Origin of the sequence: Flavobacterium segetis, from assembly GCF_900129575.1 — a bacterium.
Lineage (GTDB): Bacteria > Bacteroidota > Bacteroidia > Flavobacteriales > Flavobacteriaceae > Flavobacterium > Flavobacterium segetis.
This window is the reverse complement of record NZ_FQWE01000010.1, coordinates 1-57671: the sequence shown is the minus strand read 5'-3', so window position 1 is coordinate 57671 and position 57671 is coordinate 1. Positions and strand designations below refer to the sequence as shown.

General features: G+C 33.4%; 42 protein-coding genes, 4 tRNA genes and 1 pseudogene. 7 read left to right on the top strand and 40 right to left on the bottom strand.

Features of this window, described 5'->3' with window-relative positions:
- Positions 1–94: 94 nt before the first annotated feature.
- The 3 genes from BUA99_RS13060 to BUA99_RS13050 form a co-directional block, all read right to left on the bottom strand.
- Entirely contained in the window at positions 95–2866 is a 2772-nt protein-coding gene (locus tag BUA99_RS13060) for a bifunctional aconitate hydratase 2/2-methylisocitrate dehydratase (protein ID WP_072993166.1), read from the bottom strand.
- Positions 2867–3194: 328 nt separating this feature from the next.
- Positions 3195–4148: an AAA family ATPase gene (locus BUA99_RS13055; RefSeq protein ID WP_072993163.1), complete on the bottom strand. Its 954-nt coding sequence runs from the start codon at positions 4146–4148 to the stop codon at positions 3195–3197.
- 113 nt (positions 4149–4261) lie between these two features.
- Positions 4262–5671 (bottom strand): peptidylprolyl isomerase, encoded by a 1410-nt coding sequence (locus BUA99_RS13050; protein WP_072993160.1) that lies wholly within the window; start codon positions 5669–5671, stop codon positions 4262–4264.
- Positions 5672–6400: 729 nt separating this feature from the next.
- On the opposite strand from BUA99_RS13050, the gene BUA99_RS13045 reads away from it, so the two are divergent.
- A complete protein-coding gene (locus BUA99_RS13045; protein ID WP_072993157.1) occupies positions 6401–7843 on the top strand; it encodes an alpha-amylase in 1443 nt (480 codons plus the stop codon).
- Between the two features lie 172 nt (positions 7844–8015).
- Positions 8016–9605: a peptide chain release factor 3 gene (locus BUA99_RS13040; protein WP_072993154.1), complete on the top strand. Its 1590-nt coding sequence runs from the start codon at positions 8016–8018 to the stop codon at positions 9603–9605.
- 132 nt (positions 9606–9737) lie between these two features.
- Here BUA99_RS13040 and BUA99_RS13035 read toward each other — a convergent pair whose 3' ends face one another.
- The 18 genes from BUA99_RS13035 to rpsU form a co-directional block, all read right to left on the bottom strand.
- Positions 9738–10091, bottom strand: a complete 354-nt coding sequence (locus BUA99_RS13035) for a hypothetical protein (RefSeq protein ID WP_072993151.1) — start codon at positions 10089–10091, stop codon at positions 9738–9740.
- A 241-nt stretch (positions 10092–10332) separates the two neighbouring features.
- Positions 10333–10638, bottom strand: coding sequence for a DUF3467 domain-containing protein (locus tag BUA99_RS13030; protein WP_072993148.1), 306 nt, complete (start codon positions 10636–10638; stop codon positions 10333–10335).
- Positions 10639–10719: 81 nt separating this feature from the next.
- Positions 10720–15033 (bottom strand): DNA-directed RNA polymerase subunit beta', encoded by a 4314-nt coding sequence (rpoC, locus tag BUA99_RS13025; protein ID WP_072993374.1) that lies wholly within the window; start codon positions 15031–15033, stop codon positions 10720–10722.
- Positions 15034–15353: 320 nt separating this feature from the next.
- The gene (gene rpoB, locus BUA99_RS13020; RefSeq protein ID WP_072993145.1) at positions 15354–19166 is read right to left on the bottom strand and encodes a DNA-directed RNA polymerase subunit beta; all 3813 of its coding nucleotides are present in this window, start codon (positions 19164–19166) and stop codon (positions 15354–15356) included.
- A 273-nt stretch (positions 19167–19439) separates the two neighbouring features.
- Entirely contained in the window at positions 19440–19808 is a 369-nt protein-coding gene (rplL, locus tag BUA99_RS13015) for a 50S ribosomal protein L7/L12 (protein WP_072993142.1), read from the bottom strand.
- 87 nt (positions 19809–19895) lie between these two features.
- The gene (gene rplJ, locus BUA99_RS13010; protein ID WP_072993139.1) at positions 19896–20408 is read right to left on the bottom strand and encodes a 50S ribosomal protein L10; all 513 of its coding nucleotides are present in this window, start codon (positions 20406–20408) and stop codon (positions 19896–19898) included.
- A gap of 22 nt (positions 20409–20430) precedes the next feature.
- Complete coding sequence (rplA, locus tag BUA99_RS13005; RefSeq protein ID WP_072993136.1) at positions 20431–21120, bottom strand: 50S ribosomal protein L1; 690 nt, start codon at positions 21118–21120, stop codon at positions 20431–20433.
- A 13-nt stretch (positions 21121–21133) separates the two neighbouring features.
- A complete protein-coding gene (gene rplK, locus BUA99_RS13000) occupies positions 21134–21571 on the bottom strand; it encodes a 50S ribosomal protein L11 (RefSeq protein WP_072993133.1) in 438 nt (145 codons plus the stop codon).
- 68 nt (positions 21572–21639) lie between these two features.
- Complete coding sequence (gene nusG, locus BUA99_RS12995; RefSeq protein ID WP_072993130.1) at positions 21640–22191, bottom strand: transcription termination/antitermination protein NusG; 552 nt, start codon at positions 22189–22191, stop codon at positions 21640–21642.
- Between the two features lie 10 nt (positions 22192–22201).
- Positions 22202–22399 (bottom strand): preprotein translocase subunit SecE, encoded by a 198-nt coding sequence (secE, locus tag BUA99_RS12990; protein WP_072993127.1) that lies wholly within the window; start codon positions 22397–22399, stop codon positions 22202–22204.
- Positions 22400–22415: 16 nt separating this feature from the next.
- Positions 22416–22486: transfer RNA gene (locus BUA99_RS12985), tRNA-Trp, on the bottom strand.
- A 57-nt stretch (positions 22487–22543) separates the two neighbouring features.
- Positions 22544–23731 (bottom strand): elongation factor Tu, encoded by a 1188-nt coding sequence (tuf, locus tag BUA99_RS12980; RefSeq protein WP_072993125.1) that lies wholly within the window; start codon positions 23729–23731, stop codon positions 22544–22546.
- 53 nt (positions 23732–23784) lie between these two features.
- A tRNA-Thr gene (locus BUA99_RS12975) sits at positions 23785–23856 on the bottom strand.
- Positions 23857–24019: 163 nt separating this feature from the next.
- A tRNA-Tyr gene (locus BUA99_RS12970) sits at positions 24020–24100 on the bottom strand.
- 61 nt (positions 24101–24161) lie between these two features.
- Positions 24162–24235: transfer RNA gene (locus BUA99_RS12965), tRNA-Thr, on the bottom strand.
- A gap of 91 nt (positions 24236–24326) precedes the next feature.
- Positions 24327–24629, bottom strand: coding sequence for a ribosome hibernation-promoting factor, HPF/YfiA family (hpf, locus tag BUA99_RS12960; RefSeq protein WP_072993122.1), 303 nt, complete (start codon positions 24627–24629; stop codon positions 24327–24329).
- A 33-nt stretch (positions 24630–24662) separates the two neighbouring features.
- The gene (locus BUA99_RS12955) at positions 24663–25559 is read right to left on the bottom strand and encodes a tyrosine-type recombinase/integrase (protein ID WP_072993119.1); all 897 of its coding nucleotides are present in this window, start codon (positions 25557–25559) and stop codon (positions 24663–24665) included.
- A 67-nt stretch (positions 25560–25626) separates the two neighbouring features.
- Entirely contained in the window at positions 25627–25821 is a 195-nt protein-coding gene (rpsU, locus tag BUA99_RS12950; RefSeq protein WP_072993116.1) for a 30S ribosomal protein S21, read from the bottom strand.
- 345 nt (positions 25822–26166) lie between these two features.
- Here rpsU and BUA99_RS12945 point away from each other — a divergent pair, with 345 nt between their 5' ends.
- Positions 26167–26991, top strand: a complete 825-nt coding sequence (locus BUA99_RS12945) for an endonuclease/exonuclease/phosphatase family protein (protein WP_234972977.1) — start codon at positions 26167–26169, stop codon at positions 26989–26991.
- Between the two features lie 153 nt (positions 26992–27144).
- On the opposite strand, the gene BUA99_RS12940 is transcribed toward BUA99_RS12945, so the two are convergent.
- The 4 genes from BUA99_RS12940 to BUA99_RS12930 all read right to left on the bottom strand — a co-directional run bounded on the left by BUA99_RS12940 (position 27145) and on the right by BUA99_RS12930 (position 31242).
- Complete coding sequence (locus tag BUA99_RS12940) at positions 27145–28314, bottom strand: acyl-CoA dehydrogenase family protein (RefSeq protein WP_072993110.1); 1170 nt, start codon at positions 28312–28314, stop codon at positions 27145–27147.
- Between the two features lie 178 nt (positions 28315–28492).
- Positions 28493–29350 carry a ComEA family DNA-binding protein gene (locus BUA99_RS12935; RefSeq protein ID WP_084673558.1) on the bottom strand — a complete coding sequence of 286 codons (858 nt, stop codon included), beginning with the start codon at positions 29348–29350 and terminating at the stop codon, positions 28493–28495.
- Between the two features lie 36 nt (positions 29351–29386).
- On the bottom strand, positions 29387–29551 hold the full coding sequence (locus BUA99_RS15265) for a hypothetical protein (RefSeq protein WP_200778667.1): 165 nt from the start codon (positions 29549–29551) through the stop codon (positions 29387–29389).
- 20 nt (positions 29552–29571) lie between these two features.
- Positions 29572–31242 carry a sodium-dependent transporter gene (locus tag BUA99_RS12930; protein ID WP_072993104.1) on the bottom strand — a complete coding sequence of 557 codons (1671 nt, stop codon included), beginning with the start codon at positions 31240–31242 and terminating at the stop codon, positions 29572–29574.
- 227 nt (positions 31243–31469) lie between these two features.
- Here BUA99_RS12930 and BUA99_RS12925 point away from each other — a divergent pair, with 227 nt between their 5' ends.
- Positions 31470–32945 (top strand): amino acid permease, encoded by a 1476-nt coding sequence (locus tag BUA99_RS12925; protein WP_072993101.1) that lies wholly within the window; start codon positions 31470–31472, stop codon positions 32943–32945.
- 73 nt (positions 32946–33018) lie between these two features.
- Here BUA99_RS12925 and BUA99_RS12920 read toward each other — a convergent pair whose 3' ends face one another.
- From BUA99_RS12920 to BUA99_RS12890, 7 genes and pseudogenes are all read right to left on the bottom strand, one after another.
- Positions 33019–33246, bottom strand: a complete 228-nt coding sequence (locus BUA99_RS12920; RefSeq protein ID WP_072993372.1) for a PspC family transcriptional regulator — start codon at positions 33244–33246, stop codon at positions 33019–33021.
- A gap of 107 nt (positions 33247–33353) precedes the next feature.
- Complete coding sequence (locus BUA99_RS12915; protein ID WP_072993098.1) at positions 33354–34625, bottom strand: DUF2851 family protein; 1272 nt, start codon at positions 34623–34625, stop codon at positions 33354–33356.
- Positions 34626–34762: 137 nt separating this feature from the next.
- Positions 34763–36124 (bottom strand): pyridoxal-phosphate dependent enzyme, encoded by a 1362-nt coding sequence (locus BUA99_RS12910; protein WP_072993095.1) that lies wholly within the window; start codon positions 36122–36124, stop codon positions 34763–34765.
- Positions 36125–36492: 368 nt separating this feature from the next.
- The gene (locus tag BUA99_RS12905; RefSeq protein ID WP_234972975.1) at positions 36493–38403 is read right to left on the bottom strand and encodes a putative porin; all 1911 of its coding nucleotides are present in this window, start codon (positions 38401–38403) and stop codon (positions 36493–36495) included.
- 270 nt (positions 38404–38673) lie between these two features.
- Positions 38674–38898: pseudogene (locus tag BUA99_RS12900) on the bottom strand (RagB/SusD family nutrient uptake outer membrane protein); the annotation flags it as partial.
- Between the two features lie 30 nt (positions 38899–38928).
- Positions 38929–40320, bottom strand: a complete 1392-nt coding sequence (locus BUA99_RS12895; RefSeq protein WP_072993088.1) for a RagB/SusD family nutrient uptake outer membrane protein — start codon at positions 40318–40320, stop codon at positions 38929–38931.
- Between the two features lie 12 nt (positions 40321–40332).
- Positions 40333–43290 carry a SusC/RagA family TonB-linked outer membrane protein gene (locus BUA99_RS12890; RefSeq protein ID WP_072993085.1) on the bottom strand — a complete coding sequence of 986 codons (2958 nt, stop codon included), beginning with the start codon at positions 43288–43290 and terminating at the stop codon, positions 40333–40335.
- Between the two features lie 279 nt (positions 43291–43569).
- Here BUA99_RS12890 and BUA99_RS12885 point away from each other — a divergent pair, with 279 nt between their 5' ends.
- Positions 43570–44310: a tyrosine-protein phosphatase gene (locus tag BUA99_RS12885; RefSeq protein ID WP_072993082.1), complete on the top strand. Its 741-nt coding sequence runs from the start codon at positions 43570–43572 to the stop codon at positions 44308–44310.
- 323 nt (positions 44311–44633) lie between these two features.
- Here BUA99_RS12885 and BUA99_RS12880 read toward each other — a convergent pair whose 3' ends face one another.
- From BUA99_RS12880 to rfbD, 8 genes are all read right to left on the bottom strand, one after another.
- Positions 44634–46601 carry a polysaccharide biosynthesis protein gene (locus BUA99_RS12880; protein WP_072993080.1) on the bottom strand — a complete coding sequence of 656 codons (1968 nt, stop codon included), beginning with the start codon at positions 46599–46601 and terminating at the stop codon, positions 44634–44636.
- A 136-nt stretch (positions 46602–46737) separates the two neighbouring features.
- Positions 46738–47871: a DegT/DnrJ/EryC1/StrS family aminotransferase gene (locus tag BUA99_RS12875; protein WP_072993078.1), complete on the bottom strand. Its 1134-nt coding sequence runs from the start codon at positions 47869–47871 to the stop codon at positions 46738–46740.
- Between the two features lie 101 nt (positions 47872–47972).
- Entirely contained in the window at positions 47973–48539 is a 567-nt protein-coding gene (locus tag BUA99_RS12870) for a sugar transferase (RefSeq protein WP_072993077.1), read from the bottom strand.
- Positions 48540–48589: 50 nt separating this feature from the next.
- Positions 48590–49546 carry an MraY family glycosyltransferase gene (locus BUA99_RS12865; protein WP_072993075.1) on the bottom strand — a complete coding sequence of 319 codons (957 nt, stop codon included), beginning with the start codon at positions 49544–49546 and terminating at the stop codon, positions 48590–48592.
- A 485-nt stretch (positions 49547–50031) separates the two neighbouring features.
- Positions 50032–50901 (bottom strand): glucose-1-phosphate thymidylyltransferase RfbA, encoded by an 870-nt coding sequence (gene rfbA / locus BUA99_RS12855; RefSeq protein WP_072993072.1) that lies wholly within the window; start codon positions 50899–50901, stop codon positions 50032–50034.
- 82 nt (positions 50902–50983) lie between these two features.
- Positions 50984–51373, bottom strand: a complete 390-nt coding sequence (locus tag BUA99_RS12850) for a GxxExxY protein (protein ID WP_072993070.1) — start codon at positions 51371–51373, stop codon at positions 50984–50986.
- Positions 51374–51390: 17 nt separating this feature from the next.
- On the bottom strand, positions 51391–52440 hold the full coding sequence (gene rfbB / locus BUA99_RS12845; RefSeq protein WP_072993068.1) for a dTDP-glucose 4,6-dehydratase: 1050 nt from the start codon (positions 52438–52440) through the stop codon (positions 51391–51393).
- A gap of 174 nt (positions 52441–52614) precedes the next feature.
- On the bottom strand, positions 52615–53481 hold the full coding sequence (gene rfbD / locus BUA99_RS12840) for a dTDP-4-dehydrorhamnose reductase (protein WP_200778668.1): 867 nt from the start codon (positions 53479–53481) through the stop codon (positions 52615–52617).
- Positions 53482–55235: 1754 nt separating this feature from the next.
- Here rfbD and BUA99_RS12830 point away from each other — a divergent pair.
- Positions 55236–55991 carry a hypothetical protein gene (locus BUA99_RS12830; protein WP_072993063.1) on the top strand — a complete coding sequence of 252 codons (756 nt, stop codon included), beginning with the start codon at positions 55236–55238 and terminating at the stop codon, positions 55989–55991.
- Between the two features lies 1 nt (position 55992).
- Positions 55993–56394 (top strand): DUF5675 family protein, encoded by a 402-nt coding sequence (locus BUA99_RS12825; RefSeq protein ID WP_072993060.1) that lies wholly within the window; start codon positions 55993–55995, stop codon positions 56392–56394.
- Positions 56395–57671 lie beyond the last annotated feature (1277 nt).

The window sequence follows — 57671 nt, the reverse complement described above, 5'->3', positions numbered from 1 at the left end:
TGATCACACAAGGTACAAAAAATCGAATAATTACTAATAAAAAAGCCTGAGTAAATTACTCAGGCTTTCAATTTACGTGTATTTAACCGTACGATTATTTTACTAACAATTTGTGAGAAGGTGCAAATTGAGTAAGATTAATTCCTTTTACCGCAGCTTTATATTCTTCAATAGTAGGTGTTCTTCCTAAAATTGTAGATAGTACAACGACAGGCGTTGATGAAAGTAAAGACTCTCCTTTTTTACCTTCCGTATCTTCAACAACTCTTCCTTGGAAAAGACGTGTAGAAGTGGCCATTACTGTATCCCCTTTTGCTGCTTTTTCCTGATTACCCATACATAAATTACAGCCAGGACGTTCTAGATATAGAATATTTTCATAACCAGTGCGGGCTACTGATTTTGGATCATTATCGTCAAATTCAAAGCCAGAATATTTTTGTAAAACTTCCCAATCTCCTTCGGCTTTTAATTCATCAACAATGTTGTAAGTCGGTGGTGCTACTACAAGCGGCGCTTTAAACTCAACTTTGCCATATTGCGCATCTATATTTTTTAACATTTGAGAAAGAATTTTTAAATCTCCTTTATGTACCATGCAAGAACCAACAAAACCAAGATCTACTTTTTTAACACCACCATAAAATGACAATGGTCTGATTGTATCATGTGTATATCGTTTTGAGACATCACTATTATTAACGTCAGGATCAGCAATCATAGGTTCTGCAATGACATCAAGATCAATAACCACCTCTGCATAGTACTTAGCATTTGCATCCGGAGTTAAAGCTGGTTTCGCACCTGATCTGATTTCATCGATTCTGTGATTCGCTCTATTTATAAGTCCTTGTAGCACTTGTTTGTGATTATCCATGCCCTTATTAATCATAATCTGGATTCTTCCTTTAGCTATCTCTAAAGACTCAATTAAAGTGTCATCTTCAGAAATACAAATAGAAGCTTTTGCTTTCATTTCTGCAGTCCAATCTGTAAAAGTAAAAGCCTGATCTGCATTCAGTGTTCCTATATGAACTTCGATTATTCGGCCTTGAAAAACATTTTCTCCACCAAATTGTTTCAACATCTGAGATTGAGTGGCATGAACCACATCACGGAAATCCATATATGTTTTCATCTCTCCTTTGAAAGTAACTTTTACTGATTCTGGAATTGGCATTGAAGCCTCACCTGTAGCAAGTGCAAGAGCAACAGTCCCTGAGTCTGCGCCAAAAGCAACACCTTTAGACATTCTTGTATGCGAGTCACCACCAATAATAATAGCCCACTCATCGATAGTAATATCATTAAGCACTTTGTGAATCACATCCGTCATTGCGTGGTAAACCCCTTTTGGGTCACGTGCAGTTATCAACCCGAAATCGTTCATAAATTTCATTAATCTCGGAATATTTGCTTTGGATTTATTATCCCAAACTGATGCTGTATGACAACCAGATTGATATGCACCATCAACTATTGGCGAAATCACAGTTGCTGCCATCGACTCTAATTCCTGAGAAGTCATTAATCCAGTGGTATCTTGTGATCCTACAATGTTAACGGTAACACGAACATCAGAACCAGCATGTAAAATCTTACCAGGCGTAGTTCCAACTGCATTTTTATTAAATATTTTTTCAACTGCTGTTAAGCCTTGTCCATCGATTGAAACCTCTTTTGACGGAGCAAAAACGGGAATGGTATCAATTCCTAGAGTTTTAGATGCAAAAGTTTGAAGTTTTTTACCAAAAACAATTGCGTAAGAACCACCAGCTTTGATGAACTCCATTTTCTGAGGAGTGAGAGCCTTCGAAATATCAATTAATTCTTTGTTATCCTTATAAAGCTTTTTTGTCCTTGTATTTATTGTTAAAACTGTACCTGTTGCAACAGAATAAACTTCTTCTAGAAAAGGATCTCCATTTTCATTACGAATAGCATCACCATTTTTATCCAATTTTTTAACCCAGTTTTTAAGATCAAGTCCAATTCCGCCTGTAACATCCACAGTAGTAAGAAAAATAGGAGAAATACCATTAGTTCCCGCAACAATCGGAGCGATATTGATAAATGGCACGTACGGACTTGCTTTTTTTCCTGTCCAAAGTGCTACATTATTCACACCTGACATTCTGGATGAGCCTACACCCATAGTTCCTTTTTCAGCAATTAACATTACAGTTTTATCAGGATGCTCTGCTGCTAAAGCTTGGATTTTTTCTTGAGCTTCTGAAGAAATCAAACATTTTCCGTGAAGTTCTCGATCAGATCGCGAATGCGCTTGGTTTCCTGGCGATAATAAATCAGTAGAAATATCGCCTTCACCAGCTACAAAAGTAACTATCTTAATTTCCTCTATAACCTGAGGAAGCTTAGTAAAAAACTCTGCCTTAGCATAGCTTTCTAGGATTTCCTCTGCAATTTCATTACCACTCTTATATGCTGCTTCTAAACGATTGGTATCAGCATCATAAAGAAAAACCTGTGTTTTAAGAACTTCCGAAGCTTGTTTTGCAATTATACTATCATTACCTAAAGCTAAATCGAGTAACACCTCAATAGAACGCCCACCTTTCATGTGTGATAGTAATTCAAAAGCAAAAGTTTTTGTGATTTCTTCCACAACAGCTTTAGCGGTTATGATTTCTTTCAAAAATTTAGCTTTAATAGCAGCAGCTCCAGTAGTTCCTGGCACCGTGTGATAAATAAAGAATCGTAGCGAATCTTGTCTATTTTCATTCTCTAAATCTTTTATCTGGGCAATGATTTCGCTTAATAACTCAGCACCATCAATCGGCTTTGGGTGAAGACCCTGAATTTTTCTTTCTTCGATTTCCTTAAGATAATCGTTATAAATGTTCATCATAGAAGTATTTTCAATGTTAATGACGGTTTGTTTTTTTATTCTGCAAAATAGAAAACAAAATAGCTTTCTATTTTTTGCGTCGCAAAACTAGCGAATTAGCGCGGTATTAAAAAGAATTTAATTAATGTAGTTGTAAAAAAGATTCTAATCATCAGTAACTAATTTGCAAGCCCAAATTTATAAAATCATCAAAATTTTAATATCATTTAGAATATTTAATAATTTAAATTTAGTTTTTCAGAAAAAAATGAAATTTAATCATTTGGAAAAAAAATATAAAACGATTTTTAATTTCATTCATTTACAAGAACAGAATTCGAAAGTATTAAAGTAACTTAGTAATAATCATTTCCTCAGTAATTCCCTCTGCATCTGCTTTGTAATTTTTAATGATTCGATGACGTAAAATTCCAATTGCAACAGCTTTTACATCCTCAATATCTGGAGAAAATTTCCCATTAAAAGCTGCATTAGCTTTAGCTGCTAATATTAAATTTTGAGAAGCTCTTGGTCCTGCACCCCAGTCTAGATAATTTTTAATAAATTCATTAGACAACGGATTATCGGGTCGCGTTTTGCTGACTAGAGTAACCGCATACTCAATGACATTATCCGCTATAGGAATTCGACGAATTAAATGTTGGAAATCGATAATCTCTTGTGCGGTAAATAATGGATTTGTAGTAGATTTTATGTCAGATGTGGTACGTTTTACCACAAGTACCTCTTCCTCAAAGGACGGATATTCTAATTTTATGGCAAACATAAATCGATCTAACTGCGCTTCCGGTAAAGGATACGTCCCTTCTTGCTCAATAGGGTTTTGCGTAGCTAAAACAAAATAAGGTAAATCTAACTTGTAATTTTCGCCGGCAATAGTAACGGATCGCTCTTGCATAGCTTCAAGTAAAGCGGCCTGGGTTTTTGGAGGTGTCCTATTTATTTCGTCTGCTAAAACTATATTAGAAAATATAGGTCCTTTAATAAATTTAAAATTTCGACTTTCATCTAGAATTTCACTTCCAAGAATATCCGAAGGCATTAAATCTGGCGTGAATTGAATTCTTTTAAAATCTAATCCAAGTGCTTTAGCGAGCGTATTCACTAATAATGTTTTAGCCAATCCTGGAACACCTACTAACAAAGCATGACCACCTGAAAATATACAGAGTACAATTTGATCAACTACTGCATCTTGTCCAACAATGACTTTTGCGATTTCGTTTTTTAGCTCAAGCCGCTTCTGAACTAGATTTTGTATTGCTGCTACGTCTGACATTTATGATGGATTTAAAATTAAAAAGAGCTAGAATTATGAAATCATAAAACTAACTCTTTATACTTATTTAAAAAATATTTTTACCACTATTCTATTCTTCTAATAAAAAAAAACTACTTTTTTAACCAGTTGTTTGTAAAATCGCAATCTCTATATTCACCAATAATTTTAATATAAGTTTCCTTAATTTTCTCGTCAAACCACTTACCTATTGCAGTAATACGTTTGCTTTTTAAAGCTAGATCTTTGATTTTAATATAATCCTTTCCATAATCAGCTGTGTGCTCATCGATTCTATTGGTAACAGTAACTAATTTGAATTTCTTCTTTCCTTCTTCTGTTTGTTCTAATATTGGATCAGAGATTTCATTGGTTTTTAAATTAGATACCTGACCGTAAAATTTAGGATCCATTTTAGTTAACTCAAAGCGTGTATCTTGAGTTTGTGGGTTGATTAACGCTCCGCCATTAGCTCTTGTTTCCTTTTCATCTGATAACGATCTTGCCGCTTCCGCAAAAGTCAATTCTTTATCTTCAATTCTCTTTCTAATTAAATTAATCTTTTCTTTGGCTTCATTTAACGACTCCTCAGTAACTGTAGGAGATAATAATATATGTCGTAACTCAACTTCTTGGCCTTTAATTTTCTCTATATAAATAATATGAAAACCAAAGGTTGTTTCAAAAGGTGCTGATATCTCTCCTTCAGCCAAACTAAAAGCGACATCTTTAAACTCTTTTACGAAAGGAGTTTTACGATTCATTTTATAAAAACCACCGTTTGCTCGCGAACCTGGATCTTGTGAATACAAAACTGCTTTTGTTGAAAAACTAGAACCGTCTTCTATTTCTTTCTTAAAACCATTTAGTCGATCAATAACTTTTTGCTTATCAGCCTCTGAAACTTTTGGCTCAACTACAATTTGAGCAACTTCTAATTCAACACCAAAAGTTGGCAAATCAGTTTTAGGAATAGTTTTGAAATAATTACGAACTTCTTCTGGAGTAATTTCAACCGCGTCAACAATCTTTTTTTGCATTTCCGAGGTTAACTTGCCTTCCTTTAATATGTCAGAAAAGTAAGTTCTAAACTCTTCCTCAGTATCTTTTTTGTAATATTGAATTACTTTTTCCATCGAACCTATTTGGTCAATCATATATCCTAAACGTTCTTCCATCATCCCCTTTACTTCTGAATCAGTTACAACAATGCTATCTTGAATAGCCTGATGCGCATACAATTTATCTTCTAAAAGTTTTCCTAGCATTTGACATCTAGTGATATCCTTTACCGAACCACCTTGAGCAGATATTTCAAGAAACGACTTGTCTATATCAGAATCTAGAATAATAAAATCTCCAACAGTAGCAATTACGCCATCAATTTTTAATTTTCCGAAAGTTTGTTTTTTAACAATGGGAGCTATAACTGAATCTTTAATAATTTCTTGAGCACTTGTTATAAAACTTGTAAAAATCAAAAGAAAAAAGGTAAGCGCAATTCTATTATTACTGAATTTCATTAGTAAGTTATTTATTGATAATATTTCTTTAATCAAGTGCTTTGAAAAAACTTTTTTGAGTTTAATTGTATTAAACGTTATTTTTCGTTTTTAATTTTGCAAATATACAATTTTCAAAATCAAAAATAATGGAGAACATTCTTTGATTATAGTGCTATTTTAAAATTTGTTGCAAACAAAAATAGTAATTCAATTACATTATACAACTTTACTCTTTACTATTAACAAAAAATTATTAACGCTCTTATAGAGTCTATTATTCAATTTATAATATCTTATCAAAACCAGACGCTAATGGTCAAGAATTAAATCCTTAATTATTAAATCCCAATTTTAGTACTCTTTAAGTCGCTTCTATTTTGACAAGTCACTAATTTTTATCTTTTTAGTATTCAAATGGATGTAGTTTAGTATCATGACAAGCCTATAAAGCAAAAAGCACATCGGTTTTCTTGCGCTATATTTCTGGTAATAAGCATCATGTTTTAAAAGTTGTAAACACTACAACGTTTTCGTCTAAGATTAAAAAAAGTATACTCAGGATCACCCCAAAATTTATCTAAATTAGCTAAATCAGCAATTTATTAGCAACAAATTAATCATAAAACTAAATTTATAATAACTAATATGCTCATTTTTTGCTCTTAGCAAATAGCCCTCCTACTCAAAATTATTTTTTGATATCGATTTTTTTACCAAATCTATTACTTAACCAAATTTATTCTAATTATGAAAAATCAAAATTTTAAAAAGTATCTATTATCAGCTTTATTAGTTGGACTGTATTCATGCAATTCGACTGACGATTTAACCGCTGATTCAGTTGTGGCAGCTACCCAGTTTAAAGTTATTAATGTAACAAATCATGATGGAAAACCATTTAGCACGGGGAAATCAGCCAATTCTACAAATGGAAGATACGCAACAAATCCAGGCGGCGGAGTGATGATGCAAGCTTTTTATTGGGATGTTCCTGCGGGTGGAAATTGGTGGAATATTATAAAAGGTAAAATAACTGCTTGGTCAAATGCGGGAATAGGTTCAATTTGGCTTCCTCCAGTATCAAAGGCACAGAACGGACCTTTCTCAATGGGATATGATCCAACGGATTATTTTGATTTTGGAAATTTTAATCAAAATGGAACTGTTGAAACTAGATTTGGTTCTCGCACGGAACTCGAAAGCCTGATAACAAAAGTACACTCTGAGAATATGCAAGTTTATGCTGATATGGTTTTAAATCATAATAGCGGTGGTCAACTGGAAAATAATCCATTTACAGGAACGCAAACTTATACCAACTTTACAAACGTGGCTTCAGGAAAGTTCAAAAGAACTAGTGCTGATTTTTATAAAAACGCCTATGGAAATAATGATGAAGGCGCTTTTGGCGGTTTCCCTGATTTAGCGCATGTAGTCCCAAATGTTCAAGATTGGCTTTGGAAAAGAGCAGATGGAGTGGGAAAATATTATAAAAACACAATGAAATTTGATGGATGGAGATTTGACTACGTTAAAGGTTTTGCCCCATGGGTAATTAATGATTGGAATGCAAACGTGGGCGGTTTCTCCGTTGGTGAGTTATGGGATTCTAATGTAAACATATTGAACGATTGGGCAAATGCTGCCAACAGTTCGGTTTTTGATTTTGCATGTTATTACAAAATGAACGATGCGTTTGACGGAAATAATCTAAATGTTCTAAATGACGATATGATGTGGAAAAGAAATCCATATAAAGCAGTCACATTCGTATCCAATCATGACACTGATGAAATTTCGAAAAAGGAATTGGCTTATGCTTATATTTTAACGCATGAAGGGTATCCAACAATTTTTTATAGAGATTATGAAGAATGGTTGAATAAAACGAAATTAGATAATCTAATTTGGATTCACAATAATAAAGGAACAGGAACAACTTCTATTTTATATACAGATAATGATGAATACATCGCTAGACGAAATGGTTATAATGGAAATCCTGGATTAGTGGTTTATATAAATAATTCTTCAACATGGCAAGAAAGATGGATACAAACGAATTGGATAAATGCTAATATTAAAGATTTTACTGGTAACTCCTCATGGACTCCAACGACGCAAAGCGATAAATGGGTTAAAATTCAGTGTCCTCCAAATGGATATTCCATTTGGTCCGTCAATATGTAAATTACTACTTTAAATCGGCTGTCTGAAAAGACAGCCTTTATTTTAAAATCTTTCTCGATTACAATTAAGCTGATATGATTTAATTGTAAATCATATTTGGTCTAATTTAGACCTGACAATATTTTTTAATTGGCGTTTATAAATAGTACTTTTACAAACTATTTAAACATATATGAGCTTTTTAGAAGAAATACAACGCAGAAGAACTTTCGGGATTATTTCACATCCTGATGCCGGGAAAACCACATTAACAGAAAAATTACTTCTTTTTGGAGGTGCGATTCAAGAGGCTGGAGCTGTAAAAAACAATAAAATAAAAAAAGGAGCAACTAGTGACTTTATGGAAATTGAGAGACAGAGAGGTATTTCTGTTTCGACTTCTGTTTTAGCGTTTAACTATAGAGATAAAAAAATAAATATTCTAGATACTCCAGGACATAAGGACTTTGCTGAGGATACTTTTAGAACTTTGACTGCCGTTGACAGTGTTATTGTAGTAATTGATGTTGCGAAAGGTGTAGAAGAGCAAACAGAAAAATTAGTTGCTGTTTGTAGAATGAGAAAAATTCCTATCATTGTTTTTATTAATAAATTAGATAGAGAAGGAAAAGATGCCTTTGATTTAATGGACGAAGTAGAACAAAAATTAGGGTTAAGAGTCACACCTTTGAGTTTTCCAATAGGAATGGGCTATGATTTTCAGGGAATATATAATTTATGGGAACAAAATATCAATATTTTTAGTGGAGATAGTAGAAAAAATATTGAAGAGACAATCGCTTTTTCTGATGTTAAAAATCCAGAATTAGAAAAGATAATAGGTCAAAAGCCTGCTGACACCTTACGAAGCGAACTAGAATTAATAGATGAAGTATATCCAAAATTTGATCGTCAAGAATACTTAGACGGCAAATTGCAACCTGTATTTTTTGGTTCAGCTTTAAATAATTTTGGTGTTCGCGAATTATTAGATTGCTTCGTACAAATTGCTCCGTCTCCTCGTCCTAAAGATTCAGAGACAAGATTAGTTGATCCTAAAGAGGAGAAAATGACCGGATTTGTTTTTAAAATACACGCTAATATGGATCCTAAACATAGAGACCGACTAGCATTTATAAAAATAGTTTCAGGAACTTTCGAAAGAAATAAACCTTATTACCATGTTCGTCAAAAAAAGAATTTAAAATTTTCGAGTCCTAATGCTTTTTTTGCAGAAAAAAAAGAAATAGTAGACATTTCCTATCCCGGAGATATTGTTGGTTTACATGATACGGGGAATTTCAAAATTGGTGATACGCTAACTGAAGGAGAAATAATGAGTTTCAAAGGAATTCCGAGTTTTTCTCCAGAACATTTCAGATATATAAATAATGCTGATCCAATGAAAGCAAAACAGCTCGATAAGGGTGTTGACCAGTTGATGGACGAAGGTGTTGCGCAGTTATTTACGCTTGAAATGAATAATAGAAAAATTATAGGCACAGTAGGTGCACTTCAGTATGAAGTTATTCAGTATCGTCTTGAGCACGAATACGGCGCAAAATGTACCTATGAAAATTTTCCAGTTCATAAAGCTTGCTGGGTAAAACCAAATGATCCAAAAAGTGATGAGTTTAAAGAATTTAGACGTATCAAACAGAAATTCCTAGCACATGACAAGTACGGTCAACTTGTATTTTTAGCAGATTCGGATTTTACAATTCAAATGACTCAAAACAAATATCCAAATGTGAAGTTATTTTTTACTTCTGAGTTCGAGTAAGCAAAAGTTCGCTGCTTTTATGTAAAAGCAGCGTATTATAAACTTATATCTTACAATGATAATTTGAACTTACAAAACATAAAAAAAACGCTAATTATTTTAATTAGCGTTTTTTTATATATTTCAGATTGATTACGCAATCATACTATCCAAGTTTATTGCTTTTTTCAAAAAAGCTTTAATTAACAAGCGATTTGGCGCTGTTCCTGACATTATCACTTGTTTTTTTGTATTTGTGCTATCAGATGAAATATTGCTATTAGCATTTTGTTTGGATCCCATAAACCACATTACAAAATTCATACTAGCTGATGAAGAATTAACCGAAACATTATCACTTTTTAGTTCAGTTTTTACCTCGATTTCAGCAGTTAAATTTTTACTAGTTTGTGCAACCGCAGCTGAATTTGATGCTACAATAAAAACAAAAAGTAGAATTCCTTTTACAAGATTTTTATAATTTGTTTTTAAAAAAATATATTTCATAGAGGTTGTATTTGTAATCGATACAATTTGTATCACGGATCGATTGCAAAAGTATATGAACTACATTAAGCACTAAAATTTTTCCGATTAACAACCAGTAAAGCCGTTTATCTCATTGTTTTTACTCAAAATAAACATTTAAAACCAAAATTAAAATAGTATGGCACTATTATGAAAAAAAAAATTATTAGAAGTATCTAATAAAAAAGGCTTTCACCGCAGTGAAAGCCTTTTAAAAGTATTATGCTTGTCCCGCGGGACCAAAATTAAGCGGAATTGGAACTTGCTCAGTATCTTTGATTTCACCATGAGCAATTTCAAAACGATGAATATTTTCACCAATTGCTTTTAACAATCTCTTAGCATGCTGAGGAGTTAAAACAATTCTCGATTTAACCTTTGCTTTTGGAATTCCTGGCATGATGCTGACGAAATCCAAAACAAATTCTGATGATGAATGATTAATAATAGCTAAGTTGGAATAAATTCCTTCCGCTGTTTTCTCATCCAATTCAATATTTATTTGCTCTTGTTGTTGATCTTTCATATTTTTAGTCTTTTAGTGGTTAGTCCATTAATCCTTAGTAATAACTTTGACGCTAAACACTAAGGATTAAACACTAAAACCTTAATAAATATATTCTTCTTTACTAGCCATCATGTCATTGTAATCCTCTTTTGAGCCTACAATTGTATGGTCATATTCTCTCATACCTGTTCCAGCAGGGATTCTATGTCCAACAATAACATTTTCTTTCAATCCTTCTAAATAGTCGATTTTACCCGCAACTGCAGCTTCATTCAACACTTTAGTAGTTTCTTGGAACGATGCTGCAGAAATAAATGATTTCGTTTGCAATGATGCTCTTGTAATACCTTGTAAAACTGGTGTCGCAGTAGCAGTAACTACATCACGAGCAACAACAAGATTTTTATCAGTTCGTTTCAATAAAGAGTTTTCGTCACGTAACTCACGGGGCGTTATAATTTGTCCTTCTTTCAATGCACTTGAATCTCCAGCATCTTCAACTACTTTCATACCATATAATTTATCATTTTGAACGATAAAATCTTTAGTGTGAATTAATTGATCTTCTAAAAATAAAGTATCACCTGGATCTTGAACTCTTACCTTACGCATCATTTGACGTATTACTACTTCAAAGTGTTTGTCATTAATTTTAACCCCTTGTAAACGGTATACTTCTTGAATTTCATTTACTAAATACTGCTGAACAGCGGCTGGACCTTGAATTCTCAAAATATCATCTGGAGTTATTGCGCCATCAGATAATGGAACACCTGCTCTTACAAAGTCATTTTCTTGAACAAGAATTTGGCTTGATAATTTAACCAGATATTTTCTAATATCTCCAAATTTAGATTCGATCACAACCTCACGGTTACCTCTTTTAATTTTTCCAAAAGAAACAACGCCATCGATTTCAGAAACAACAGCTGGATTAGAAGGATTACGAGCTTCTAACAACTCTGTAATTCTAGGAAGACCTCCCGTAATATCTCCTGATTTAGAAGAACGACGAGGGATTTTTACCAATACTTTACCTGCTTTAATTTTCTCACCATTATCAACCATTAAGTGGGCTCCAACTGGTAGGTTATAAGAACGAATTAATTCTCCATCTTTACCGTAAACTAATAAAGTTGGAATTAATTTACTAGCTCTAGATTCAGAAATTACTTTTTCTTGGAAACCAGTTTGCTCATCTATTTCAACCATAAACGATTGACCTTGCTCTAAGTCTTCGTAAGCAATTTTACCAGTAAATTCAGAAACGATAACTCCGTTATATGGATCCCATTTACAGATTGTGTCACCTTTTGTAACTGACTGACCATCTTTTACAAAAATACTTGAACCGTAAGGAATATTATGTGTGTTTAATAAAATACCTGTTTTCTCATCAACTAATTTTAATTCAGTGGAACGAGATACAACAATATCAACAGAATTACCTTCGCTATCTTCACCTTTAACTGTTTTTAAATCTTCGATTTCAAGTTTTCCGCTAAATTTAACTACAATACTAGATTCTTCAGAAATTCCTCCGGCAACCCCACCAACGTGGAAAGTACGCAATGTTAACTGTGTTCCAGGCTCTCCGATAGATTGTGCTGCAATTACACCAACTGCCTCACCTCTTTGAGTCATTTTACCAGTAGCTAAATTTCTACCGTAACACTTAGCACAAATTCCTTTTGGAGCTTCGCAAACAAGAGGAGAACGAACTTCCACTTTCTCAATTGGAGAAGCTTCAATAAGTTTCATTATTGCCTCTGTAATTTGATGTCCTGATTCAACTAGAATTTCGTTAGTTAATGGATTTATCAAATCTTGCAATGCAACACGACCAAGAATTCTTTCTCCCAATGTTTCAACTATTTCCTCATTTTTCTTCAATGCTGAAACTTCTACGCCTCTAAGCGTTCCACAATCTTCAATATTTACAATTACATCTTGTGATACATCGTGCAGTCTTCTTGTTAAGTATCCTGCATCAGCAGTTTTCAACGCCGTATCCGCAAGACCTTTACGTGCACCGTGAGTAGAAATAAAGTACTCAAGAATAGACAGACCTTCTTTAAAGTTAGAAAGAATTGGATTTTCAATAATTTCACCACCACCAGCAGTAGATTTTTTTGGCTTAGCCATCAAACCACGCATACCGGTTAATTGACGAATCTGCTCTTTGGAACCCCTAGCTCCAGAATCAAGCATCATGTAAACAGAGTTAAAACCTTGTTGGTCTTCTCTAATGTTTTTCATTGCTAACTCTGTTAACTGAGCATTTGCTGAAGTCCAAACATCAATAACTTGGTTGTAACGTTCGTTATTTGTAATTAGACCCATGTTATAATTAGCAGAAATACCCTGAACTTGTTCTCTGGCATCTGCAATTAATTTTGGTTTTTGTTCTGGAATTCTAATGTCTCCAAGAGAGAATGATAAACCACCTTTGAAGGCAAATTTATAACCCATGTCTTTCATGTTATCCAAGAAAGCTGCCGTTGTAGGCACATCAGTAGAACTTAATACGTGACCAATAATGTCTCTAAGGTTTTTCTTAGTCAATACATCATTGATATATCCAGCTGCTTCAGGTACCACTTCATTAAATAATACACGTCCAGCAGTTGTTTGGATAATTTTGTATACTAATTCTCCCGCTTCATTAAAATCTTTTGCTCTAATTTTTACAGAAGCATTCAATTCTAATCTTCCTTCATTTAAAGCTATATTTACTTCTTCAGCAGAATAAAATGTAATTCCTTCTCCTAAAATTTTAAGTTCTGGAGTAGACAAACGTTCTTTGGTCATATAATATAGACCCAAAACCATATCTTGAGAAGGTACTGTAATTGGAGCACCATTTGCAGGATTCAGAATATTATGAGAACCCAACATTAATAGTTGTGCTTCCAAAATAGCTTCTGGTCCTAATGGTAAGTGAACTGCCATTTGATCCCCATCAAAATCCGCATTAAATGCAGTACAAACTAAAGGGTGCAACTGGATTGCTTTTCCTTCAATTAATTTTGGTTGGAATGCTTGAATACCTAATCTGTGCAAAGTAGGAGCACGGTTTAGTAATATTGGGTGACCTTTAATTACATTTTCAAGGATATCCCAAACTACTGGCTCTTTTTTATCAATTATTTTTTTAGCTGATTTTACAGTTTTTACAATACCCCTTTCTATCAATTTACGGATAACAAAAGGCTTGTATAACTCTGCTGCCATATCTTTAGGGATACCACACTCAGATAATTTTAATTCAGGTCCAACAACAATTACCGAACGGGCAGAATAATCCACACGTTTTCCAAGTAAGTTTTGACGGAAACGTCCTTGCTTACCTTTAAGGGAATCTGATAATGATTTTAATGGTCTATTTGATTCTGTTTTAACGGCAGATGCTTTACGAGTATTATCAAAAAGTGAATCTACCGATTCCTGCAACATACGTTTCTCATTTCTTAAGATAACTTCTGGAGCTTTAATCTCCATTAATCTCTTCAAACGGTTATTACGTATAATTACACGGCGGTATAAGTCATTTAAATCTGAAGTTGCAAAACGACCTCCATCAAGTGGCACAAGCGGACGTAATTCTGGTGGAATAACTGGAACTACTTTCATAATCATCCATTCTGGACGATTCTCACGGTTCAAGTTAGACTCACGGAAAGATTCAACTACTTGTAATCTTTTTAAAGCTTCTGTTTTACGTTGTTTAGATGTTTCATTATTTGCATTATGTCTCAATTGGTATGACAACTGATCTAAATCAATTCTAGCCAATAAGTCCATAATACACTCCGCTCCCATTTTGGCAACAAATTTATTCGGATCAAAATCATCCAAATACTGGTTGTCTGCAGGAAGAGTATCAAGAATGTTCAAATATTCTTCTTCTGTAAGGAAGTCCAATCTTTGTACTGATTCCCCTTCTGCATTTTTAGCAATACCCGCTTGAATTACTACGTATCTTTCGTAGTAAATGATCATATCTAATTTCTTAGATGGAAGACCAAGGATATATCCAATTTTGTTTGGAAGAGAACGGAAATACCAGATGTGAGCAATTGGCACAACTAGATTGATGTGTCCTACTCTATCTCTACGTACTTTTTTCTCCGTAACTTCAACACCACAACGGTCACAAATGATCCCTTTGTAGCGTATTCTTTTATATTTTCCACATGCACATTCAAAATCTTTCACTGGACCGAAAATTCGCTCACAAAAAAGACCATCACGCTCTGGTTTGTGCGTTCTATAGTTGATAGTTTCAGGCTTTAAAACCTCTCCTCTTGACTCTTTCAATATAGATTCTGGCGAAGCTAAACCTATCGAAATTTTGTTGAATCTTTTAACAGGATTCTTGTCTTTATTATTGTTATTTCTATTATTGATCATAGTTTTTACTATTGATTTATTTGCAATTAAAAATTGATTTTTATTATAGTCAAAAGTTTGAAATTCGAAAATCAAAAGTCACGAAAGACTTTTAAAACTTTATAAAATTAAACTTTAAGACTATTAAAACACCTCGAGTTACTTCTCTAAACTTCAAACTAATTTTGAAGCGCTAGTTATAAAAACTTATTTCTATAAAAAATCGGAACGGTTTACGGGTATAAATCTCGAAAACTAATTAAAACAAGTTTTCAGTGTTCAGTAATTAGTGTGCAGTTTGAAACTGAATAATAATTAACGAAACACTGAAAACTAAAAATTTATTCTTCTAAACGAATATCAAGTCCTAGACCTTTCAATTCATGCATTAATACATTGAATGATTCTGGTAATCCTGGTTCCGGCATTGATTCCCCTTTTACGATTGCCTCGTAAGTTTTGGCTCTACCAATAACATCATCAGATTTAACTGTTAAGATTTCACGTAAAGTACTTGACGCTCCATAAGCCTCAAGTGCCCAAACTTCCATCTCTCCAAAACGTTGTCCACCAAATTGTGCTTTACCACCTAAAGGCTGTTGTGTGATTAAAGAGTACGGCCCGATAGAACGTGCGTGCATCTTGTCATCAACCATGTGACCTAGTTTCAACATATAGATAACCCCAACTGTTGCTGCTTGATTAAAACGCTCTCCAGTTCCACCATCATATAAATAAGTATGTCCAAAACGTGGGATTCCAGCTTCATCCGTCAACTCGTTGATTTGATCTAAAGTTGCTCCATCAAAAATTGGAGTAGCAAATTTTCTACCCAAGTTTTGTCCAGCCCAACCTAATACCGTTTCATAAATTTGACCAATGTTCATACGTGAAGGAACTCCTAATGGGTTCAATACAATATCAACTGGCGTTCCGTCTTCAAGGAAAGGCATATCTTCATGACGAACGATACGAGCAACAATACCTTTGTTACCGTGACGTCCTGCCATTTTATCCCCAACTTTTAACTTACGTTTTTTGGCAATATAAACTTTAGCCAATTTCAAAATTCCAGCTGGTAATTCATCCCCAACAGTAATTGTGAATTTTTCTCTACGCAAAGCCCCTTGTAAATCGTTCAATTTAATTTTATAGTTATGAATTAAATCATTAACCATTTTATTAGTTGCATCATCAGCAACCCATTGACCTTTACTTAAGTGAGCAAAATCTTCAACTGCATAAAGCATTTTCTGAGTATATTTTTTACCTTTTGGTAAAACTTCTTCACCCAAATCATTCATTACTCCTTGAGATGTTTTTCCGTTTACAATCAAGAACAATTTCTCTACTAATTTGTCTTTTAATTCAACAAATTTCGTTTCAAACTCCATTTCTAAAGCGCCTAAAGCATCTTTATCTTGTGTACGTTTACGTTTATCTTTAACCGCTCTTGCGAACAATTTTTTATCTAAAACAACACCATGTAAAGAAGGAGAAGCTTTTAATGAAGCATCTTTTACATCACCTGCTTTATCCCCAAAGATTGCGCGAAGCAATTTCTCTTCAGGTGTAGGATCTGATTCTCCTTTTGGAGTAATTTTTCCGATAAGAATGTCGCCAGGTTTAACCTCGGCTCCAATTCTAATCATACCATTTTCATCTAAATCTTTAGTAGCTTCTTCAGAAACGTTCGGTATATCGTTCGTTAATTCTTCGTTACCTAATTTAGTATCTCTCACTTCTAATGAATAATCATCAACGTGAATAGAAGTAAAGATATCATCACGAACTACTTTCTCAGAAATTACAATTGCATCCTCAAAGTTGTATCCTTTCCATGGCATAAACGCCACTTTTAAGTTACGACCTAAAGCCAATTCACCATTCTGAGTCGCATATCCTTCTGATAATACTTGACCAAGAATCACTCTATCCCCTTTTCTTACGATCGGTTTAAGGTTAATACTTGTTCCTTGATTGGTTTTTCTAAATTTAATTAGATTGTATGTTTTCTCATCAGATTCAAAACTAACCATTCTTTCTTCCTCAGTACGGTCATATTTGATAGTAATGATATTAGCATCAACATATTCAATAACTCCATCTCCTTCAGCATTGATCAATACTCTAGAATCAGAAGCAACTTGACGCTCTAAACCAGTTCCAACAATAGGAGCTTCAGGACGAATTAATGGTACGGCCTGACGCATCATGTTAGATCCCATTAACGCTCTATTCGCATCATCATGTTCCAAGAACGGAATTAATGAAGCTGAAATAGAAGCAATTTGGTTAGGCGCTACATCCGTATAATCAACTCTTGTAGGCTCAATTACAGGAAAATCACCTTCTTGACGTGCAATTACGTCTTCAGAAGTAATTTTTCCAGTAGCATCCATTTGGATATTTGCCTGAGCAATCATCATTCCTTCTTCTTCTTCTGCGCTTAAGTAAACTGGAGTAGAAACTAAATCTACAACTCCATTAGTTACTTTACGGTACGGTGTTTCAATGAAACCCATTCCGTTTACTTTAGCATAAACACCTAGAGAGGAGATCAAACCAATGTTTGGACCCTCTGGAGTTTCAATTGGACATAAACGTCCATAATGCGTGTAGTGAACGTCACGTACCTCAAATCCAGCTCTCTCTCTCGAAAGTCCACCTGGTCCTAGTGCAGATAATCTTCTCTTATGTGTAATCTCAGCAAGTGGATTTGTTTGATCCATGAACTGTGACAACTGGTTTGTACCAAAGAAAGAGTTGATAACTGATGATAATGTTTTAGCATTAATCAAATCAATTGGTGTAAACACCTCGTTATCTCTAACGTTCATTCTCTCCCGAATAGTTCTAGCCATACGCGCTAAACCAACACCGAATTGTTGAGACAATTGTTCACCAACTGTTCTCACACGACGGTTTGATAAGTGATCGATATCATCAATCTCTGCTTTAGAGTTGATCAATTCGATCAAATATTTCACGATAGTTATGATATCTTCTTTGGTCAAGACTTGCTTTTCCATTGGAGTATCTAACCCTAATTTTTTATTTATTCTGTAACGACCAACTTCACCTAAGTTATAACGTTGATCAGAAAAGAATAATTTATCTATGATACCACGAGCAGTTTCTTCATCAGGCGGTTCTGCGTTACGCAATTGCCTGTAGATATGCTCAACAGCTTCTTTTTCAGAGTTTGTTGGATCTTTTTGTAACGTATTATGAATGATGGCATAATCACCTTGATTAGCATCTTCTTTATGTAACAAAATAGATTTAACATTAGAATCAATGATTTCTTCTACATTATCTTTGTCGATAATTGTATCTCTATCAAGGATTATTTCGTTACGTTCAATAGAAACTACCTCACCTGTATCTTCATCTACGAAATCTTCATGCCATGTATTTAATACACGAGCAGCTAATTTTCTACCGATATATTTTTTAAGACCTGTTTTAGATACTTTAATTTCTTCAGCTAGATCAAAGATTTCAAGGATATCCTTGTCTCTTTCAAAACCGATTGCACGGAATAAAGTAGTTACAGGTAGTTTTTTCTTTCTATCAATATAAGCATACATTACGCTGTTTATATCTGTAGAAAATTCTATCCAAGAACCTTTAAAAGGAATTACCCTAGCAGAATACAATTTTGTTCCATTTGCGTGGAATGATTGACCAAAGAAAACACCTGGAGATCTATGTAATTGCGAAACAACTACACGTTCAGCACCATTGATAACAAAAGTACCACTAGGCGTCATGTAAGGAATTGTACCAAGATATACATCTTGAACAATCGTTTCAAAATCCTCATGCTCTGGATCTGTGCAATATAGTTTTAACCTAGCCTTTAAAGGAACACTATAAGTAAGTCCTCGTTCTATACATTCTTGAATTGTGTAACGAGGTGGATCTACAAAATAGTCAAGGAATTCCAATACAAAGTTGTTTCTTGTATCTGTAATTGGGAAATTTTCCATGAAGGTATTGTAAAGCCCTTCGTCGCCTCTTTCGTCAGATTTAGTTTCTAATTGAAAAAAATCTTTAAACGATTTAACCTGAACATCTAGAAAATCTGGATATTGAGGAATATTTTTTGTTGAGGCAAAATTTAATCTTTCAGTCTGATTTGTAATCATCAATGGAGAAATTTTGATTAAAAAAAGTAGTTTTTGTGCAAAACACTGTCTAATTTATAAAACAATCTATACTTTTTTTTTATAGTCAATACATCTTTAAAAATAGTTTAAGAGCAACTCTTTATCCATTTTCTTTCATCGTATTGATTTAAAAACCTTTTTGTATCTGTGCTATTTTATAATAAAACTTAATATAATTTTATTATACGAAAAATGGTTTAAGCCTTAAATATACATTTAAGACCTAAACCTAATTCTCAAAGTAGAAGTTAACTATTTAAGTTCAACCTCAGCTCCTGCTTCTTCTAAAGATTTTTTAAGCCCTTCAGCCTCTTCTTTAGTTACACCTTCTTTTACGTTACTTGGTGCGCTATCAACTACATCTTTAGCTTCTTTCAAACCTAAACCTGTAAGTTCTTTTACCAATTTAACTACAGCTAATTTAGAAGCACCTGCCGCTTTTAATACTACTGTAAATTCTGTTTGAACGTCTTCAGCAGCAGCTTCGCCACCACCTGAAACTACTACAGCTGCAGCAGCTGGTTCGATTCCGTACTCATCTTTTAATATTGTCGCTAATTCGTTAACTTCTTTTACTGTAAGGTTAACCAATTGTTCTGCGAATTGTTTCAAATCTGCCATTTTTTTATCGTTTTAAAATGATTTGTAAAAATATAATTAATTTATTGTGCGCTTTTTTAAATTAAATTAGAGTGACCTCTATTTTAATTATGCTTCCGCTTCTTCTGGAGCCTGTTCGCTTTTAGCGAATTGGTTTTGAAGAGCAGAAATTACTCTTTGAGCTGGTGACTGAAGCAATCCAATGATTTCTCCAATAAGCTCTTCTTTAGATTTAATTGTCGCTAATGCATCTAATTGATCATCACCAATGTAAACCTCAGAATTAATATAAGCTCCTTTTAAAACAGGTTTGTCTGATTTTTTACGGAAGTCTTTAATTATTTTTCCTGGTCCATTCGCAACGTCTGAAATGAATATTGCGCTGTTACCACTTAATACAGTTGGTAAATCACCATAATCATTAGCAGATGCTTCCATTGCTTTTGCAAGCAAAGTGTTTTTAACAACCTCTAATTTTATACCTGCTTTATAACAAGCTCTTCTTAGGTTTGAAGTAGTCTCTGCATTAAGTCCAGAAATATCAGATACATAAATAATATTTGTACCAGCTAACTGTGCAGTTAAATCTTCAATCGCAATTGATTTTTCTTCTCTAGTCATACTAAAAATTTTTAACTACCAATTATACTGCTTTAGGATCCAATGCAATTGCTGGACTCATCGTGCTAGTTAGGTAAATACTTTTAATGTAAGTTCCTTTAGCCGCAGTTGGTTTAAGTTTGATTAATGTTTGAATAATTTCGTGAGCATTGTCAATAATTTGTTCAGCTCCAAAAGAAACTTTCCCAATTCCCGCATGCACAATACCAGTTTTGTCAACTTTAAAGTCGATTTTACCAGCTTTAACTTCTTGAACAGCTTTTGCAACATCCATTGTTACAGTACCTGTTTTAGGGTTAGGCATTAAACCTCTAGGTCCTAATATACGACCTAATGGACCTAATTTACCCATAACAGAAGGCATAGTGATGATAACATCAACATCTGTCCAACCGTCTTTGATCTTTTGTAAATACTCATCAAGACCAACAAAGTCTGCGCCAGCTGCCAAAGCTTCCGCCTCTTTATCTGGAGTAACTAATGCAAGTACTTTTACGTCTTTACCAGTTCCGTGAGGTAAAGTAACTACACCTCTTACCATTTGATTCGCTTTTCTTGGATCTACACCCAAACGCACCGCGATATCAACAGACTCATCAAATTTTGCAGAAGCAATTACCTTTATCAATGCAGCAGCATCTTTAAGAGAATATAATTTGTTCTTTTCAATTTTTGAAGCAGCCTCTTTTTGCTTTTTTGTCAATTTTGCCATGTCTTTCTCTTAATTAAAAAGGAGCGTCTCCTGATACAGTTATACCCATAGATCTAGCTGTTCCAGCGATCATGCTCATAGCAGATTCGATTGTGAATGCATTTAGATCTACCATTTTATCTTCAGCAATTGCTTTGATAACATCCCAAGTAACGCTAGCTACTTTTTTACGATTTGGCTCACCAGATCCGGACTTTAGCTTTGTAGCTTCCATTAATTGGACAGCAGCTGGAGGAGTTTTTACGACAAAATCAAATGATTTGTCTTTATACACAGTAATTTGTACTGGGCAAATTTTGCCGGCTTTATCCTGAGTTCTAGCATTAAATTGCTTACAGAACTCCATGATGTTCACACCAGCAGCTCCTAAAGCAGGTCCAACCGGTGGCGACGGGTTCGCAGCACCTCCCTTAACTTGTAGTTTAACTACCTTACTAATTTCTTTAGCCATTTTTTAAAAAATTTAACACTGCAATCATTGGAAGCGATAGCAATGGATATTATAGTTGTAACAAAAAATTATACTTTTTCAACTTGCATGAAACTCAATTCCAATGGTGTTTTTCTTCCGAAAATTTTAACCATAACTTCCAGTTTACGCTTTTCATCATTAATTTTTTCAACAGTTCCATTGAAACCATTAAAAGGACCATCAACAACCTTAATGGTTTCCCCAATGTTGAAGGGAATAGCACGAGTATCAGTATTTACAGCCAACTCATCTACTTTACCAAGCATTCTATTTACTTCTGATATTCTTAAGGGAACGGGCTCACCACCTTTAATTTCTCCTAAGAAACCAATAACACTTGTTATGGATTTAATAATATGAGGTATTTCTCCAACAAGATTTGCCTCAATCATTACATAACCAGGGAAATAAACTTTGTCTTTGATTATTTTTTTTCCTTCTTTGACGGTAACGACTTTTTCAGTAGGAACTAAAACCTGCGAAACATAATCAGTCATCTCTAATCTTGCGATCTCGGTTTCGATATATGCTTTAACTTTATTTTCTTGTCCACTTACCGCTCTAACGACGTACCATTTTTTAATATTATTATCTGCCATAACAAAAAATTTAAGCTTTTATCCAGTTAAAAAATCCAGCTAAAGCTTTTGCAAAAATTTCATCAACTCCCCAAGTTGCCAAGGCGAATAATATAGAAAATACGGCAACAACAATCGTAAGACGTTGCACCTCAGGCCATTCTGGCCAAGTTACATTTGACTTTAATTCCTCAAATGCTTCCGATATATAATTTACAACTTTTGTCATTGTGATTTGTTTTTTGCACGGGCGGAGGGATTCGAACCCCCATCAACGGTTTTGGAGACCGCTATTCTACCCTTGAACTACGCCCGTAATTAAAGCTAGTTATCGTTCAGTAACGAAGATAACTAGCTTATATTTTTAGGAAAATTATCCTACAATTTCAGTTACTTGACCAGCACCTACTGTTCTACCACCTTCACGGATCGCAAAACGTAAACCAACGCTCATTGCGATTGGGCTTAACAAAGCTACATTGATAGTTAAGTTGTCTCCTGGCATGACCATCTCAACACCTTCTGGTAAAGTAATAACTCCTGTTACATCAGTTGTACGTACGTAAAACTGAGGACGGTAATTATTATGAAATGGTGTGTGACGACCACCTTCTTCTTTTTTCAAGATATAAACCTCAGCTTTGAAAGTAGCGTGTGGTTTTACTGAACCTGGCTTAATGATAACCATTCCTCTTTTGATAGACTCTTTATCAACACCTCTTAACAATAAACCTACGTTATCTCCTGCTTCACCTCTGTCAAGAATTTTACGGAACATCTCAACTCCTGTAATAGTAGAAGTTAATTTCTCAGCTCCCATACCAATAATTTCAACAGCATCTCCTGTATTAGCAATACCTGTTTCGATACGACCTGTAGCAACAGTTCCACGACCAGTAATTGTAAATACATCTTCTACCGGCATCAAGAAAGGCTTAGCAGTATCACGTATTGGCTCTTCAATCCACATATCAACGGCAGCCATCAATTCAATGATTTTTGGTACCCAAACTGGATCACTATTTAATCCTCCAAGAGCTGACCCTTGAATTACTGGACAATTATCTCCATCATATTCATAAAAAGACAATAAGTCTCTAATTTCCATTTCAACAAGTTCCAACAATTCCTCGTCATCAACCATATCCACTTTATTCATGAACACAACCATTCTAGGAATACCAACCTGACGACCTAAAAGGATGTGCTCACGTGTTTGTGGCATTGGTCCATCAGTTGCAGCTACTACAAGAATAGCACCATCCATTTGTGCAGCACCAGTAACCATGTTTTTTACGTAATCCGCGTGACCTGGACAGTCAACGTGAGCGTAATGACGATTAGCTGTTTCATACTCAACGTGCGATGTATTAATTGTAATACCTCTTTCTTTTTCTTCAGGAGCATTATCAATTTGATCAAATGATTTTGCCTGACAGTAACCAGCATCAGATAATACTTTAGTTATCGCTGCAGTTAATGTAGTTTTTCCGTGATCCACGTGCCCAATTGTACCAATGTTTAAGTGGGGCTTGTTACGGTTAAAGGTTTCTTTTGCCATTTTACTTAATTTTTAATCTTGTTATATATTAATTTTTATTACCTACTTATTTGAGCCAACTACGGGAATTGAACCCGTGACCTCTTCCTTACCAAGGAAGCACTCTACCTCTGAGCTAAGTCGGCAGAGAATGGTATTGTGATTCACTGTTCAACTTTACATATTGAAACCTTTTCACACAATTTTTTTGGATTAACTTCCTTGAGGTCGTTGCTCCTACACCGAAGTTTTCGATGTTTAAACTTTTAATACAAATTTACGCTCACATAAATTCTTTCAAAAAGTTTGTGGGGAGAGCAGGATTCGAACCTGCGAAGTTTACACAGCAGATTTACAGTCTGCCCTCGTTGGCCGCTTGAGTATCTCCCCATTCCTTTTAATTCCCTTCCAATAAGTCAAAACAAATACCAAATTGTATTTTCTTTTCTTGAGCCGGCGGAGGGACTCGAACCCACGACCTGCTGATTACAAATCAGCTGCTCTAGCCAACTGAGCTACGCTGGCAATTTCAATAAAAAAAGTCCGCTATTTCTAACGGACTGCAAATGTAGAGATTTTATCTCTCAATCAAAACATTTTTTAAAAATAATTTATATTAAATATGTGAACTAATTTTTTCCTTCCTTTTAACTAACAATCGTTCTAAAGATTCACAAGCAACTTCAATTGACTCTTCAAAAGTTTTGCACTGTTTTTTGACTACAAATTCATCTCCAGGAACACTAATTTTTACCTCCGCTATCTTATTCTCTTTCTCACTTATATTTTCAACTTTTAAGAATACATCTGCAGAGACGACTTTGTCGTAATATTTTTCAAGTTTATCCAACCTTTCTTGAACAAAATCTACTAATTTCTTGTCAACTGTAAAGTTAACTGCATGAACACTTACCTTCATAATTCTTAATTTAAATTATTAATCGTTTTATAGTCATTTTTTACCTCTTGGATGCGCATCTTTATAAATATTCTTTAACTCTGATAAACTACTGTGTGTGTAGATTTGCGTTGACGCTAAACTAGAATGCCCTAATAATTCTTTTACAGAATTTAAATCCGCTCCATTATTTAAAAGATGTGTTGCAAAGGTATGTCGTAAAATATGGGGACTTTTTTTTACCTTGACTGACACAGTACTAAAGTAACTATTTATTAATCGATAAACAAAAGATTCATTTAATTTAACGCCTTTTTTTGTCAAGAAGAAATAGTCTTGGTCCACGATAATGTCTAGGGACGCTCTCTCTTGTAAATACTGAGAGAATTGGGTCCTAATAATTGGTAAAACGGGAATTATACGCTCTTCATTTCGTTTTCCGATTACTTTAATCGTTGCATTTGATAAATTTGCATTTATTATTTTTAAACCTAGCAATTCCGCTCTTCGAATACCTGTGGTGTATAGTAAGTCAATTATCAACTTATTTCTAGTTTCTTCAAAGCCAATAGGATGATTAATTTGATGCAGAACAGCATTAACTTCTTTTTCAGAAAATGGAATTTGGATAATTTTAGAAGTTTTGAGAGCCTTATGCTTTAGTAAAGGATTGATTTTTATTTGTTTCGTTTTGAGTAAGAATCTATAATACGCTTTCAGCGAAGCCATCTTTCTATTTACTGAAACTGTAGACATTGAATCATCAATTAACGAGACAATCCAAGTTCTTATTTGATTGTAATTAACTTGATCAAAATTTTGCTGGTCAAAATTAATTTTAAAAAATTGTTCAAATGAATAAAGGTCTTCACAATAAGCCTTTATTGTATGAGGAGAGTAATTTTTTTCGAATTGAAGATAATCTCGAAATGCGTTTTGTTTTGTAGCCATAAAAAAACCGTTAGCATCAAAGTTATAATTTTTTGATGACTAACGGTTTTTTATTTAATGGAATCGACTAACTCTCTAAGTTATCTTTCATATTTTGGATATAAGCCGCTTTTTGAATTTTGATTCTATTGGTTACTGATGGTTTAATAAAAGCAGTACGTGCTCTTAGTTGACGAACAGTTCCTGTTTTATCAAATTTTCTTTTGTAACGTTTTAACGCTCTATCGATATTTTCTCCGTCTTTAATTGGTATAATTAACATAATATAGACACCCCCTTTCTTTAAGTCTGCAAAAGTAGAATAATAATGCGAACTAACAAGGATTTGTTTATCTTTATTTTAATTTAAACAACTTTAGAATTTATGTGGTTTATCATTATTTCATCATTATTACTAATCGCTAGCTTCCTACCCTACCTACCACTTTCACATTGGTTTTATAGATTTTTTGAATTTGCTAAAATTCAGATATTTCTTTTGCAGCTTAGCTTACTAATATCGAGTTATATATTGCTGTATAATTTTTCGATCTTAATTTTGTCACTACAATTTTTAACATCTTTAAGCATAATAATACATGCTGTAATACTCTTTAAATACACCAACTTGAATAAGTCTATCAAGAAAGAGCAATGTGGATCATCTTCACAAATGATCACTATAATATCAGCTAATGTATATCAGGATAACAAACAGTATGATTCTTTTTTAAAATTAATACAAAAATACGATCCGGATATTATTTTAACGATGGAATCGGACGAAAAATGGGAAAAATCGCTTGAGATTTTAGAAGTAAATTACAAATACACTGTGAAAGTAAGCCAAAATAATACTTACGGAATGCATTTGTATTCCAAATTAAAAATAGTAGATCACTCTGTACATTATTTTGTAGCTGATGATTTACCTAGTATAGAGGCAAAAATAACGACAGAAGACAATTACAATTTTACTTTTTTTGCCGTTCATCCACCTCCACCAAGTCCTACCGAGGAGGAAAACGCTAAAGAACGCGATGGAGAACTTTTAAGTATTGCTAAAAAAATAAAAAAAAATGCTGATACGTGCGTTGTATTAGGAGATTTTAATAATGTAGCATGGGCCAAATCATCCATCTTATTTAGAAAGACCAGTGAGACAATTGATGGCAGAATTGGTCGTGGATTTATATCTACATTTCACACTAAATATTGGTTCTTGAGATTTCCAATTGCTTTAATTTTTCACACTCCTGATGTTTTTGTTGATGATTTAAAAAGCCTTGAGTATTTTGGATCTGATCATTTTCCTATTTACGCTAAATTTTTTATTAATAAAAAAACAGCAAAACAAGAACATTTGGTCCATGAATTAGAAAGCAAAGAACACGATATTGTACAAGAAATAATTCAAGAAGGTATAAATGAAAAAAGCGAAAATCGGGATTGATTATCGCTTTTTTTTCTTAAAATTTTATTACACTTCTTAAAACCCTTAAACAGATATGTTATCTAGTCTTGGATAATTTAATTGTTGATTAAAAAAGATTTAAATTATGAAAAACTGCTGTTAAAATATACTTGATGGTACATGTGAAATTTCTTAATTAACGGCTGGCTTATAATTTTTATTATCTATAATCATTTTTGACAAAATCTCTTTCAAAATCTCGGAGGTTCCGCCACCTATCGGTCCTAATCTACTATCTCTTAAAAGACGAGCCAATGGATATTCCTCCATATAACCGTAACCTCCTAACATTTGTAAACAACTGTAGATTGTTTCGTCAGCTACCTTAGTTGATTTTAATTTTGCCATGGTTGCCTCCTTAACTACATATTCGCCTTTATCCAACCGTGCTGCAGCAGCATAATTAAATACTTTGCAATGCTCAACATCAGTTGCATGTTCTACAATTTTATGACGTAACGCTTGAAACTTATCTATTTTTTTACCAAAAGCCTCTCTTTGTGACATGTATTCGATGGTATAATCAATTGCATATTCAGCCCTAGCATGACCATTAATAGCCATTATAAGTCGCTCTGAAGCAAAGTGTTGCATAATATACGGAAACCCTTTACCTTCTTCTCCCATTAGATTATTAAGTGGAATCTCTACGTTGTCAAATGCAATTTCCGCAGTATCCGACGCTCTCCAGCCTAATTTATCTAATTTTGTTGCAGAAATACCGCTGGTTGCTGTATCGACTAAAAAAATACTTATTCCTTTGTTACCTTGACTTGGATCTGTTTTTGCAGCTACGATATAATAATCAGCATACACTCCGTTTGTAATAAACGTTTTTGATCCATTTAAGATATACTTATCTCCTTCTTTTACTGCAGTAGAACGCATACCCGCAACGTCACTACCTCCAAATGGTTCTGTAATACACAAGGCACCTATTTTTTTACCGGCAATACTAGGTACTAAATACTCCTGTTTAATTCTTTCATCACCTTCAGCATTTAAATGTGTCATTGCCAAATAAGCGTGAGCCCACATTGCAGCAGCAAAACCTGAGGATTTAATTTTTTGTAATTCTTCTAGAAAAATAACAGTATAAAATAAATCTAAATTCAAACCTCCATAAGCTTCAGGATATGCTATACCAAAGAAACCCATTTCACCAAATTTTTCCCAAATAAAACGCTCTATTGTTCCTGTTTTTTCCCATTTCTCAATATGAGGCACCACTTCTTTTTGAAGAAATTCTTTTAAACTCTTTCTAAATAATTGATGCTCTTCTGTGAAATAAATTGATTCCATATAAATTCTATATTTTTTTTATTTGTTGAATTAACAGCGACACAAAGCAATTGCTTTAAATCACTAAATAGTTTTAAAAAATTAATATCCAAATATGTGTTTTGAGTATAAAACTATAATTTGTAAAATAATTTTGTCGATTTTTAATAAGTGCTTTTAATTAACTGATTACGAACTTCTATTTAAAGTCCAAATATAAAGTAATTATTTTTGCTTTATCAACAGGAAATCCCTTAATTTTTGTTAAATCCTCAATATTCTTAAAATCTCCATTCATACTTCTGTATGTAACTATTTCTTTTGAAAGTGAATATCTAAAGTAATAGAACTGCGAAAGTTCTTTTAAAGAAGCATTATTAATATCAATTTTTCTTATTTCAGGCACTGTTCTAATCTCAAAGTGCTTATTCAAATTTTCAATAACCTCTAGTGACAAACCCCATACATCGTTCATTTGGTCCATCGAAACAAAACCGTTTAATATTTCTTTTTGCTTCAAAATCCGGAGTGAAATAGCCTCTCCTATGCCATATATTTTGATTAAATCTTCTTTTGTTGCTTTGTTTATGTCAATGACCACTAACTTTTCTTTACTGGTGAACGTCTTATCACTGTAATTTTCAAATTTTTTAAGATGCTTTTTATTAGCAACCCAATCTGGAAACTTAAACAGCGGCGATAACTTTTTTAACAAGGAATCAGATATTTGAGTAACTCGTTGAAATTCATCAGCAGAATTAACAAACTTATTTGCTTTGCGAAATTCTAACAATCGGTCGATTTCTGCAACTGACATTCCTAATTTATAACCTTTATAATCTGTGATAAAGTTTGGATTAAATAGAAAAATTTTACCGGGCGCATTTCTACTTAAAATTTTTAAAGAATCCACCTCTGATTGAAGTGATAGCCACTTTTGTTTTTCTGGATCGTTTTTGGGTAAAACTGAAAAATCAATAAAGAAATAAACAATTTGAAGCGCAACAATGAGTGACAATAAAGCAAAAATCCCTTTTCGTTGATCACTAGTGAACATAAAAAAGGATTTAAACTTATTCATAAATAGTAAAAATTATATTTTTTCAGACTCTTGTCTCACATCCTCGTCATTGTTCTCGCTAAAAGAGTCTGGTTCTTGTTTAGGCGGTATAGTTAGTACTTTATAAAAAAAATAAACCGCTAAAACAGTGACAATTCCTTGCGTCAGTATCATGGTAATTAATGCTTCTGTATTCATTTTAATCTTTTTTAGGGTTTTTAAAGTGTAGCTCTTCCTTCTCTACGTCTTTTGAGAAATGCTATGTATACTAATAAACTGATAAATACAAATAAACCTATGAGTAAAAGTCTAGCGAAGTTCAAATACATTATTTTGTCTTGTAGTTGTTCAATCAAAACTGGATCAGTGGCTAATGCTATTTGATCTCTGATTCCTGCATGCATCACTGTTTTAATTATGGAACCATTATCTAACGTCCATCCACTTCCAGAGGCAAGGCTTACAACATTTTCTGACCACTTGTTATCTAAAGGTTTAAACAAGGAACCAAGAAATATAATAATCAACATGACCGGTGTAATATATTTAATTATAAATTTATAAATATTTGGTACTTTAATATCAGCACCGCTCGTGATTTCTCTCCATCCTTTGTCCATCCCAAAAATCCAAGAGAAAAGAATAGTTTCTAACATTGCAAAAACAACTAAACTAACGGTTCCCGCCCAATAATCATATTCATCAAAAACACCTTCTTTATAAAAAATAACAGTTGGCAATCCTAATATTAATATCATAGCCCCAAAAGACCATGCTCCTTTATTTTTAGACCATCCAAATTCATCTCTCATAAATCCCATCCATGGAGTTCCCATTGCTAATGAAGAGGTGATTCCAGCAAAAAATAGCAATCCAAACCAGCAGACACCCGCAATAACTGCTAAAGCGGGACCCCATTGCTGGAATAGATATGGCATTGTTTGAAAAGCCATTCCAAAACCTGCATTTTGAAGAACCCAATCCAAACCTAAGTATCCCGCTGCAATAGGAATTACAATTAAACTTCCTAAAACAACTTCTACAAATTCATTCATAAATCCAGCTGAAACTGCATTTAAAGCAATATCATCTTTAGAGTCAATATAGGCTGCGTAGCAATGAATAGTTCCCATCCCTACTGATAAAGTAAAGAAAATTTGTCCTGCGGCAGCCATCCATACTTTTAAATCGAGTATCGATTCATATTGCGGTGTCCAGAGAAAATTCAAACCATCCCAAGCATTTGCATCAGGAAAAATATCAGAAGCACCAGAAGTTCCAAGGGTTAAACCTCTAACTGCTAATACTACTCCAAATAGAATCAATAATGGCATACCAACTTTAGCTACTTTTTCAATTCCACCAATACCTTTTGATAAAATATAGGTATTTAGTAATAAGCAAATAACATAAAATATAACAGCTTCATAAGGAAGACCGGTTGTAGAATGCGCTATATCAGTGTATGAATTAAAAAATCCAGCAACTTCTGCTTGACTCATTCCGTCGAATGTTCCTCTTATAGTATGATACACATACGACATCGTCCATGATTCAATATAACAATAATAGGCCGCTACAGCAATATTTGTAAAAATTCCAAAGACACCAATGTATTTGAGAATTCTACCTTTTACCATCGAATCTAAAATATAGGGAGTACTGTGATTTCCAAATTTACCTCCAAATCTACCAGAAGACCATTCAATAAATAACAAAGGAATTCCCATAACGAGGAAACAAATTAAATAAGGAATTATGAAAGCCCCACCGCCGTTTTGAACAGCTTGCACTGGGAATCTTAAAAAATTACCTAGACCAACAGCGTTCCCTGCCATGGCTAGTATGAGACCAACTCGTGAGCCCCAAGAATCAACTTTTACTGACATATAAATGTGTTATGTTATTTTCCAAAGATAATAAAACAATCGAAAAATTAGTACTCAATCATTAACTACATAAAAAAGATAGGGATAAATGACAATAAATCTTAGAATTAATTCAAAATTAGAATTATAAACTATAATTAGTTCCGTAATATATTAAGCTAAAAATATTATTTTATTTAAAATAAATAATACATTTGGGCACAATTAATACTAAAATTTATAAATATATGTCAATTTGGAAAACTAAACCACTTTCGGTTTTATTGAGTGAAGCAACTGAAGATGAAAAAGGACTGAAAAGAACTTTATCTGCAAGATCACTAGTCGCTTTAGGAGTGGGTGCTATCATTGGTGCCGGGTTATTTTCACTAACAGGAATTGCAGCAGCTGATAATGCAGGTCCGGCAGTCACTTTATCTTTTATTCTTGCTTCCGTTGGATGTGCATTTGCAGGATTGTGTTATGCTGAATTTGCTTCAATGATTCCTGTTGCAGGGAGTGCCTATACCTATTCTTACGCCACAATGGGCGAATTTGTTGCTTGGATAATTGGTTGGGATTTAGTTTTAGAATATGCATTAGGTGCTGCAACTGTAGCGGTCAGTTGGTCTCAATACGTTGATAAATTTCTTCAGAATTACGGAATTCACATTCCTAATTCTATATTGCACGGTCCATGGGACACGACGCCAGGAATTATTAATTTGCCATCCATATTTATCATTTGTTTACTTTCTGTTTTATTAATACGCGGTACAAAAGAATCGGCTTTAATAAATAACATCTTAGTTATTTTGAAAGTAACCGTGGTAATTGTATTTATTGGTTTAGGCTGGGGATTTATGAATAGCGCAAATCACACTCCTTTCATACCTGTTAATGAGGGTGAAGCCCTGCTAAGTTCTGGAGAAATGTCTTTCCTTAATTTCTTTAGTAGTGATTATTTTGGTCATTATGGATGGAGTGGTATTTTAAGAGGTGCTGGTGTTGTATTTTTTGCTTTTATTGGTTTTGATGCAGTATCTACAGCTGCTCAAGAGGCAAAAGATCCACAAAAAGGAATGCCAATAGGTATCTTAGGGTCATTAATAATTTGTACTGTTCTATATGTACTTTTTGCTTTTGTATTAACTGGTTTAGAAAACTACTTAAATTTTAAAGGTGATGCGAGTCCCGTTACCACTGCATTTGCAAAAACAGGATATACATTTTTAAATTCAGGACTAACAATCGCTATAATTGCGGGCTATACTTCTGTAATGTTAGTTATGTTGATGGGGCAAAGCAGAGTTTTTTATAGTATGAGCGTTGATGGTTTGTTACCAAAGTTCTTTAGCACCTTACACACTAAAAATAGAACCCCTTATAAAACAAATTTACTTTTTATGGTATTTGTAAGTTTATTTGCGGGCTTTGTTCCAGTATCGGATCTTGGCCACATGGTAAGTATAGGTACTCTATTTGCATTTTGTTTAGTTTGTATTGGGGTAATTGTTATGAGAAAAACTAATCCAGATGCAGTGCGAGGTTTCAGAGTGCCTTTTGTACCAGTATTTCCTATTATTGGTGTTGTTATTTGCTTAGTTCTAATGGCTGGTTTACCTATTGAAAGCTGGGAAAGATTAGCAATTTGGATGATTCTTGGAGTAGTAATCTACTTCTTTTACAGTAAGAAAAACAGTAAATTAAATAACCCAGAATAATAATTATTTTTAAATAAAGAAAGAAGGATTATGAAGTATTGATACTTTATAATCCTTTTTTTATGGATTTATTTTATAAATCAAAAACAGAAGTTCTTTTCGCACGAATTAAATCTTTCAAACGAATCCAGAAAGCCAGAGTTAAATATACTCCAAAACCAAGACCTGCTGTAACAAAAGAGATGTAAATAAAAAATATCCTGACGCTGCTAGCTCTCATCCCTAAAGCATCTGCTAACCGAGTTGAGACATGAAAACCATGCTTCTCAAAAAAAAATTTAAGCTTTATTATTGCTGACATAGCATTTGATTTTAGTAATTGGCAATTGGCAATTGGCAATTGGCAATTGGCAAAATTACAAAATTAATCAATTGACATATTTTCTATTTTCTCATTTTTACTTATTTTTACTTATTTTTTAGCAGTTCCATCCCTACGGAACAATCAAGACATCTACTTAAATTACAATATTCATTTTTCAATTGTAACAAGGACTGTGTTTCAAATGCATTTTTAGATTTTATTCCAAAAGAATCAAATTTATCAATGATTGCATTTTTCTCAGCAGAAACTTCATTTAGTAAATTAATTAAATCTTCAGCGCCTTCTTTTCCTATACTTTTAGCGTAAGCGAACTGAAGCGGAATAATTGTATTGATCATAATTAAATCAATAAAAGACTTCGATAACACCTTTTTCTTTTTTGGGCTCTCCTTATCAAATTGATAATGATTCTGCCAATAAGTTGACGCGGAAACTTGAAAAATAGTATAGCTTTTATTAGAAGATTTCAATTCACTAATCTTTGAAAATAAATTTTGATGTAAATGGTAAAGATTAGCTAATTGCGATAACCGAATTGTAGGAAAATTATCTGGTCTATGTTTAAAAAACTGAACCGGATTTAATATAATATGGTCAATCTGATATTTTTGTAGTAGATAAAAATATCTAAATTTCAAGTTTTTAAAGTACACATCTTCTTTATCAACTTCTAATAATCCAGCCATCCCAAAAATTAAAGCTTCTAAATTTTCAACTTCATAACTTTCTTTGCGAATTACTGAAAACGGAATGGATTGCGCAATTTTCATAAAGGTTTGTCCATTAGTATTTAAACCAAAGTTTTTTGCTAATAAAATAAATAAAACAGCTTCCCAATCAGAATTCGATTGGTTCAGCAACTCAAAAATAGGTTTAGACTTTCGCTCCAATCGTTCAAAAAAGAGTCGTTCTTGCCAGTTTTTCAAAGTGAATTGATCAATTTCTTTGATTTGTTTTTCGCAAAAAATCCAAGATTTTGGCGTGAGAAGAGACTGGTAGGACAATACCATCTTGTGATCAACATAATTTTTTATTTCGAGCACTGGAATTTCACTATTATCACTTCTAAAAACAGCAGCATCATGTTCCCAAACAACATGGAGAATTACATTTTCATAACCAGAGTCAATTTCATGATTATGTGCATACCAATCAGAAGATTTAATATGAATTTCAACATTTCCTGCCCACTTTTGATCTCCAATTCGTATTTGAGCGTTGAAGAAATCAGGTCCTGCTAATTCTAAGTATTGACCCACATTAATTATCGTAATTTCCTCATGACTAGAAGTTTTTAAATTCAAACTATCAAATTTCTTAAATTTCCAAATATAATGAAGAAAATCTTCTTTCATATAGACCGTATTAGATTGAATACTAATGTACTAAAAAAATCAATCTACATTTGCTACCACAAAAAAAAATATAAAAAAAACCTGCATAGAAAATATTTCGAGCAGGTTTGTTTTTAACACGTATTTTAGTTTTTCCTTTATTTTATTGAACCAATAATGTCATATTTAGTAATAATATGAAATTTACCATTATCTAATTCAACCAGAACAGCTGCATTATCTTTTGTAAATAACTTTGAAACCTCTTCTATCGCAGTTTTCTGTTTAACTATGGGAAATGGTTTACCCATAATCTCTTTTATAGGTTTATCGGCGACATCTTTGTTTGCGACATAGCTTTGAAATAAGTCACTTTCATCGACTGATCCTACAAATCCTGAGATGTCTATTACTGGTATTTGAGAAATTTTGAATTTTCGCATTCGCTCAATTGCATGAGAAACGAGTTCTTCAGTACGAACCACTATTAATGATTTATCAAGATGTTCCTTGATAACATCCTCAGCTTTAATTATTTCTTTGTCAAGAAAACCGCGCTCTCTCATCCAGTCATCATTAAAGATTTTACCTACGTAACGACTTCCCGAATCGTGAAATAAAACAACCACGACATCACTTGGTTTAAAATGTTCTTTTAATTGTAACAAGCCTTTGATTGCTGCGCCAGCCGAATTTCCCACAAAAATTCCCTCTTCTAATGCAATTCTTCTCGTGTATACAGCCGCATCTTTATCAGTCACTTTTGTAAAACCATCTATCAGCGAGAAATCAACATTTTTAGGTAGAATATCCTCGCCTATTCCTTCAGTGATATAAGAATAAATTTCATTTTCATCAAATATACCGGTTTCGTGATATTTTTTAAAAACTGATCCATAAGTATCGATTCCCCAAATTTTTATATTTGGATTTTTTTCTTTTAAATATTTAGCTACTCCAGATATAGTTCCTCCAGTTCCTACACCAACAACAAAGTGGGTAATCTTACCAGCGGTTTGCTCCCATATTTCTGGACCAGTTTGCTCATAATGTGCGATCGCATTCGATGGATTATCATACTGATTTACATACCAAGAATTAGGAGTTTCATCTGCTAATCTTTTGGAAACCGAATAATAAGATCTAGGATCTGTAGGCTCAACATCTGTGGGACAAACTACAACTTTCGCACCAACAGCACGCAGGATATCCATTTTTTCTTTAGATTGTTTGTCAGAAATAACACAAATTAATTTATATCCTTTTACTATTGCTACTAAAGCAAGCCCCATTCCCGTATTGCCAGAAGTACCCTCAATAATTGTACCTCCCGGCTGTAAACGACCGTCAGCCTCGGCATCTGCAATCATTTTTACGGCCATTCTATCTTTTACAGAATTTCCAGGATTAAACGTTTCGACTTTAGCCAATATAAGGGCATCGACTTCTGCAGTGATTTTATTAAGTTTGACTAAAGGCGTATTTCCTATTGTTCCAAGTATATTTTCTGCGTATTGCATTTGAATTTATCTTTTTTTAAATCTCATTTGTTATAAAATGATTTGCAAAGATACTGTTTTGTTACAAAAAATAATATTGATCTTTAAGTAATGAAAATAATGTAGTCCTAAGTACCGATATGCTTTATGAATTTAAGACAATTTGCGGTTTTCCATAAAGTAGTGCGATTGAATAAACTACAAAGTCGAATAGAGATGAGAGAATTAGCAATAAATAATGACCATCTTATCCTGCCTTAGTTAATGAAAATATGCTTATACGATGAAAAAGGTATCGTCGAAACTGTACGTAGAAAGCTGAACTTACCACCGATTTTTAAAGTAACAACGGTTAAAAATTCACAATAGTGACAAATAATATTACAAGTTTAATTAAAGAAATTCCATATCAAACCAAATCGAATTGTAAAATCTCTTGAAGGATTATTTGGCGAAGCATAGAAATTGTTACCCGTTAAAGAAGAGTTAAAATGCTCCGCTTTAAAATAAATTCTAGTTCTTTGAATTTTGGCATTAACAAAAAAATCAAAATTAGGATGATTACCAATTTCTTTTTCATTCTGAACAAAAAATTCTCCAATTACAGGATTATAATCATTTGCATAATAATTTGAAAAATAGTTTAAAGTCACACCCGTTTGTAAAAACAAAGCCTTTTTAAACATGTAAGTCGTATAATAAATAGTGTTTCTAGTCACGATTTCCGGAACGTTGAGAATTAAATCACTTTGCTCGGTTTTTTGATATAAAATAGTATTGTCCAATGCGAATTTTCCAAATTTAAATTCTCTACTTGCTTTTATTGAAGCATAATTGATTGTACCGTTAAATTGTTTTGGTGCCAATATTAGAGTTCTTTGTGATTTTTGCTCATTACTTGAAGTATTTTCAAAATATAGATGGTCATTCAATACTGAAAATTGGAACTCAGCATTTACCCATGGAGTAAGAGCTTTAGCTTTTATTACATTAATTTTTTCGTTTTTAAAATTATTAGACCAGTTGTACTGCACAAAACTACTTTGATATAAGTTATAATTATTATTTGGTAATTTATTAAGGTTTTGATATTGAAATGCCAACTGAATTTGATCATTCCAATCGTATTTTAATTGTGCGTCAAAGTTGGAAAGCGACTGCGTTGTTATAGATCTGGAATATAAAAACTTTCCATTCCACTTATTTCTAGTATAATCATATTGTCCACCAGCACTATTAATTTGCTGACTGAATGAACTAGGAATTGTGTTTTGATTATCGAATATGAGAATTCTATTGTAGTAATAATTCGATCTAAAATCATCAACAAAAAACAAAAATTTACCTAAAGTAGTATTTTCATAAATAGCTCCTGCACGATTATACATTTTATTATAGCGTGTTTGATCATTTATTCCGTTATCAACGAAAGAATCACCAAAACGTAAAACAGACTCGTTGCCTACTGTTGAAAAAACTGTTTGTTGATTGTATTCAAAAAACTTGTTTTCGTAGTTAAACTGATGCGTCACATAAATATTATTAGAGCCCTTTTTTGAATTGAGTCGAAAATTATGATCTACAAAAATTCTTTTTCCTTTTAAAAATGATTTTGCATCATTTAAAAAAACTTCAAATCGTTGTCTGTTATTATAGTTGGGATCTTCACTTTCAAAATTATTAATAGTCGTAATTCCACCATTTTCTTCATTCAAAATATCTTGATAGGTATAATGTGCTTTTAGAAAATATCTTTTATTTTTAGTGTTGTAATTAGTTGTGAACCTAAAATTTCCTGTACTGGACAATTGATTAATATACTCTCCCTCTGAACGCAGTCCCTTATACGCAATTGAAAAATTAAGATTTTCTGAAGTATTTAAAGTTATAAACGCGTCCACTGACTGCCCTTTTTTTATTGTAGTTTTAAAATATAACTCCGTTAATGGTGTTGCGACAGAATAATATTTAATTTGGTTTGCTTCTAAAAAATTAAAATGCTTCGCTTTAAAACCAAATTCAGGATAGGGTGAAATATCTACTAAATCGTATTGTAAAGTATTATAAGTTTGTCCATCATTAGCAAAAGGTAAAAGGCCAAAAATATCTTTCCTCAAGTAGTTGTGGCTATATTCTTTTTGGATAGTAAGAGACGTATCTACGTAAGTTGTGTCTCTATCGATTGTAATTACTCTATATAAATCAATTGATGCAATTTTGGCTTTTGCGGTGTCAACTAAAATTTTTTTGTCAATTGAAGGACTAAAGTCTTTTACAGTCCTTACTTGAGAAAATAACATTAAAGGTAAAATGGAAAAAAATATAATATAGATAATCCTCATTAGAAAAAGATGTGGTTAAAATGTCTTTTGTTAAACTGTTGTTGAGCAAAGGTAAATGAATATAGTGTTAAATTAAATAATTAGTCTATTTCCACGCACTAAAAACTAATATTTAGTAATTACCTTGGGTGTACCTATGTTCTATCAAAATTTATAAATTTGTATTAATAAAAAAACCTCCCTGATATTTAAATCAAAGAGGCTTCCAAAATAATATTAAAATTAAAACTAGTATCCAGGGTTTTGCTGTAAATTACTGTTTAAATCTATTGCAAATTGTGATATTGGCATCTGCCACTTGAAATTTCCAGCTGGTACAGTTAATGCTGTAGTTTCAACTTTAGTTCCAGTTCCATCAGCGTAGTCACCTTCCACTGCATTTCTAACCATTGATAAACCTAATCTCTTTAAAGTAAAAAAACGGTCCATTTCAAATGCTAATTCTAGTCTTCTCTCTAATAATAAAAAATAATTAAAATTAAATTAATATCCAGTATTCTGCGTTAGATTAGGATTATTATCTCTTTCTCTTTGCGGTATAGGGAATACAACTTTATCCGCATTCGGCTGCGATTTAGAAAAGTTATCCATGGCCGAAGACCTTAAAGGCAAATTATTTCTTAAAAGATCCATTCTTCTTAAGCCCTCAAAACAAAACTCTTTTCGTCTTTCTACTAAAATATCATTTAAAGATGTAATTGTCGTAAGCGGCAATAATGATGCTCTTACTCTAGTACGATTTAAATCTCTAACTGGAGTATCGTATTTGGATGTACCAGCTCTAAAATTAGCTTCCGCTCTAATCAAATACATTTCAGAAACACGTAATATGTTCGGATCATCTGTATTAGCGAGACCATTGGGATATTTAGTAGTAAACAAAGAAGACCTGTTTTTAGCATCAACACCGATTCTTGACAAAGAATATCTTAAATCACCTGCCTCAGATTCAAACGCAGCTCTTAAGTTAGGAGAGAAAGGAGCGTCTCCTCTACCACCATTAGCAGTAGGACTATATAATTTTGAAAATGACTCAGCAAACCCAGAATCTCCAGCTATATTTTGTAGTTGAAAAACATGTTCTGAACTTGTCGCATTGTAGAAAGCATAGTTTGTTGCAATCGTGATTCCTGGCGCACTAATTACATCATTTGCTCTCTCAATAGCTTCTGGAAACCTTTCTTGGTATAAATATAATCGTGCTAACAATGCATTGGCCGCAGATGCAGTAGCCTTATCTTTTGCAGTGTTTGTTATTGTACTTCTAGCAAATATTAAGTCTTTTTCTATGAAATCATAAACTTCTTTAAGTGTTGACCTAGAAGGTTTATTCACAGTACCTTGAAAAGGCTCTGAAACTAAAGGAACAGATAAACTAGCGCCAGTAGGGTCTTGCTTTAACTGCTTTCCAAACATTTGTGAAAGCTTAAAATACAATAATGCCCTAACAAATCTAGCCTGTCCAACTAAATTATCTTTGTTTGCTGCAGTAAAGGTTGTTACATTCATCAATGGAACATTCTTAATAATCATATTAGCCTGGTTGATGCTAAAATAATTAGCATTCCAAATATTTAAAATAGAAGTGTTATCCGAAAGCGTATTGTAAGTATAAATCTCGTCAAATGTAGGAAAAGAACCCACGAATTCAACATTGTCTGACTGCCACTCACCCATCGTGTCAGGTATACCAGAAAGAACGTTGGAACTTTGCATTGAGCTATACATACCATTTATTGCGTTTCCAGCAAGCGCTTCTGTGGAAAATATTATGGTTGGGGTTAATGAATCCTCAGGAGCTAATTCCAGCGAGTTATCACAACTTGCAAAAACAAGTGCTGACACAGCAAAAAGGATGTTTTTTATATTTTTCATATTGATTTTATTTTAGAAAGTTAATTTTACACCTAATAAATAATTTTTAGATTGTGGCGGCGTAAAGAAAGTTTCTCCCTGTCCTAAATTCGCCACAGTGCTCGTTGTCTCTGGATCTACTCCTGCCAATTCTTTACTTTTAAACGTATAAAGATTTGTCGCACTTACATAGATTCTAGCCGAAGTAAAGAAATTTGATTCTTTAAAAATATTTGAATCTAAATTATAACCTAAGGTTACATTATTAATTCTTAAATACGAACCATCTTTAAGTTGATTGGTAGATGTACGTGCAAATATTGCTCTAGTCGTACTAGTTAAAGCCGGTGTGTAAGCATTTTGACCAGGTGTAGTCCAATAATCTAAAACTTTAGAAGTTTTATTAAAATCATTTGCTAAGTTATCAGTAAATCTTTGACCATCAACAAAAATATTGTTTCCATAACTAAAATTTGCGAATATATTTAAGTCAAAGTTTTTATAATTAAATGTGTTGGTAATACCCCCAGCAAAATCTGGATTTGCATCTCCAACTATTACTCTATCAGAATCCCTTGGTGTAGTAGTAGGGACACCGTTAATATCAAGCCATTCTGCATTTCCTGTTTGCGCATTAACACCAACATATCGCACTAGAAAAAACTTATTTATTGAATAACCTTCTATTGCTCTTTGATTAGTACCAGCAATAAATCTATTTCCATCTGCTCCTGTAGAAGCCCCTGGTAACTCAAGAACCTTGTTTTTATTAGTTGATATATTAAATGTAGTTCTCCATTTAAAATTTTCAGTGTCAACATTTAAAGTAGACAAGTCAAATTCTAAACCTTTATTTTCCATAGAGCCTGCATTTGCTGCAATTACAGTAAAACCATTTGATCCTGCAATTGGAATATTTAAAATCAAATCGGTAGTCTTCTTGTAATATGCATCAATAGACAATCTTATTCTATTATTCAGAATCGCAACATCCAAACCTAGATTTGTAGTTTTAGATTGCTCCCAACGATAATCTGTATTTTCAGGTTGGGTATTTGTAAAACCAGGGTTATTGTTATAAGCCCCATTTACACCACCAGCATAAAGTGGAAAGAAAGCAAAATCTCCTACTCTATCATTTCCTGTAGTTCCAATCGAGCCCCTTAGCTTTAAGTCAGATATAAATTCAAGGTTGCTCATGAAATTCTCATTAACAATATTCCATCCACCTGACAGAGCCCAAAACTCACCATACTTTCTATTTTCAGCAAATCTTGATGATCCGTCTCTTCTTCCAGACACTTCAAAAAGATATTTAGAGTCAAAGTCATAAGTAGCTCTTGCAAAATAACCATTTAATCTTGAATTCTGCGTTGATGATGTGGTAGTTTGCTTTTCAGCTCCTGAAATTACATTCAGCTGTAAATCTGAAGCAAAGTTTATGGCAGAAACTGCTGCATTTGTTATATCATTTTGCTCATAAGTTGATCCAACTATACCAGAAAAAGAATGTTTATTGATTGATTTTTCGTAATTCAAAGTATTAGTTACAACATATTTATTTTGAATACCTGTAGCATAATAACCTGATCCACCTGGAGTATTAATATTTAACGAACGCTCTTTTTGCTCAAGTAGTAATCTATCAACACCAAAATCTGCTTTGTATGTTAAATCTTTAAATAGCTCAATCTCAGCGAAAACATTACCAAAAGCTCTAGTTGTTTTTGCCTTATTTGTATCAAATTTCTCAATTGCTATGACATTTGGTATAAATCCTGCAAGCCTTGTTAAGCTCCCAGTAGCATCAAAGGGAGAAATCCATGGACTCTGTAAATATGCAGCAGTTAATGGTGCGAAAGTGCTGTTTTCCGAACCGACTCTATCATTATCCACTTCACTATATGAAAGATTAGCTCCAACCTTAATTTTATCGCTGATGTCACTATTAATACTAATCTTACCGGTAGTTGATGTTAATTTATTTCCGATGATAAATCCTTGCTGATCAGATCTACCAAAACCAATGTAGTAAGTTGTCTTGTCTGAACCTCCTGCAATAGACAAATTTGTTCCCCTCGAAACGCCTTCTCTTGTTACACCAGCTTGCCAATCGTAGTCGTTTCTTAGGAAATTAATAGGATTATCACCCCTCAATGTCTTGAACTTACGATATTCTGTACCGTCCATCATGTCTAGTAAATCAGTAGCTCTGCTTACCGATAGAGTTTGCTCAAAAGTTACCTTAGCTGGTTGATTTTTCTTACCTCTTTTCGTAGTAATCAAAATAACACCGTTAGAACCTCTAGAACCGTATATAGCAGTTGCAGATGCATCTTTCAAGACAGTTTGAGATTCAATATCATTTGGATTGATCTCTAATAACGGATTTAATGCCTGTCCTCCTTGAGCATTTGAAAAAGAAAGATCGTTCAACGGTACCCCATCAATCACGTACAACGGTCTACCACCAGCAGTGATAGAAGCATTACCTCTTATCTTAACTACGGTTGCAGCTCCAAGAACTCCAGATGACTGAACTACTTGCACACCTGCAGCCTGACCTTGTAACATTTGTTGTGGTGATAAAACTGTTAAATTTTCCATAGCGCTGTTATCAATAACTTTACTAGCTTGTATAACTTTTGCACGTTTTTGTGTACCATAACCTATAATTACTACTTCCTCAAGGCTTTGCGACGAACTTACCAATTTCACATTTATGACACTGGAAGCACCAACAGTAACATTAACATTTGTAGTTCCTATGTAAGAAACAACCAAAACGTCTCCCGCCTTCGCTTTGATAGAGTATTTTCCGTCAAAGTCAGTTTGAACACCATTTTTTGTTCCTTTGACAACGACATTAGCTCCTGGAACTGGTCCGCCTGCGTCTGAAACAACACCCGAAACAGTTTTTTCCTGTGCGAAAGAAAACTGCATAGATAACGCTAGTACTAGCGTAAAAATCCATTTGAATTTTAATCTCATATTAAATTAGTTTTGAATTAGTTATTTAGCAAAAATCATTAATAAATATTTAATAAACAAATAGTTTTCTAAATATAAATCTAATTTTCTTTGTTATTTTAACGTTAAAAAAACAAATGTTAAAAAAAGCAAGATTTTATATTATTAACCTTATAAAATATAGAGAAATCAAAACGCTCCTCTTATTTTAAAATAATTTTACACTAGCACTTTTCAATTATATCTTTAGTAAAGCTACTAAAAGCAGCTACTAATTGTAACTTTCTTTACCTTTACAAAATGTTTACACTATTTAAGGCTAAATTGCAGTTGAAAGATCTCATTCCTGATGATTTTATTGACATACATTCTCATCTTTTACCAGGAATTGATGATGGAGCTAAAAATTTTGATGATACACTGCGACTTACAAATGCATTAATTGGTTTTGGAACAGCACAATTGATCACTACACCTCATGTTATCCAGCACGTGTGGAATAATACTACAGAAGATATTGACAAAAATCTGAATACAACCATTCAACAATTATATAATAACCAAACCACTATTCCATTCAAGGCCGCCGCTGAATATTTAATGGATGATCAGTTTGTTCAATTATTTCAAAAAAACAAGCTGCTAACTTTGAAAGATAATTTCGTTTTAGTAGAAATGTCATATCTCAACGCACCAATACAATTATACTCTATTCTTTTTGATCTTCAAGTTGCTGGCTATATTCCGGTACTAGCGCATCCCGAACGTTATCTTTTTTATCATAATAACTTTAATGAATATGAAAAGTTAATTAAAGCAGGTTGTCTTTTCCAACTCAATTTATTAGCTACCGTAGGATATTATGGTGGTGGAATTATGAAAATAGCGGAACAATTATTAAAAAAAGATATGTATAGCTTCGTTGGCTCTGATGTTCATCATGATAATCACATTGCAGCTTTTAATCAAAAAGTACAATTTAAAGATGTAACACCTTTAAATGAAGCAATTGCCAACAATCAGTTTTTCAAATTTGAGTAAGAGAAATTGAAATCATTATCACTTTAAATACAATACCTCTTTTTGAATGTTGATCTTTATGCAAAATAAGATTTATGTTTTGAAAGGTTACGAATGGATAGGTATAAATTCTTAAAATCTTTTATCGAATTTATTTGCTTTTTTTTGGATTCTTCTAAGCTGTATAGGAAAATGGTACTAACTTAGTAAGTATTTAAAGTCCTTTAAAATAATTCTCCAAAATTAAAATGGTAATAAGGAACATAGCAACTATTTAAAACAACAAAAGTTCCAGAAGATAAATCTTATGGAACTTTTATTAACCGCATCGAAATTAATATTTTTTATTTATCCAATATTGCGAAAGCAGAATTCATACTTCTGAATTCTGGGACTATTTTTTTCATCTGTGCGACAATATCGTCATTTCCAAAATAATTTGCTTTGTTAATTAAGTCTTCAATATGATTGTTTAATAAATCAAAGTCGTCAAGAATATCTTCAGCTATCATGATTTTCTCATGATAAGTAGGCAGTGTTTTTGACGTATCGTTCAGTAATTCTTCATATAATTTCTCTCCCGGTCTTAAACCAACAATTTCTATATGAATGTCTTTATCAGGAATAAATCCCGCTAACTTTATCATCTTACGTGCTAAGTCAATAATTTTTACTGGTTTACCCATATCAAAAATATAAATTTCACCACCGTTACCCATTGCCGCTGCTTCTAGCACCAATTGACAGGCCTCAGGAATCGTCATAAAATAACGAATTATATCAGCGTGAGTGATGGTGACTGGACCTCCAGCCGCAATTTGTTTTGTGAATAATGGAACAACGGAACCATTTGAACCTAAAACATTTCCAAAACGAGTGGTAATAAATTTTGTAGAAATTTTGCCTTTCGATTTTAGGCATTTAGCTTGCAATGACTGAACATACTTTTCAGCTATTCTTTTACTAGCTCCCATGACATTACTGGGATTAACAGCTTTATCAGTTGAAACCATTACAAACTTATTTACGCTGTACAAGCAGGCTAAATCAGCTAAGATTTTAGTCCCCTCAATATTTGTCAAAATTGCCTGTGATGGGTTTTCTTCCATTAAAGGAACATGTTTATAAGCAGCTGCATGAAAAACGACTTGCGGATTATAGGAATTGAAAACCTTATTCATCGCTTCTCTATTTCTAACATCAGCAACGACAGTTACTATTTTTGTAAATGACTCAAAACTTTCAGTCTCTAATTTCAAATGATGCAAAGGTGTTTCAGCTTGATCTAGTAAAATAATTACGCTTGGGTCAAATCCTAAAACCTGCCGCGCAATTTCACTTCCGATTGATCCGGCCGCACCTGTTATTAAAATAGTCTTATCTTTTAATTGTTTTGAAATTAGCTGACAATCCAATACAATTGGTTTTCTTTCTAGAAGATCTTCAATTTGAATAGTTTGAACTTTTTGAGAAATCTCTTTTTGATTTTCCCAATTCGTAATTGAAGGTACATGATACACTTTATAGTTAAACTCAAGACATTGATCAATTATAAGCAATTCCTCTTCTTTTGACAAACTTTTATCGGCTATGATCAAACCTTCCGCACCTATTGACCTCATTAGTGTAGGTAATTTTTTCTTTTGCACTAAAATGGGTAAATCTAACATTCTCTTAGACGCGTTTTTATTTTGTTTATCAACGAAACCTACAATTTTAAAACGTGTTGGTGTTTCAAACTTTAAAGCATTTGCGACTGAGATCGCATTTGCGTCCGTGCCATATATTATAGTCCGAATTAATTTTTCAGTACCAATTTCAGAAAAATAAAGCTCGAAAGTTTGCTTAATAATCACTCGATAAATTAATAGACCGCAAAAAGAAAGTACTATATTGATGAAGAAAGCCGTATTTAAAAAAGCCTTTTCACCATAAGATAATTCATATATGAAATTAGAAAGAAGGAATATAATGAAAACACCTGTCTGAGAAAAACACAGCTTGACAGCATCGATGTAAGAAGAGTGTCTAATAATTCCTGAATAAGTTCGAAATAACCAAAAAAAGAAAATATTAGTTGTAAACAAACAAACCGAAAAAACAATAGTGTGCGTAGTAATGATATAATCTAAACCGGTTCCTCTAAAAATAACTAGAGTGAATAAAAACGCAAGTAAAAGAATCGCTAAATCAAAAATAACAATAAGCCATCGAGGTAGGTAGCCTAAATTTTGGATATTAAATTTTAAATTTTCTCTTGAAAAGAAAAAATGTTTAAAAGTTGAAAAGTCAAATTTATTATTGGTAATCAAAATGTTTAATTTAATTAGATTTTTCTTCGGATTATCAAAAGTAACTTTTATGTAAATAAAAACGTAGCATTTCTATTAATTTCTCAAAAATATGAATCTACTACTTTATTGTTCAAAATTACAAAGAAAAATTATATTAAAATATATTAAAAACAACATTTCGTATTCGGTCTTTGTCTGCGTTAGAAAGAATGGGTCCCGAAGGAAGACATAGACCAACCTCAAAAAGTTTTTGAGCCACATTACTACCATAATATTTGTATTTATTAAATACTGGCTGCAAGTGTAAAGGTTTCCAAAGTGGCCTAGATTCTATATTAGCCTGTAATAATGCCAATCGCAACATTTCTTTATCAATTCCGTTAGTTTGTAGCGGATCAATTATTATGGTTGTTAACCAATAATTAGAAGTAAAATTATCGTCTGGAACCTCATATACTGTTACTCCCTTTATACTTTTGAATAAATCAATGTAAAACTGGTGAACTATGTTTTTAAGTACTAAATGTTCCTCTAAAACTTCCATTTGGCCGCGACCAATACCAGCACAAATAGTACTTAATCGATAATTATATCCAATTTCGCTGTGTTGATAGTGCGGTGCTTTATCTTTAGCTTGCGTTGCTAAGAAAATAGATTTTTCCTTTACTTTTTTATTTTTAGTAATTAGTGCACCACCACCAGAAGTAGTAATTATTTTGTTGTCATTAAATGAAAGAACACCAATATCGCCAAAGGTTCCACACATTTGTCCTTTATAACTGCTACCTAATGCTTCAGCACTATCTTCTAAAATAGGAATTCCATACTTATCCGCTACGTTTCTTATTTCCGTAATTTTGTAGGGAGTGCCAAACAAATGTACCGCAATTATAGCTTTAGGTTTTTTTCCAGATTGAATACAATCTAAAATTGCTTCCTCAAGTGCTATTGGACACAAATTATATGTTTCGATTTCACTATCGATAAAGACCGGAGTTGCGCCTAAATATAAAATTGGATTTGCTGATGCCGAAAAGGTCATCGTTTGGCAAATTACTATATCTCCAGGTTGGACGCCTAGTAAAATAAGTCCAAGATGTATCGCAGCTGTACCTGAATTTAAGGCTGTAACATGACCTTTTCTCAAATAGCATTCTAAATCCTCTTCAAATAAATCTATAATAGATGCTTCTGGAGCAGTCCAATTACTATTAAGTGCTTCTTGGATGTACTTCAGTTCTCCCCCTCCCATGTGAGGGCTTGACAATAAGATTTTAGAAAATGACATTAGATTTTAATAGAATAATAGTTTACGTTAGAATAATATTTAGATGCGGGTAGAAAATTTAATAATCTCCACCTATATGTAATTTAAGGATCATTCCTAAATTAAAACCAAACCTTTATGACTGTTTTCAGTATAATTTTAAAATCACCAAAAACACTATGATTGTAAAAATACGCTAAGTTCATTTGTACTTTATCAGGAAAGATAACGGTCATGTTATAAAGTAATGGATCATTTTGTTTTTTGAGAATTTCTTCTTCGTTTATGTATTTTAACGAAGCAGCGCTCGTTAGCCCCGGCTTCAGTTGTACTATTTTCTTACTCTCGCCCTCTAATAAATCATAGTACCCTTCTAAGTCTGGTCTTGGCCCCACAACACTCATTTTACCACTTAAAATATTAAGGAGTTGCGGCAACTCGTCTAATTTATATTTTCTTAAAAAGAAACCCATTTTTGAAATAGTTTGTTTTCCTGATAACAAGTCATTTTTAATGGTGCGAAGTTTTAAAATAGTAAATTTTCGACCATGCTGACCAATTCGCTGTTGAGTGAAAATCCCGTTTGTCCTAGTGTCAATCGCAGCAATAAACCATGAAATTATTAGCAACCATAAAAATAAAGAAAGAACAACGAAGGAGAAAACAATGTCAAATATTCTTTTTTGCATTTAATCGCGTATGTTTAATCACCGATTTATAGTTTTAGCTGTAAACTTAATTATTTTTGATATTTAGAACTGAGTTGACTCAAGATATTTACACGAATCATCAAATAAATAAAAGTCAAGAGCAATAAGAACAAACCAACTCCATTTAAAGATAAATATCCTTTCCCATCCATATATACAACTACAATATTAATCATTAATTGGGCACTAGCATATAGTGAAGCAACTACGACATGAGAAAATCCTTTTTCATTCGCTAAATATTGGTATAAATGCGAACGATGCGGTTGAAAAATGTTTTCCTTTTTTACTAAACGACTAACGATAGTAATGACTGCATCAATACCGTACACAGCAAAAAACAGGACAAAACCAAACTGCCCTGACTCTACAATCGATTTAATCATAAAATATCCTAAGAAAAGAGCCATACTGATACTACCTACGTCTCCTGCAAATGTTTTAGCTTTTTTTCGAACATTAAATAATCCAAAAACAAGGCATGAAATACCCATCGTAATTAATACTGGTAAACTAGTCTGATTAACTGGTAAAAAAGCAAAAGTAACAATGGATATTAGGGAATATAATACAGTTATTCCATTTATTCCATCCATAAAATTGAATGCATTGATCCATCCTATTATTAAAACAAATAGGATTACAAGTATCCAAATCGCTTCTGAAAACAAATGTAAATCAAAGAAAACTAAACCTACAGCGATTGCATGCGATGCAAATCGCGGTAATTGAGACAAGGGTTTTACATCATCAATAAAACTAATTACAGCCACTAAAGCAACTGCAATTGTTATTTGCCAGGAAATGTAACCTAATAAATAAGCAATACTTATTGCAAAAGGGAATAATATACCGCCTCCTCTAATAGTGATAGCTGTATGTGAAGATCTAGCGTTGGGTTTGTCAATAATATTATATTTATCGGCAATTTTGAAATAAACAAGTTCAAGAGCAATAAACAAAATCAATAATCCTAGGTAAAGCATGGTGGAGATATGGGTTTTCTGTTATCAGTTATCGGTTATCGGTTGTCTGTTGTCTGTTATCGGTTATCTGTTATCTGTTGTCAGTTATCTGTTGTGGGTTTTCTGTTATCAGTTATCGGTTGTCTGTTATCGGTTGTCAGTTATCGGTTATCTGTTGTCAGTTATCTGTTGTGGGTTATCGGTTATCTGTTGTCGGTTGTCGGTTGTCGGTTATCTGTTGTATGTTGTGGGTTATCGGTTGTGTGTTATCGGTTGTGGGTTAATAACTCTGGCGCTGATAATGCTCTCAATTCTTAGTAATTTGTTATGGCACTTCATTTTCGAATATACTATAAAAGGATGTTGATTTTTTGTTCTTTTGAGTACAGGTGCAACTTTTTTAAAAGTCATATATAATCGCGACTAAATGCCTGTCCTGAGCGAAGGCAAAGGGCTCTATTTGACAAGAAAATAAACAATAAATTTAAAAGATAACTGGCACTATTCTAAAACTTCTGCTTTAATAATCCTAAAAGATATTCTCCATAACCTGATTTTCTTAAAGGTTCGGCAAGTGCTGCTAGCTGTTTTTCAGTAATAAAACCTTGTCTCCAAGCAATCTCTTCAATACAACCTACTTTGAGCCCCTGACGTTCTTCAATAACTTGGACGAATTGACCCGCTTGCATCAAACTGTTGAAAGTTCCTGTGTCCAACCAAGCTGTTCCTCTACTTAAAATACCAACTTTTAAAGCTCCTTTTTCAAGATATACTTTATTAACATCCGTAATTTCGTACTCTCCACGCGGGCTCGGTTTGATATTTTTAGCAATTTCAACTACTGTATTATCATAAAAATATAAACCTGGAACGGCATAATTGGACTTTGGTTCTAAAGGCTTTTCTTCAATAGAAAGAGCATTAAGATTTTTATCAAATTCCACTACTCCGTAGCGCTCAGGATCTGAGACATGGTAAGCAAAAACCACTCCGCCTTCCGGCTTTGTATTTGACTTGAGCAATTGATCCATATTAGCACCAAAGAAAATATTATCACCTAAAACTAAGGCAACACTGTCTTTGCCAATAAAGTCTTCTCCTATTACAAAGGCTTGTGCTAATCCATTTGGAATTGCTTGCTCCGCATAACTAAACTGACAGCCAATGTTTTTCCCATCACCTAATAATTTTTTAAAATTAGGCAAATCATGCGGTGTAGAGATAATTAATATTTCATTTATTCCCGCCATCATCAATGTTGACAATGGGTAATAAATCATTGGTTTATCATAAACCGGCATCATTTGCTTGCTCATAGCAAGTGTTAATGGATGCAAACGAGTTCCGGAACCTCCGGCGAGTATTATTCCCTTCATTTTTTTTACGAATTTTACGAATTAAAGACGAATTAAAACGAATTAGAACGAATTAAAACGAATTTTTACGAATTAATTCGAATTATTTTAAATTAATCATTCTTTTATAAGTTAAGGAAGACGTACCAAAATTAATCAACATTCCTAACTCCATATTTGTGCATTTTAAATAATTTTGCAATTGTGCATAAAATGCTACTGGTATTTGTGACACTGCTTTTATTTCTACTATAATTTCATCATAGCAAATAAAATCTGCTCGATACTGTTTTTTAAGCTTTTGACCTTGGTAATATAAATCTAGTTTGACTTGCCTTTTATAAACGATTTTCTGATTTACAAATTCTCTTTCTAATGCTTCTTCATAAACTGCCTCCAAGAATCCAGCTCCTAAGGATCGATGTACTTTCATACAAGCGCCAACAATAGCGAAGCTTTCTTCTTTATAAAGTATTTTATTGGTTGCATCCATTTTTAGTGAAATTCGTTTTAATTCGTGTATTGTTTTTCATAGTAACTCGCATAAGCTCCCGACGTCACATTCTTCAACCAACTCTCATTATCCAAATACCAGTTTACCGTTTTCTCTAACCCTTGCTCGAAAGTAACTGAAGGTTTCCATCCTAATTCTTTATTGATTTTTGAGGCATCAATTGCATAACGCAAGTCATGCCCCGGACGATCTTTAACATAAGTAATCAATTGCGCTGAAGTTCCCGCGGGTCTTCCCAGTTTTTCATCCATGATTTTGCAAAGTAATTTCACCAAGTCAATGTTTTGCCATTCATTGAAACCACCAATATTATAAGTATCGTGATTCACCCCTTCATGAAAAACTAAATCGATCGCTACTGCATGATCTTCAACGAATAGCCAGTCACGCGTATATTTCCCGTCGCCATAAACGGGTAAAGGTTTATTTTGAATGATGTTATTGATAAACAATGGAACTAATTTTTCAGGAAAATGAAATGGTCCATAATTATTAGAACAGTTTGTCAATACATAAGGCAACCCATAAGTTTCGCCATAGGCCCTTACAAAATGATCTGAACTGGCTTTTGAAGCTGAATAAGGCGAATTTGGATCATAAGCCGTAGTTTCTGTAAATAATCCTTCTGCACCTAAGCTTCCATAAACCTCATCGGTACTGATGTGATAGAATCGTTTTCCTGCCCTATCAACCTTCCATATTGTTTTAGCGGCATTTAATAAATTCATCGTGCCAATAACATTTGTTTTAACGAATGATAAAGGATCAGTTATAGAACGATCCACATGAGACTCTGCCGCTAAATGTAAAACGCCGTCAAATTGATGTTCAGCAAAAAGGTTGTCAATAAAATTCGCGTCTACAATGTCTCCTTTTACAAAAGTATAATTTGGAGCATCTTGTATATCCGTAATATTTTCTAAATTTCCGGCATACGTTAATGCATCCAAATTAAAAATTTGATACTCTGGATATTTATTTACAAAACGTCTTACCACGTGAGAACCTATAAATCCAGCACCACCTGTTATTAGTATTTTTTTCATTTATTTTTCTTTGTTACGAATTTCTCGAATTTTCCCGAATTATTTCGAATTTTCCCGAATTATTTCGAATTTCTCAAATTAATATTTTTTTTAAAAGTCCATGAAAGATTCTTCATCAACTGTCTCTACAAAATCAAAATGCTATAAACTATTTTATGATTAAAATCTATTCGATTAATTCGATTTAATTCGTAATAATTCGATGCACTTCCTCAAACTTTCCTTGTACTCTGGCACAATTACACCAAACGTATTTTTTATTTTTGTTTTATCCAATAAGGAATACGCGGGTCGTTTTGCGGGTGTTGGATAATTTGAAGCTGAGATTCCGCTTACTTCACACTCAAAACCACCTATTTCTTTAATTGCTAAAGCAAATTCGTACCAACTAATCTCCCCTTCATTAGAAAAATTATAAATTCCAGCTTGCCATTTTTTATGTTCTATAATCACAACAATTGCATGTGCTAAATCAGCTGCGTAAGTTGGCGATCCTACTTGGTCATTAACCACATTCAAACTGTCTTTCTCTTGCATCAAGCGTGACATTGTTTTTACAAAATTATTGCCAAAGCTAGAATAAACCCAAGAAGTGCGAATGATAATCGCATTTGGATTCTCTTTCCTGCATGCATTTTCACCGGCAAGTTTAGTACGTCCGTACACATTTATAGGATTTGTTTCTGCTTCCTCTGTCAAGGGCACTGCTGAGTTTCCATCAAAAACGTAATCAGTAGAGATATGGATCATTTTACAATCATTGGCTTGACTCCAGCTGGCCATTATCGCTACTGCTTGATGGTTCAAAACGTCTGATAATTCAACCTCTGATTCTGCTTTATCAACAGCCGTGTGGGCTGCACAATTAATGATTAATTTAGGATTAATTACTGCTATTTTTTGTTCTAAATGAGCTAAATCGCACAAATCTAATTCTTGATAATCAGTAAAAACCCAATTAAATTGTGTTTTATTGACAGCTATTTGTCTAAGCTCTGAACCTAACTGTCCGTTTGCTCCTGTTACAAGTATTTTTTTTATCATGTTACTCTTATGTTTTTTTTCTACAATGAATGGCAATGGCAAAAAGCAATGGTAATTGCAAAAACTTGCTGTAATTGTAATGAACGCTACTTTTTTTAAAGTTTAGCGCACAAAATAAAGCTCTATTAACTTCGATTAAATACTTTAGCACAATTGCAATGTTGATAATGTTTCAACATTTTTTATTACAAATCACAGATTTGCCATACTCCTGCAAAAATAGTTAATTAATCAAATATAAATAATTTGAAATAAAAATTTTGCTGTAATTGTATACTGTACAATACATCAAAATTAAATATAAGCAGCGTACTTTGTAAAAATTTCGGCTTCAACTGCTTAAGTAACCATTTTGCTTGAACTAGTTGTTGAACTAGTTTGAAGATTGTATGAACATGTATATGAGTAGCTAAGCTCAACTGTTTAACCCACGATCAGCGGCTGTACCAGTTCTAATTTTAAGCCCGTGTATAAACAAAACTCTTCAATGCTTACGAATTGATGTTCTTGTTTATTTAACTGCTTTTTAATAGTTATTAAAAGCAACCGTGCGTAACGATAGCTTTTTCCTGTGATCCTCTGAACGTCTTTCGGGTAAATACATACTCTTTTCAGTTCTGTTTTCATGCTTTATCTATGCTTTATTCATGCCTTTGCCTACTAGTATCTCTACTTTGATTTGCGGAAGCGGAATGTGCCTTTCAAAGTTATGGAATATTCTTTATTAATAGGTAAAAACTTATTTTGTATGTTTTGTTAGTGTTGAAGATTCTAATTTCTATTAGATGATGAAGGTTATCTGTTTTCGGTTATCGGTTATCTGTTTTCGGTTATCGGTTATCGGTTTTCGGTTATCGGTTTTCGGTTTTCGGTTATTAGTTACCGAGGGGTTAAGTTTGATAATAATAAAGTTTCAGTTTTATTCTGGATAGCGCGAGCACTAGGTCATTAAGCTACGCTTTTAACTCTCCAAATTTGTCATTCTGACGAAGGAAGAATCTTAGTTTGTTGCTATCATTTGTTGAGATTTCTTCGCCTGTTCGGATAAACCCGCGAGTCCTCCCTTGTCTGAACGACAAAAAAACATCTTTTTTTAACTATTACCTTTAACTTAATAATCTTGAGAGTGAGCATCTTAATAGTGTCCATAATTTTGAGTTTTAGTTTTGTTTAGTAACATGGTAGAAGATTATCGCCTATCCTGTTTCTTATTATGCTTTTTCTTTTTTGCTTGATCAACTCTTCGGCTTCTCTCAGGGTGAAGGGTTTATGGTTTGATTGTTACCACCCGGCCGCCGCCTTCACCACTAAAATGGAATGGAAGTGGCGGAAAATTGAGGGTTAACTGTTTTATCTGAGGAGATCTGATCACTCTACTATTATCTTTTTTATTTTAGGGAACGGATGAATATCCTATAATGGTGAAATTTCCTTTTATTTTATGGCCTAGGAATAAGAAGTCTGACTAGTTTAACGTAAAAGACATTCTTATTTGGGATTGAAATGTAGCTTGATTGAAATATATTGAAGACTATTATCCAATAGAATACAGAATTCTATGGTGTTAAAATAGGCTAAACTGATCGTATTAGTCCTTTATGGTCCGTTACGAACCCTATCCCATTGATTTACAAATAATTAAACAGAGATTTGCACTGTAAATCCGCTTTTAGATGCATCGAAATTGGTTTTATCAGGTTTGAAAAAATGTACCTAACATTTTATACATCTACATTTAACTATTAGAAATTATGGCCCAACAAAAAGGTATTATTAAATTAAGAGGTACTATCGGAGATATTACTTTTTACAAAACTAAGGATGGTCATCTGGCCCGTGAAAAAGGAGGCCTTGATGCCAAAAGAATTGCGAACGATCCTGCTTTTCAACGTACACGAGAAAATGGATCTGAGTTTGGCAGAGCCGGTAAGGCAGGTAAAACGCTACGATTGTCCTTACGCACCTTGCTCTTAAACTCTTCTGACAGTAGAATGGTTAGCCGTTTGACTCAATCTATGATTAGGGTTATTCAAGCTGACACGACCAGTGTGCGTGGTTTGCGTAACGTGATTGACGGAGAGGCCGAATTGTTAACCGGATTTGACTTTAACGTTAACAGTACGTTAGGCTCCTGCTTGTTTGTTCCTTACATTAGCAACATTGACCGCGTTACTGGTGAAATATCCATTACTATTGCTCCTTTTGTTCCTGCGAATATGATTTCTGCTCCTTCTGGAACGACCCATTTTAAGATTATTTCAGGAGTAAGCGAAGTTGATTTTGAGGCTGAAACCTTTGTTTCTTCCAACAATGAAACTGCTCCTCTACCTTGGAATACAATTCCGACAGTAGCAATTAATCATGTTAATCTAGTAACTGCGAATAGCACAAAGCCTATTTTTCTTGCTTTAGGTATAGAATTCTACCAAGAAGTCAACAGTCAGATGTATACTCTAAAAAATGGGTCGTATAATCCTTTGGCGTTAGTTGCCGTAAGCGGACTTTAAAATGGTTTTGGTTTTAACTAGAACATATTTACCCAATGGAACCAATGGAAAAATTGTTTATGAAGGCAGATTAATTTGTTATACGATTGAACTGCCTTTCAGGGATAATCTACCCCAAGTTTCCTGCATTCCTGAGGGAGAATATTTTATAGAGAAGCGCTATAGCAGTAGATTTGGTTGGCATTTTGAAATTTTGAATGTTCCTAATAGGAGTTTAATATTATTTCATCCAGCGAACCATGCCTTAACTGAGCTTCGAGGGTGCATTGCTCCTGTGAGTCAGCTTACGAATGCTGGTTCCGGAATCCACTCTAAGAAAGCTCTTGATAAGCTTAAAATGTTGGTTTATCCTCAGTTGGAAACCAAAGAGAGTATTTTATTACTTGTTCAATCTTATTCCTGATCGGAATTATAAAAAAGCAAAATTATGAGTATACTAAAACGAGCTAAGTCTCCTACTCCGAAATTTTTTAAAGTACTTCGCACTATCGGGCTTGTTGTGGCAGCCATTGGTAGCAGTATTGTAGCTGCTCCTTTCGTCTTACCATTGACTATTGTCACACTAGGTGGCTATTTAGCTGTTGCTGGCGGGGTGTTGTCAGCCGTAAGTCAGCTGACAAGCGATCCTAATTCGGAATTCAGTGTCGACCAGTAACAGTCCGCTTATAGGGACTGCGAGTGGTACTTTTTTGAGTGTGTTGCCGAATTTAAATTCGGATGATTTATTGCGAACTATTGTACTGGCTATTATTGGGGCAGTTGTTAGTTTTAGTATTTCAATCCTGCTTAAAAGAGTGTTTCGAAAGGAGAAGTAATAGAGTTATTTCTGTTATGATGTTTTATTATGAGAGCCCAAACTTCGTGTTTGGGCTTTTTTTTTAGGGGTATGGGTTGTTTTTTGGTTGTCTGTTGTCTGTTATGGGTTATCGGTTTTCGGTTATCTGTTATCGGTTTTCGGTTTTCGGTTTTCGGTTTTCGGTTATCTGTTTTCGGTTATCTGTTATTAATTACCGAGTGGTTGAGTTTGATAATAATAAAGTTTCAGTTTTATTTTGGATAGCGCGAGCACTACGTCATTAAGCTACACTTTTAACTCTCCAAATTTGTCATTCTGACGAAGGAAGAATCTTAGTTTGTTGCTCTTATTTGTTGAGATTTCTTCGCCTATTCGGATAAACCCACGAGTCCTCCTTTATCTGAATGACAAAAAAAACTTTTTTTAACTATTATACTTAACTTAATGACCTTGACAGCGAATATCTTGCTAATGCACATTTTGGTTGTTAGTTTTGGTTGTTAGCACTGAAAATAGTATCGCATATCGGGTTTTTCATCATGTTTTTACTTTTTGTTTGATCAAAAAAGTAACATAAAATTATTCATAGATCAATATTGTTTTTTTTGTATTCATGACCCGAGCCTGAAAGGCGAACGGATGAAATAATCTTCGATTTCACTGCCTGATCCCGAAGTGTCGGATTTCAAAACTTAAAAACTGTCTTTTGTAATTTACCTGACAGCCACTGGCTGCCCTCCTTTTAATTTCAAATGTTGTTTTTTGTCGTTTTTTATTAAAGGGTGGGTTGAGGACTGCAAGGTTCGGAATTTGATTGTTAGACGACTAAAGTTTGTTTGATTTTTAATAATCATGATTTTTATTTTTCCCTTGGTTAATGATCT

What these genes read in the sequence shown, in the direction of transcription:
- BUA99_RS12830 (WP_072993063.1), top strand. Translation starts at nt 55,236, where the DNA reads ATGGCCCAACAAAAAGGTATTATTAAATTAAGAGGTACTATCGGAGAT.
- BUA99_RS13030 (WP_072993148.1), bottom strand. Translation starts at nt 10,638, where the DNA reads ATGAAAGATCAACAACAAGAGCAAATAAATATTGAATTGGATGAGAAA.
- rplK (WP_072993133.1), bottom strand. Translation starts at nt 21,571, where the DNA reads ATGGCTAAAGAAATTAGTAAGGTAGTTAAACTACAAGTTAAGGGAGGT.
- secE (WP_072993127.1), bottom strand. Translation starts at nt 22,399, where the DNA reads ATGACAAAAGTTGTAAATTATATATCGGAAGCATTTGAGGAATTAAAG.
- BUA99_RS12870 (WP_072993077.1), bottom strand. Translation starts at nt 48,539, where the DNA reads ATGCAAAAAAGAATATTTGACATTGTTTTCTCCTTCGTTGTTCTTTCT.
- BUA99_RS12910 (WP_072993095.1), bottom strand. Translation starts at nt 36,124, where the DNA reads ATGCAATACGCAGAAAATATACTTGGAACAATAGGAAATACGCCTTTA.
- rfbA (WP_072993072.1), bottom strand. Translation starts at nt 50,901, where the DNA reads ATGAAGGGAATAATACTCGCCGGAGGTTCCGGAACTCGTTTGCATCCA.
- rplJ (WP_072993139.1), bottom strand. Translation starts at nt 20,408, where the DNA reads ATGACTAGAGAAGAAAAATCAATTGCGATTGAAGATTTAACTGCACAG.
- BUA99_RS12940 (WP_072993110.1), bottom strand. Translation starts at nt 28,314, where the DNA reads ATGGAATCAATTTATTTCACAGAAGAGCATCAATTATTTAGAAAGAGT.
- BUA99_RS12920 (WP_072993372.1), bottom strand. Translation starts at nt 33,246, where the DNA reads ATGTCAGCAATAATAAAGCTTAAATTTTTTTTTGAGAAGCATGGTTTT.
- BUA99_RS12930 (WP_072993104.1), bottom strand. Translation starts at nt 31,242, where the DNA reads ATGTCAGTAAAAGTTGATTCTTGGGGCTCACGAGTTGGTCTCATACTA.
- rfbB (WP_072993068.1), bottom strand. Translation starts at nt 52,440, where the DNA reads ATGAAAAAAATACTAATAACAGGTGGTGCTGGATTTATAGGTTCTCAC.
- hpf (WP_072993122.1), bottom strand. Translation starts at nt 24,629, where the DNA reads ATGAAGGTAAGTGTTCATGCAGTTAACTTTACAGTTGACAAGAAATTA.
- rplL (WP_072993142.1), bottom strand. Translation starts at nt 19,808, where the DNA reads ATGGCAGATTTGAAACAATTCGCAGAACAATTGGTTAACCTTACAGTA.
- BUA99_RS12850 (WP_072993070.1), bottom strand. Translation starts at nt 51,373, where the DNA reads ATGGATGCAACCAATAAAATACTTTATAAAGAAGAAAGCTTCGCTATT.
- tuf (WP_072993125.1), bottom strand. Translation starts at nt 23,731, where the DNA reads ATGGCAAAAGAAACCTTTAACCGTAACAAGCCCCACTTAAACATTGGT.
- BUA99_RS13050 (WP_072993160.1), bottom strand. Translation starts at nt 5,671, where the DNA reads ATGAAATTCAGTAATAATAGAATTGCGCTTACCTTTTTTCTTTTGATT.
- BUA99_RS12905 (WP_234972975.1), bottom strand. Translation starts at nt 38,403, where the DNA reads ATGTTATTTTCTCAAGTAAGGACTGTAAAAGACTTTAGTCCTTCAATT.
- BUA99_RS13045 (WP_072993157.1), top strand. Translation starts at nt 6,401, where the DNA reads ATGAAAAATCAAAATTTTAAAAAGTATCTATTATCAGCTTTATTAGTT.
- BUA99_RS12890 (WP_072993085.1), bottom strand. Translation starts at nt 43,290, where the DNA reads ATGAGATTAAAATTCAAATGGATTTTTACGCTAGTACTAGCGTTATCT.
- rpoC (WP_072993374.1), bottom strand. Translation starts at nt 15,033, where the DNA reads ATGATCAATAATAGAAATAACAATAATAAAGACAAGAATCCTGTTAAA.
- rpsU (WP_072993116.1), bottom strand. Translation starts at nt 25,821, where the DNA reads ATGTTAATTATACCAATTAAAGACGGAGAAAATATCGATAGAGCGTTA.
- BUA99_RS12915 (WP_072993098.1), bottom strand. Translation starts at nt 34,625, where the DNA reads ATGAAAGAAGATTTTCTTCATTATATTTGGAAATTTAAGAAATTTGAT.
- BUA99_RS12865 (WP_072993075.1), bottom strand. Translation starts at nt 49,546, where the DNA reads ATGCTTTACCTAGGATTATTGATTTTGTTTATTGCTCTTGAACTTGTT.
- nusG (WP_072993130.1), bottom strand. Translation starts at nt 22,191, where the DNA reads ATGGCAGATAATAATATTAAAAAATGGTACGTCGTTAGAGCGGTAAGT.
- BUA99_RS13055 (WP_072993163.1), bottom strand. Translation starts at nt 4,148, where the DNA reads ATGTCAGACGTAGCAGCAATACAAAATCTAGTTCAGAAGCGGCTTGAG.
- BUA99_RS15265 (WP_200778667.1), bottom strand. Translation starts at nt 29,551, where the DNA reads ATGAATACAGAAGCATTAATTACCATGATACTGACGCAAGGAATTGTC.
- BUA99_RS12935 (WP_084673558.1), bottom strand. Translation starts at nt 29,350, where the DNA reads ATGTTCACTAGTGATCAACGAAAAGGGATTTTTGCTTTATTGTCACTC.
- rplA (WP_072993136.1), bottom strand. Translation starts at nt 21,120, where the DNA reads ATGGCAAAATTGACAAAAAAGCAAAAAGAGGCTGCTTCAAAAATTGAA.
- BUA99_RS12895 (WP_072993088.1), bottom strand. Translation starts at nt 40,320, where the DNA reads ATGAAAAATATAAAAAACATCCTTTTTGCTGTGTCAGCACTTGTTTTT.
- BUA99_RS12825 (WP_072993060.1), top strand. Translation starts at nt 55,993, where the DNA reads ATGGTTTTGGTTTTAACTAGAACATATTTACCCAATGGAACCAATGGA.
- BUA99_RS12955 (WP_072993119.1), bottom strand. Translation starts at nt 25,559, where the DNA reads ATGGCTACAAAACAAAACGCATTTCGAGATTATCTTCAATTCGAAAAA.
- BUA99_RS12925 (WP_072993101.1), top strand. Translation starts at nt 31,470, where the DNA reads ATGTCAATTTGGAAAACTAAACCACTTTCGGTTTTATTGAGTGAAGCA.
- rpoB (WP_072993145.1), bottom strand. Translation starts at nt 19,166, where the DNA reads ATGATTACAAATCAGACTGAAAGATTAAATTTTGCCTCAACAAAAAAT.
- BUA99_RS12885 (WP_072993082.1), top strand. Translation starts at nt 43,570, where the DNA reads ATGTTTACACTATTTAAGGCTAAATTGCAGTTGAAAGATCTCATTCCT.
- BUA99_RS13060 (WP_072993166.1), bottom strand. Translation starts at nt 2,866, where the DNA reads ATGAACATTTATAACGATTATCTTAAGGAAATCGAAGAAAGAAAAATT.
- BUA99_RS12875 (WP_072993078.1), bottom strand. Translation starts at nt 47,871, where the DNA reads ATGTCATTTTCTAAAATCTTATTGTCAAGCCCTCACATGGGAGGGGGA.
- BUA99_RS13040 (WP_072993154.1), top strand. Translation starts at nt 8,016, where the DNA reads ATGAGCTTTTTAGAAGAAATACAACGCAGAAGAACTTTCGGGATTATT.
- BUA99_RS13035 (WP_072993151.1), bottom strand. Translation starts at nt 10,091, where the DNA reads ATGAAATATATTTTTTTAAAAACAAATTATAAAAATCTTGTAAAAGGA.